The sequence below is a fragment of the Coleofasciculus sp. C1-SOL-03 genome (genome assembly GCF_040220555.1).
GTDB lineage: Bacteria > Cyanobacteriota > Cyanobacteriia > Cyanobacteriales > Coleofasciculaceae > Coleofasciculus.
The window spans coordinates 1-57671 of record NZ_JAVJUO010000039.1 but is presented as its reverse complement, the minus strand read 5'-3'; the positions used below and the strand labels follow the sequence as shown (position 1 = coordinate 57671).

The 57671-nt window shown below is 45.3% G+C and carries 44 protein-coding genes and 1 tRNA gene (1 of these 45 running past the window's edge); 26 read left to right on the top strand and 19 right to left on the bottom strand.

The genetic code is table 11. The features are described from left to right. Both RIE73_RS06210 and RIE73_RS06205 read left to right on the top strand, forming a co-directional pair. A protein-coding gene (locus RIE73_RS06210; RefSeq protein ID WP_446397602.1) for a hypothetical protein crosses the window boundary here: on the top strand, positions 1-148 show its final stretch. The gene continues 1061 nt to the left of window position 1, outside the view; 148 of the gene's 1209 nt are visible here — the last part of the coding sequence; the start codon falls outside the window, past its left edge; its stop codon occupies positions 146-148. Positions 149-171: 23 nt separating this feature from the next. Continuing rightward, positions 172-978: an ABC transporter ATP-binding protein gene (locus tag RIE73_RS06205; protein WP_446397603.1), complete on the top strand. Its 807-nt coding sequence runs from the start codon at positions 172-174 to the stop codon at positions 976-978. A gap of 210 nt (positions 979-1188) precedes the next feature. On the opposite strand, the gene RIE73_RS06200 is transcribed toward RIE73_RS06205, so the two are convergent. After that, positions 1189-1974: a response regulator transcription factor gene (locus tag RIE73_RS06200; protein ID WP_446397604.1), complete on the bottom strand. Its 786-nt coding sequence runs from the start codon at positions 1972-1974 to the stop codon at positions 1189-1191. Between the two features lie 76 nt (positions 1975-2050). Here RIE73_RS06200 and RIE73_RS06195 point away from each other — a divergent pair, with 76 nt between their 5' ends. From RIE73_RS06195 to RIE73_RS06185, 3 genes are all read left to right on the top strand, one after another. After that, positions 2051-2176, top strand: coding sequence for a hypothetical protein (locus tag RIE73_RS06195; RefSeq protein ID WP_446400362.1), 126 nt, complete (start codon positions 2051-2053; stop codon positions 2174-2176). A 92-nt stretch (positions 2177-2268) separates the two neighbouring features. Beyond that, positions 2269-2679 (top strand): DUF2294 domain-containing protein, encoded by a 411-nt coding sequence (locus tag RIE73_RS06190; protein ID WP_446400361.1) that lies wholly within the window; start codon positions 2269-2271, stop codon positions 2677-2679. Positions 2680-2854: 175 nt separating this feature from the next. After that, positions 2855-3700, top strand: a complete 846-nt coding sequence (locus RIE73_RS06185; RefSeq protein WP_446400360.1) for a transglutaminase-like domain-containing protein — start codon at positions 2855-2857, stop codon at positions 3698-3700. 6 nt (positions 3701-3706) lie between these two features. Here RIE73_RS06185 and RIE73_RS06180 read toward each other — a convergent pair whose 3' ends face one another. The 3 genes from RIE73_RS06180 to RIE73_RS06170 all read right to left on the bottom strand — a co-directional run bounded on the left by RIE73_RS06180 (position 3707) and on the right by RIE73_RS06170 (position 6514). After that, the gene (locus RIE73_RS06180; protein WP_446400359.1) at positions 3707-4204 is read right to left on the bottom strand and encodes a GNAT family N-acetyltransferase; all 498 of its coding nucleotides are present in this window, start codon (positions 4202-4204) and stop codon (positions 3707-3709) included. A 24-nt stretch (positions 4205-4228) separates the two neighbouring features. After that, entirely contained in the window at positions 4229-4519 is a 291-nt protein-coding gene (locus tag RIE73_RS06175) for a type II toxin-antitoxin system TacA family antitoxin (RefSeq protein WP_006100934.1), read from the bottom strand. 213 nt (positions 4520-4732) lie between these two features. Further along, positions 4733-6514, bottom strand: a complete 1782-nt coding sequence (locus RIE73_RS06170; protein WP_446400358.1) for a PhnE/PtxC family ABC transporter permease — start codon at positions 6512-6514, stop codon at positions 4733-4735. Positions 6515-6871: 357 nt separating this feature from the next. Here RIE73_RS06170 and RIE73_RS06165 point away from each other — a divergent pair, with 357 nt between their 5' ends. Next, entirely contained in the window at positions 6872-7297 is a 426-nt protein-coding gene (locus RIE73_RS06165; protein ID WP_446400357.1) for a hypothetical protein, read from the top strand. 228 nt (positions 7298-7525) lie between these two features. Further along, positions 7526-7717, top strand: a complete 192-nt coding sequence (locus tag RIE73_RS06160) for a chlorophyll a/b-binding protein (RefSeq protein ID WP_446400356.1) — start codon at positions 7526-7528, stop codon at positions 7715-7717. 148 nt (positions 7718-7865) lie between these two features. Here RIE73_RS06160 and RIE73_RS06155 read toward each other — a convergent pair whose 3' ends face one another. The 9 genes from RIE73_RS06155 to RIE73_RS06115 all read right to left on the bottom strand — a co-directional run bounded on the left by RIE73_RS06155 (position 7866) and on the right by RIE73_RS06115 (position 16940). Beyond that, positions 7866-8597, bottom strand: coding sequence for a DUF429 domain-containing protein (locus tag RIE73_RS06155; RefSeq protein ID WP_446400395.1), 732 nt, complete (start codon positions 8595-8597; stop codon positions 7866-7868). Between the two features lie 236 nt (positions 8598-8833). Continuing rightward, on the bottom strand, positions 8834-9772 hold the full coding sequence (gene hypB, locus RIE73_RS06150; protein WP_446400355.1) for a hydrogenase nickel incorporation protein HypB: 939 nt from the start codon (positions 9770-9772) through the stop codon (positions 8834-8836). Continuing rightward, the gene (locus RIE73_RS06145) at positions 9763-10101 is read right to left on the bottom strand and encodes a hydrogenase maturation nickel metallochaperone HypA/HybF (RefSeq protein WP_446400354.1); all 339 of its coding nucleotides are present in this window, start codon (positions 10099-10101) and stop codon (positions 9763-9765) included. Before RIE73_RS06145 ends, hypB begins: the two co-directional genes overlap by 10 nt. A 107-nt stretch (positions 10102-10208) precedes the next feature. Next, positions 10209-10436, bottom strand: coding sequence for a hypothetical protein (locus RIE73_RS06140; protein WP_446400353.1), 228 nt, complete (start codon positions 10434-10436; stop codon positions 10209-10211). A 326-nt stretch (positions 10437-10762) separates the two neighbouring features. After that, positions 10763-11641, bottom strand: a complete 879-nt coding sequence (locus tag RIE73_RS06135) for a tryptophan 2,3-dioxygenase family protein (protein ID WP_446400352.1) — start codon at positions 11639-11641, stop codon at positions 10763-10765. 405 nt (positions 11642-12046) lie between these two features. Beyond that, complete coding sequence (locus tag RIE73_RS06130) at positions 12047-13114, bottom strand: S-layer homology domain-containing protein (protein WP_446400351.1); 1068 nt, start codon at positions 13112-13114, stop codon at positions 12047-12049. A 97-nt stretch (positions 13115-13211) separates the two neighbouring features. Further along, entirely contained in the window at positions 13212-13835 is a 624-nt protein-coding gene (locus RIE73_RS06125; protein ID WP_446400350.1) for a (2Fe-2S) ferredoxin domain-containing protein, read from the bottom strand. Between the two features lie 195 nt (positions 13836-14030). Further along, a complete protein-coding gene (locus tag RIE73_RS06120; RefSeq protein ID WP_446400349.1) occupies positions 14031-15725 on the bottom strand; it encodes a GspE/PulE/PilB domain-containing protein in 1695 nt (564 codons plus the stop codon). 42 nt (positions 15726-15767) lie between these two features. Continuing rightward, positions 15768-16940: a HetZ-related protein 2 gene (locus tag RIE73_RS06115; protein WP_446400348.1), complete on the bottom strand. Its 1173-nt coding sequence runs from the start codon at positions 16938-16940 to the stop codon at positions 15768-15770. A 662-nt stretch (positions 16941-17602) separates the two neighbouring features. Here RIE73_RS06115 and RIE73_RS06110 point away from each other — a divergent pair. From RIE73_RS06110 to RIE73_RS06085, 6 genes are all read left to right on the top strand, one after another. Continuing rightward, positions 17603-18385, top strand: a complete 783-nt coding sequence (locus RIE73_RS06110; RefSeq protein WP_446400347.1) for a hypothetical protein — start codon at positions 17603-17605, stop codon at positions 18383-18385. A gap of 9 nt (positions 18386-18394) precedes the next feature. Further along, positions 18395-22237, top strand: a complete 3843-nt coding sequence (smc, locus tag RIE73_RS06105) for a chromosome segregation protein SMC (RefSeq protein WP_446400394.1) — start codon at positions 18395-18397, stop codon at positions 22235-22237. 86 nt (positions 22238-22323) lie between these two features. Continuing rightward, positions 22324-23331, top strand: coding sequence for a PRC-barrel domain-containing protein (locus RIE73_RS06100; protein WP_446400346.1), 1008 nt, complete (start codon positions 22324-22326; stop codon positions 23329-23331). A gap of 517 nt (positions 23332-23848) precedes the next feature. Then, the gene (locus RIE73_RS06095; RefSeq protein ID WP_446342933.1) at positions 23849-24400 is read left to right on the top strand and encodes a hypothetical protein; all 552 of its coding nucleotides are present in this window, start codon (positions 23849-23851) and stop codon (positions 24398-24400) included. Positions 24401-24402: 2 nt separating this feature from the next. Continuing rightward, complete coding sequence (locus RIE73_RS06090; protein ID WP_446400345.1) at positions 24403-24753, top strand: hypothetical protein; 351 nt, start codon at positions 24403-24405, stop codon at positions 24751-24753. Between the two features lie 962 nt (positions 24754-25715). Beyond that, positions 25716-26381 (top strand): hypothetical protein, encoded by a 666-nt coding sequence (locus tag RIE73_RS06085; RefSeq protein WP_446400344.1) that lies wholly within the window; start codon positions 25716-25718, stop codon positions 26379-26381. A gap of 150 nt (positions 26382-26531) precedes the next feature. Here the strand turns inward: RIE73_RS06085 and dacB are convergent, their stop codons facing one another. Beyond that, positions 26532-28079 carry a D-alanyl-D-alanine carboxypeptidase/D-alanyl-D-alanine endopeptidase gene (gene dacB, locus RIE73_RS06080; protein WP_446400343.1) on the bottom strand — a complete coding sequence of 516 codons (1548 nt, stop codon included), beginning with the start codon at positions 28077-28079 and terminating at the stop codon, positions 26532-26534. A 638-nt stretch (positions 28080-28717) separates the two neighbouring features. Here dacB and RIE73_RS06075 point away from each other — a divergent pair. After that, positions 28718-34117, top strand: a complete 5400-nt coding sequence (locus RIE73_RS06075; RefSeq protein WP_446400342.1) for an AAA family ATPase — start codon at positions 28718-28720, stop codon at positions 34115-34117. 115 nt (positions 34118-34232) lie between these two features. Continuing rightward, on the top strand, positions 34233-37592 hold the full coding sequence (locus RIE73_RS06070; protein ID WP_446400341.1) for an ATP-binding protein: 3360 nt from the start codon (positions 34233-34235) through the stop codon (positions 37590-37592). A 202-nt stretch (positions 37593-37794) separates the two neighbouring features. Here the strand turns inward: RIE73_RS06070 and gltX are convergent, their stop codons facing one another. Beyond that, positions 37795-39240 carry a glutamate--tRNA ligase gene (gene gltX / locus RIE73_RS06065; RefSeq protein ID WP_446400340.1) on the bottom strand — a complete coding sequence of 482 codons (1446 nt, stop codon included), beginning with the start codon at positions 39238-39240 and terminating at the stop codon, positions 37795-37797. Between the two features lie 330 nt (positions 39241-39570). Between gltX and RIE73_RS06060 the strand changes: the two genes are divergently transcribed. From RIE73_RS06060 to RIE73_RS06050, 3 genes are all read left to right on the top strand, one after another. Then, a complete protein-coding gene (locus RIE73_RS06060) occupies positions 39571-40713 on the top strand; it encodes a serine/threonine protein kinase (RefSeq protein WP_446400339.1) in 1143 nt (380 codons plus the stop codon). Between the two features lie 46 nt (positions 40714-40759). Further along, positions 40760-42493, top strand: coding sequence for a protein kinase domain-containing protein (locus tag RIE73_RS06055; RefSeq protein WP_446400338.1), 1734 nt, complete (start codon positions 40760-40762; stop codon positions 42491-42493). Between the two features lie 336 nt (positions 42494-42829). After that, the gene (locus RIE73_RS06050) at positions 42830-43351 is read left to right on the top strand and encodes a hypothetical protein (protein WP_446400337.1); all 522 of its coding nucleotides are present in this window, start codon (positions 42830-42832) and stop codon (positions 43349-43351) included. Positions 43352-43378: 27 nt separating this feature from the next. Here the strand turns inward: RIE73_RS06050 and RIE73_RS06045 are convergent, their stop codons facing one another. Beyond that, positions 43379-44446 carry a DNA cytosine methyltransferase gene (locus RIE73_RS06045; protein ID WP_446400336.1) on the bottom strand — a complete coding sequence of 356 codons (1068 nt, stop codon included), beginning with the start codon at positions 44444-44446 and terminating at the stop codon, positions 43379-43381. Positions 44447-44588: 142 nt separating this feature from the next. Between RIE73_RS06045 and RIE73_RS06040 the strand changes: the two genes are divergently transcribed. The 7 genes from RIE73_RS06040 (at position 44589) to RIE73_RS06010 (ending at position 54143) form a co-directional block, all read left to right on the top strand. Beyond that, a complete protein-coding gene (locus tag RIE73_RS06040; RefSeq protein WP_446347333.1) occupies positions 44589-44789 on the top strand; it encodes a hypothetical protein in 201 nt (66 codons plus the stop codon). A gap of 32 nt (positions 44790-44821) precedes the next feature. Then, on the top strand, positions 44822-45736 hold the full coding sequence (locus RIE73_RS06035) for a histone deacetylase family protein (protein ID WP_446400335.1): 915 nt from the start codon (positions 44822-44824) through the stop codon (positions 45734-45736). Between the two features lie 166 nt (positions 45737-45902). Further along, positions 45903-47048, top strand: a complete 1146-nt coding sequence (gshA, locus tag RIE73_RS06030) for a glutamate--cysteine ligase (RefSeq protein WP_446400334.1) — start codon at positions 45903-45905, stop codon at positions 47046-47048. Between the two features lie 283 nt (positions 47049-47331). Further along, positions 47332-47793 (top strand): tRNA (cytidine(34)-2'-O)-methyltransferase, encoded by a 462-nt coding sequence (locus tag RIE73_RS06025; protein ID WP_446400333.1) that lies wholly within the window; start codon positions 47332-47334, stop codon positions 47791-47793. Positions 47794-48787: 994 nt separating this feature from the next. Next, entirely contained in the window at positions 48788-51406 is a 2619-nt protein-coding gene (locus RIE73_RS06020; protein ID WP_446400332.1) for a peptidoglycan DD-metalloendopeptidase family protein, read from the top strand. 279 nt (positions 51407-51685) lie between these two features. Next, positions 51686-51758, top strand: a tRNA-Met gene (locus RIE73_RS06015). A gap of 618 nt (positions 51759-52376) precedes the next feature. After that, complete coding sequence (locus RIE73_RS06010) at positions 52377-54143, top strand: iron uptake porin (protein WP_446400331.1); 1767 nt, start codon at positions 52377-52379, stop codon at positions 54141-54143. 270 nt (positions 54144-54413) lie between these two features. Here RIE73_RS06010 and RIE73_RS06005 read toward each other — a convergent pair whose 3' ends face one another. From RIE73_RS06005 to RIE73_RS05995, 3 genes are all read right to left on the bottom strand, one after another. Continuing rightward, entirely contained in the window at positions 54414-55334 is a 921-nt protein-coding gene (locus RIE73_RS06005; RefSeq protein WP_446400330.1) for an SPFH domain-containing protein, read from the bottom strand. Positions 55335-55472: 138 nt separating this feature from the next. Beyond that, positions 55473-55748, bottom strand: coding sequence for a hypothetical protein (locus RIE73_RS06000; protein WP_446400329.1), 276 nt, complete (start codon positions 55746-55748; stop codon positions 55473-55475). Positions 55749-56148: 400 nt separating this feature from the next. Next, entirely contained in the window at positions 56149-56403 is a 255-nt protein-coding gene (locus RIE73_RS05995; RefSeq protein WP_446347319.1) for a hypothetical protein, read from the bottom strand. Positions 56404-56905: 502 nt separating this feature from the next. Here RIE73_RS05995 and RIE73_RS05990 point away from each other — a divergent pair. Beyond that, positions 56906-57514: a cupin gene (locus tag RIE73_RS05990; protein ID WP_446400393.1), complete on the top strand. Its 609-nt coding sequence runs from the start codon at positions 56906-56908 to the stop codon at positions 57512-57514. Positions 57515-57671 lie beyond the last annotated feature (157 nt).

The window sequence follows — 57671 nt, the reverse complement described above, 5'->3', positions numbered from 1 at the left end:
ATTATTTTATTTTGCGATCGCGTTTACCGTGGGATTTAGTGAACGGTTAGCCAAAGATGTGATTGCCCGGGCGGAAACGACGGTAAAACTGGGAAACGTTAAAGAAATCCGAGAAATAAGAGAAATAGAGGAATCAGGAGAACAGTAAGTAACCATGAACAGTAAGTAACCATGAACTCGCCCACGGTATCTGATGATTCATTATCCCCGGCGCTGGCTCAACTCCAACTCAAACAAGTGAGTTTGGTTACATCAGCCAAAGGCGCGATTCCAGCGACGCCTATTCTCAGCGATATTTCCTTTGACGTGGCTAGAGGCGATCGCATAACCTTAATTGGTCCATCGGGTGCGGGAAAAAGTTCACTGCTGCGGCTGTTGAACCGATTGAGTGATCCCACCAGCGGTACGATTTATCTGGATAATCAAGGGATTCACACCATTCCCGTGTTGCAGTTACGACGGCAAATTATGCTGGTTTCCCAAGAACCCAAGCTACTCGGAATGACAGTACGGGAGGCGATGGCTTATCCGTTGGTGTTACAGCAGCTAGGAAAATCCGCGATCGCCCAACGGATTGAAACCTATCGGGAACGGTTGCACATCCCCAATGATTGGCTCGAACGCACCGAATTACAACTTTCCGTCGGACAACGACAACTGGTGGCGATCGCACGGGCTTTAGTTTGTCAACCCAAAATTATCTTACTGGATGAACCGACATCCGCCCTTGATGTGGGGACAGCTTCTCATGTTTTGGGTGTCTTGGCTGACATGGTGAAGCAGGATCAGATTACGGTTTTAATGGTCAATCATCAGTTAGACATGGCTCAACTGTTCTGTAATCGAGTATTGTATCTACAAACAGGTCAACTAAGGCAAGATAAATCCGCGACTAATTTGGACTGGAACCTGTTACGAGAATCCCTAGTTCAAGCCAAAGCACAAGCGACTGAAGACTGGGAAGAAGAAGAGTTTTGACCCTTCGCTTCCCTCAAGAGAACCCAATACCGCTCGGTTAAGAGGAGCAGAGGAAGCAAGGGAACCTGGTTTGTCGGGGCGGGTTTAGGGACTTTCTGATCGCGATTGATGGTAACGTTTGTACAAAACCCGCCCTGACTAAATTGTGCAGTGAACCTCCTTGTCGCTATATACCTGTTATCAACCTTTGCTCCTCTCCATCCCAGAACACTATTGTCGCCCAGCGGTACTCGCGGCTGCGGGTGCGACACGGGAGTGAGACGCCGGATAATGATTATTGGCTTCTCCTCCAGTTGATTGGCTGCGTTCCAGCATTTCTGGATTAAATCGATAACCCACATTCCGCACCGTTTGAATTAAACTCGGTTGTCGGGGATCAGTTTCGATTTTTTTCCGCAACGAGAGGACATGGGTATCAATAGTGCGGGGATTGTCAATCGCATCGGGCCACGCTCGACGGAGTAACTCAGAACGACTTAATGGTAATCCTTCCGCTTGGGTTAAGACGTAGAGTAAACTAAACTCCTGAGGCGTTAAATCAACAAACTCCCCTTTGTAACATACCCGGCGCTGGACTAAATCAATTTTGAGATCACCATATTCCAGCGTCATTGGCACAGCCGTGGTTTGGATGCGGCGAATCAGCGCCTCAACTCTTGCCAGAAACTCCTGCATCCCAAAGGGTTTAGTTAGATAATCATCGGCACCCGCTTTTAACCCTTGGACGATATCGACCTCGTGATTACGGGCAGACAACATAAATATTAATGATTGTCGCTGCTGATGAATCCAGCGGCAAAACTCTACTCCGTCACCATCAGGTAAGTCAGAGTCTAGAACCACAAGAGTGGGTTGGCGATTGTAGAACGTTTCTCTGGCTTGATAGAGGCTGGCAGATTGATAAACCCAATAGCCAGCTTGCTGTAAGTGCCAACCTAGCAGCGATCGCAAATGGGGATTCCCCTCGATAATCTGAATACAAACCGATGCTCCCACGGCATTTTGTTTCCTTTTTCGGCATTGTTGCTTAGGTTAACAAAGCTAATGTCAAGATTTTGTAACAACTGTTACTGTGATGGCTGAGGGGGCGGGGTGTCGGGTGTCGGGTATGGGGTGTCGGGTGTCGGGTGTCGGGTGTGGGGAAATTTTGCTTTCAACTTCAGTTAACACCAACGCTTACCTGCTGCTTCAGGTGTGACATTTTGTGATACGCTTAATTTCCAAGCATGCATCTGAGCCAATCTATTGCTATCATCCTCTGCGTTACCTCTGTATATTAATATTATGTCTATGTCAAAAAAAGCTCTTCCGACCCGGGGACAGTTGGAACGCCGCCTCTCTCAAGGAATACAATCACTCTACCGTGAGCAACTTGGACATCAACCGGGCAAAATAACAACCAGTATTCAAGGTGATAGAGTTACGCTAATTCTGGAAGATGCTGTAACTCAGCCGGAGCAGTTACTTGCTAACCAGGGAGACAAAGACCTAACGGAGAAGGTGCGCTCAGATTTAGATGCTGCCATCAAGCCTCAATTGAGAGAGCGAATCCAGAAAATTTTGGGAGTAGAGGTGGTTGATTTGCTTAGTGATACCACTCTAGAAACTAAAAGGGAGGGAATCATCGCTGTACTAGCTGAGACTCCTCAATTTCGCTGTTCGGGTTCAGCCGCACAACAGCCAACTCATCAAGCTTCTTAAGAAGTCAGTGATTGTCATTTGTCATTTTTTCCATAAAACCTCTATTTATTAGGATTATTAGAATCTAGATAGTTAATTATAAAAATGTACGTTGACAACAATTAATATAAATAAATGCCAAATTATGGCAAGTTTATTCTAGAAAAGCTTACGACAATCCTTATTGAGATGAATTATGAAATTTAAACTGGGCTGTCAATTAAATTATAGTATTGCAGCAAGCAGCACTTTTATTTTTAATCTCAGCGTTGTTGAGAAAAAACATCAAAAAATCCTGCAAGAAAGCTTGCAAATTGAACCATCATTGGATTATGAGGAGTATGTTTCTCCTCGGATGGAAAACCGATATCTACGATTCTATGTACCCCAAGGTGACTTACAGGTGTCCTATCAAGCAACTGTGGATTTATATTATCGGGATGAAGACCCCAGTTCGATTCCAGAAAATCCTCCGGATAAGTTACCGTTAGAAACGTTACATTACCTCTACCCATCGCGTTACTGTGAGTCAGATCGGCTGATGCGTCTGGCACAGAATGAGTTTGGGAATTTGATTCCTGACTATTCCCGCGTCACGGCTATCTGTAACTGGATTTACGATAACGTCACCTATTTATCAGGTAGCACCAATCAACATACCTCGGCTTATGATACAGCGACAGAACGAGCAGGGGTTTGTCGAGATTTTGCCCATTTGGGAATTGCGTTTTGTCGGGCGTTGAATATTCCGGCTCGATTTGTGACGGGATATGCTTATAATTTAGAACCCCAAGATTTTCATGCCTATTTTGAGGCATATTTAGGCGATCGCTGGTATTTATTTGACGCCAGCCGACTCGCCCCCTGTAATGGGTTAATTCGCATTGGTATTGGGCGCGATGCGGCTGATGTCGCGTTTGCCACTATTTTTGGTGATGTTCAGATGAACTATAAGGATGTGTTTGTCGAAGCGGTTCCGGATCAAGATGGAAAAACGCCTGAACTCCCCGACTATACCAATCGTGCAATCGCGTTAATATAATACATTTCAAATAAGATTCTTTTTTATGTCAGAAAGTTTTACCATGACCGTTAAAGGATGAATTGGAGAAGGCATAAAGCCGCAACGTTCCACGTAAAAATTTTTCACATTCTCGTTAAGGGCATGAATTAGAATCGCTCTAATCCCTAGTATCTCTGATGCTTGTAGAGTACGCTTTACGGCATCTTTGATCATTCCCATACCAATTCCCTTTCCTTGATGACGAATATCAACAGCCAGTCTACCCATTACTACGACTGGGATGGGATCGGGCATATTTCTTTTGATTTTGCCTGGAGATTCAATATGGGAAACCTGACCATTAGCTAGACAGTAGTATCCTACTACTTTGTTTTCCCAGCAGACTACATAAGTGCGTGATGAACCAAGGGGTTCATTGTTAAGAGCGCGTGTTTTTAACCATTGATTTAAGCTTGTCTCGCCACAATCAAATGACTCTAGATCATGGGTTGGTTGAATATGTTCCGGTGGGGTATACTTCATAAGGTAATTACCACAGAATAATAATTATTCCCAAGGAGATTTTACCTGAAGCAATTGATGTAACTTTTCGTTTTTCTCTGGTGGCATATCAAGAGCTTGATTAAAAGCCTTCCACTGGTCATCATTAAGGCGGAACAATCTCCAATCTAGCAATGCCTCTTCTGCGGCTCGATAGGCTGCGTCTAACATAAAAGCACTCCGAGTCTTGCCACAAACAGATGCCGCTGTATCTATGAGATCAAGCTGATTGGGTTCAACTCTCATATTGACGACAAGGGAGCGCTTGTCTTTATTGGTTTTATCAAGAAACGCCATAGTTGCTCTTACTTTATAGTTTGATGATGTTAGCTATGTGTGTACATTGTATATACAAAAAGCATGATAGTCAACGACTATAGCACTATTATGGAGATGCGTTAGGATATCAGTTGCTCCCAAAGAATGTCCCAACCTGAATGGTACTGACTGGTATGCTGGTGAGCAATGCCCACCCTAGGGAATATCAAGGATTTCGGCGATCCAACAAGTTCATCGCAATGATCGCCGACTAATTCCACTCACCCAATCCACGAGAATTGTCAGCATAATTAAACAGGCGATAGTGGTAACAATACCAGGCGCGTCAAAACTACTCAATTGTTCACTCAATAACCGCCCTAACCCACCCGCCCCCACTAATCCCACAATTACTGTTTCTCGGATACAAACTTCCCAACGGTACAGACTATATGCCAGAAAACGGGGTAATGTCATCGGTAGCACCCCATATAAAAACACCAACGCAGCGGGGGTTCCCTGAGCTTTTAAGGCTTGTAACGGAGGTTGGGGGAGATTTTCCGTCACTTCTGCCATCAGCCGCCCTAAAATCCCCAAATTGTGCAACCCCAACGCGATCGCACCCGGTAAAATACCCGGAAACAAGATAAACAGCGCCACCAACGCCCAAATTGGTGCGGGAATTGCCCGATACACCAGTAAAATCGCCCGGGTGAGTAAAAAGGGAATCCATACCCAAATCGTCTCGCCTCGCCCTCTTCCGTGACGACTCGGATTGAGTAATCCTCCAGGTAGGAAAAAATTACGAGTCGCCGGAAATGAGAGTAAAATGCCACCCATACCCGCCAGTGCGATCGCCAGAATGGACATGGATAGGGTTTGGGTTGATAATCGGACTAATTCTGGCAATTGTTCCCAACTGATATCCGGTGGAAAGGATACGGTTATCGCATCCACCAATAATTTCCCAGTGCGGGGTGACCAAAGTTGAGTAAAGTCAGGATGGACATACCAAAAGCAAAAGGGGATGAGTAGCGCCCCGCCGATACCCGCCAGAGTGATCAACGGATCACGCTGATATAATTTCCTTTGAGACGTAGAACCATGATTAGCATTTAAATCCAGCCGACTGCTACAGCCTAAGCGATCGCGTAACCAGGCGCTACTGAAATCAACCATCCCATTTAAGATAAATAGGGCATAGAAAAACGTCCATAACTGTTGATAACGTAGCGACTGTAAACTCAAGAAAATCTCATATCCCAATCCCCCAGCCCCGATAATTCCCAACACCGCCGCCGAACGAATTGAACATTCAAAGCGATAAAAGGTATAGGAGAGAAGGTTTAAGAAGGCTTGGGGAATCAGCGTATAGAGAAACGCGGTTAAGGGTGCAACCCCACTATTGAGCAGCGTGATTAGCGGTTGACGGGGCGTCTCATCCAGAATTTCGGCAAACACCTTGGCTACGACTGCCCCAAAGGGAAGCGCGATCGCTAAAATGGCGACTAAGGGATCAAGTCCCCAAATATTCACAAAAAACAGTCCCCACAGCATCTCGTGAATCGCCCGGGGAACCGCCAGTAATCCCCGCAAACTCACCCAAATCTTCGACGGGTGTCTCTCGATTGCACCCGGAGAAACCGCCAACCACCACACCTCAGAGGTGAAGATTCCGCCAATGATTCCCAGCACCACACTGAGAAACGTACCACAGACGGCATAGGCTAGCGTGGTAAGTGTCGCCTCTAGGGTAAGTTGGAAAAACTCAGGGCTTAACTCTGGCTGTAGACTAGCTTGGAGAAATCGCCCCAATAAGGAAAATCCACCTGGATTCAAGATATCCTGTCCCCAGATACCCGCCTGATCGAGAGAAAGTGCGATCGCGCCGATAAATACTAATCCCCAGCCGATTTGCGGGTTGAGGATTGAGGGACGAGATAAAAGCTGACGTTTCACAGGACAATGATAGGGAAGATGGGGAAGCGGAGGGAGATAGGGGAGATCAGGGTGGGTTTGAGATAACGTTATCATAAATGGCGAAATGCAATGCCCTAAACCTACCCCTACAAACCAAGTTCCCTTCAGCGAATCAAAGGGTCAAAACTGCCGTTTTTCTGTCTTTAGGATGAAGAAAATTGTAGGGGTTTCTTGCCACTATGGGAAAGTATGCCCAGAGTCTCACCAACCACTTAGGGTTGAAACCCAAGGAACTAAAATCTCAAGTCAGCTTTAGCTGACTGAATCAGAGTTTTAGTCGTCTTGAGACGACTGGCGCTTTTAGCCAAGAAATTGAGTTCTTGGCGGATGTCGAGGCTTATTGACAAAGGTGCAAGTATCGGGTAGCTTCTGTTTCCTGTTCCCTGTTCCCTGTTGCCTTTAAAGACTATCATGCCACTATTAAACATGAAATTACACCTCCGCAAACTGCGTCAAATTCTCGCCTTGTCCTTAATCCCAATTTGCCTGATTTTTAGTTTCGCGATCGCAGACAATAATCGCGCCGCCTTAGCCACCCCTCTAACTCCAACCGCACAATTAACCCCATCCCATCCCCAATCTGAGAAATCTGTCGATTTAGACAAAGGGAGTGAACAAGCGAAAAAGGCATCAGAAAAGGCATTTGAGGGTTTAGAGACAACCAAGGAATTGATCGGCAAAACTGAGAAAAGAAAACAGGCGATCGAACAGGGACGGAAAAAGGCAAGCCAGAAATTAGACTCGATGGCTAAAAAAGCCGAAAAAGCCAAAAAATCAGAAGAATCCTTGAACCACACCGAAAAACTAACCCTTGATCGTATAACTGACGGCAAATAATCCAACGTTCACTCCGATCTGGCACTATTCTCAATAAGCAAAATTGTCGGGTGCGTTAGCCTTCGCGCAGCGTTCCCGAAGGGTAGCGTAACGCACCGCTACTCAAAACTTTGGTAACTCAGGAGAAAACCCAGCAGTATCTCACCTAAGAGGGATAACATTAGCCGCCATCAACGTTACATTTATTTACAAAGGCAATCATAGATAACTTAAACGGAGAAATAGAGTATGACTAACCAAACCAATACCCCAGCACCCGAAACCCTCACTAGTCCCGAAGAACGCAATGCTTGGAGATTTGGCTTCAGTCCCCAAGCCGAAATTTGGAATGGTCGTCTAGCCATGCTAGGCTTCATTATTGCCCTATGCGTTGAGTACTTTTCGGGTCAAGGAGTTCTGCACACATTAGGACTAATGTAAATACCTTGATGTGACCCCTCCCTAACCCTCCCTTGACAAGGGGAGGGAATTTTATTGAAGGGTATTGGTATTCCGCCGAATTTTACCTCAACAGAGGGTTGAAACTGTTGCCTCAAAAGGGGATTGTAGCTCTTTCAACTAAACAAGATTATACAGGTGCAGGGACAATAATATAACCCGTGCTGACATCACCCAATACCCAATTTCGCTCAATCCCCCAATACCACCAGTAAGCCGCAATATAGGCACAGATTAAACTATCCAGTTTATCTTCTAGTTCCTTCAGCGTCGCCCCCGTAAATCGTTCCGAAAAACTACCATTTAAACCATCAATCCCATCAAGTTTTGGTTCTAAACTCGGCAATACATCCCGAATTAAATGATAAAGTTTTAATAATTCCCCTTGACGTTCTGCCAATTTTCCTTTTTTATATTTCAGAATCCGATTTAACCCAAACAAATGAACAATCGCGGGATGGGGAAAGACCTCAATTTGGTAGCGTCCCAGGGTTTGAGGCGTTATCTGGGGGGCGTGAATAAACCCCCGTGCTTCCAAACTCAGACCAAACTCTATCGTGCGTTGAGCAAAAGGGCGTTGGCGATTGGCGGGATAACAACCCGCGTGGTAACGGTGAAAATACCGATGGCTGAGTTTATCCGGGAGACGCATTCCCGTGGCGTTGGGAATCAGCGTGGGGGCGTCTACGGCGATGAGGGCGGGTTCAGTGGCGGCTGTCCAATCATCAATCCAATTCAGGATATCAACTGTGCCTTGTTTGCGGTTTAATTCTAATAGCTGAAGCTGTCCATCTGACCAATTTAGGCAACATAAACCACTTGCGCCCGACGTCCAACCGAGGTCAATTCCGATAAATTTCATGGGATAAAGAATATTGACCCAAAAACAGTAGGGGCGCAAAGCCTTCATCCGTGTCAACTTAAGCTCAACCCCTCACCCCCAGCCCCTCTCCCACACCGGGGAGAGGGGAGCAAGAGGTTTATTTATCCTAAACAGAGTTGCACTGAGTTAAATGATTCAGTTGCATTGCTCCCCTTAATCGCAAAAACCATTAATATACCGTAGGGTGGGCATTGCCCACCAGCCTTCTCGTTCAATCACATTGACTCCAAGGGTTGCACGGATTGACACTGAGAGGTTAACCATTCATACCAACCCTCTAGCCCAACGCCTGTTTTTGCCGAAACCTGAAACACCTGCATCTGAGGATTAACCGTTCGCGCATACTCAATACATCGTTCCACATCAAAGTCTACATAAGGCAACAGGTCAATTTTCGTGAGAATCATCACTTGGCTAGCGCGGAACATATGAGGATATTTAATCGGCTTATCATCGCCCTCAGTGACCGATAAAATCGCCACCTTTGCCTGTTCCCCCAAATCAAATAAGGCGGGACAAACCAGATTTCCCACATTCTCAATCATGACCACAGAATTGAGGGGAGGATTGAGTTGAGTGCAACCCCGTTCCACCATCGCCGCTTCCAGATGACACCCGGTTCCGGTATTAATTTGGACAACCTTACACCCAGTTTGTTGAATTTTCTGGGCATCATTCGCCGTCGCTTGATCCCCTTCAATTACATTAATTGCTAATTTTGCCTGTAAATCCTGAATCGTGCGCGTCAATAGCGTGGTTTTGCCCGCCCCCGGAGAACTAACCAGGTTTAGCGCCAAAATATTCCGTCCTTTAAACCATCCCCGATTTTGGGCAGCGATTAGGTTGTTTTTTGCCAGGATATTCTCTTCCAGAGAGATTTTCGTCCCGTGAACCTGGGCGTGAACCTGAGAGGCTTCATCGTGGTGATTCCCCGACGAGTCGTGAGTGTGAGTGTGGGTGATGACTCGACCATCGGGCAAAGTGTGAGTATGGGAATGGCTAGATGTTGAAGAGTGCGTGACAACAGTCCCATCAGGTAATGTATGGGTATGATTCGGGTCGTGATGGGAGTTAGCCATGGCGACAACCTCCCCCGTTTCCGGATTGGTAAGCGTGGTGTCAGCGCCATCAGAACAGCCGCAGGTTACACACATGGTTCGACCTCCATTTCCTTAATTTTCAGTTCTTGACCCGATATTATATCCAGTTCTACACTACCGCATTCACAGAGACCAAAAGGTTGATCGAGGGGAATTTGGGCATCACAGTGACGACAGCGACCCATACCCGGAATTTCAATAATATCCAAAGTTGCCCCTTCTAAGGGAGTGTCTTTGCTACAAACATCAAAACAAAATAGTACCGCATCAGGCATTATCGCCGCTAACTGACCAATTTCCAGACAGACTCGTCGCACTTTTGCCCCCTGCGCGTGTTCGGCAACGATATCAACGATATTTTGTGTGATTCCCAGTTCGTGCAATGGTCTATTCCGTTACAGAGGATTTCCGATTTAATTTTATCTCGTTTTTAGTTGATCAAGCGAAAGCTTACCGTCTTGTAAGGCAGCAAAATTGCGCCGAAAACTATCTAGACTAGGGCTGGATAGATGAGGGAGACAAAAACATTATTGGATAAGGCTCCCACTCCCGGACGGCAATTGGGTTCCCAGTCCTGGGCGTTGGGAGATTTATTAACTCTCCCTTGTAATTGATTATTGATATAAAGTGAGCGAGTATAGGGTTCGTCAATGACTCTAACTTTGCCAAATTTGCCCTCTTCTTCGGCTAGAATTACTGTTTCTTTGTCATTCGTCATTCGTCATTCGTCATTCGTCATTTGTCATTTGTCATTTGTCATACTTGCTGCCCTTGAGAAGCAAGCTACCTCTTATGTCATTTGTCATATCAAATCCAGGTTATACCAAGTTGCATTCAAAGATATAACTTTCCCTCCCCCTGCTTCCCCTGCTTCCCCTGCTTCCCCTGCTTTTCCTATCTACTATGTTTGAGCGCAACTGGGTATTAGCTACCCCCGTTATAACCCAGTCCGCGCAGGCGGACTTTGTTTGTGTAGCAGCGATTTCAATCGCCTCCTCTTGCATAGGGTAATAAAGGCTACAACTATTGCCTATTGCCTATTGCCTATTCCTTGTTCCCTGTTCCCTGTTCCCTATCCTCAAATTGAGTTAATCCAGGAAAAAGTGGCGCTTGCTGTTTATGGTATTTTGCCAGATAATTCCGGAACGATGTCCCCCCAGTTCCGACCTCTACACCTACGAGTTTAAGTTGTTGTACCGCCAGTGCCAAATGGAATTGATGAAAGCGGATTTGTAAATTATCGTAAGTCCGCATATTCTGCAAAACTGGACTGGCATGAGGGTGGTTGAGGAGAGCAGAAATCTGTTCCGCTGTCGTGTTTCCAGGACTTCGTTGGAGTAGGGTATCGTAATAATAGGCGAGATTATGATTATGATAGCGCTCAAACCATTGGGCGATATCACTCCCATAGCGGCGGTCAAACTCGGTTTCAGCAATGTGAGGATTGCCCTGGGTGTCTTTGGTTCCTCCTTGCCAATAGTTTCGCACGCCGCTCATAATTTCTAAATGGCGAAACTGGAATGACTGAAAACCACTTGTCGGGCCAATAGTTGTGCGAAATTCGGCAAATGCCCGCATTGTCTTGAGAATGGGCATGGTTGTCAATACAACCTCATAAAGGCGCAGAATCCGGGGGAAAAAGTAACAGGCTTCGCTAGTATCCCCGATAATCGGATCAGTATTATCGGCAATTGCTTCCCCTAATGCAGTTAAAACTCGCTCCATATCCAGAATCATTTGATGGAACGCGAGTTCGCAAATTTGATGGACAGCAATAAATAAGTCTTCGTCTTGGGAGGCGGTGAGTGGACGCTTGCAACTGAGTAGTGCCTCTAGATTGTGATACGTCCAATAGTGATTTTGAGTAACGTCTAGGGTGGGATCAAGGGGAGGTAGGGGTTGGGTATGATCAGATTGAGGCATAGTGTTGGGTTAAAAGGAGCAGAGGGAGCAGAGGGAGCAGGGGAAGCTGGGGACGCCATGGTACATTTTTCCTGATTCGGTGATGCGTGAAGGATGCGACCAGATTTCCTTGAAGACAGACCAGTGTAAATATGCCTCTAAGCCTTGATAGATAAGGGTTTTGGCTTTATACAATTAGCCCAAATTAGAGAGTCCTGCAAGCAGTATTGGGTATGGAGGTTGAGTGCGATCGCAGTAGACTATCAGTAGTGGCGTGGCACAGCTAAAATTGTGGATTAGATTTGACCATTGAATCGGGCGCACGCCATGCGCCCCTACGGTTTCGGGTCTCCCATTCTAATTCATCTTGCTAAGGTGTGCCACGCCAGTAGTCTTATCCTATCTAACATCTGTTATCAACCTCAATCAAGGATTAACCACATACTCAGAGGTTACAGCGTCTGCTTTCCCAGCTTCAACTAACGCCTGATAAACCATCGCCGCTACCTCAGCGCGAGTTGCATCTTGAGTCGGATTGAGAGACTCAGTATTCGGATAATTCACCACAATACCCGCTTCTGTCGCCGCACTGACTTTTTCACGCGCATACTCTGGAATCTGATTGGAATCCTGATAGGTTTGTAACACCTGCTGAGGAGATTGATTGGCTTCTAACCCCAATCCACTCGCTAGTGCTACTAAAACTTGTACCTTAGGAATCGGTTGCTTGGGTTGAAAGGTATTATTAGGATAGCCACGCAAAAAATTGGTTTTGCTGGTTTCCTGAATCGCCGACCATGCCCAAAAGTCTGAGGATACGTCCTTAAAGTTGGGTATCTCTAAGGTTGCTTGTTGCTCAAAAGCGCTTCTTAACAACGCCGCAAATTCTGCCCGCGTAATTGAACTATTCGGTTTAAACGTATTATCTTCTGGAAAGCCGCTCATAATATCTCGCTGCACCAAAGCGGTAATATAAGGACTTGCCCAATAATCATCTGGAACATCGGTAAACTTCACGGCTGCATCAGGCGTTTCCGTTGGGGTTGGTGTCGGTGTTGCTTCCGGAGTTTCCGTGGGTATTTCTGCTGTTTCTGTGGGTGTTTCTGTTTCTGTCGTGGGAGCTGAGACAATCGGAGCAAGAGGAACGGCTCTGGCTATTTCCGGAAACGCCTCGTCTTCATCAATAGATTCGGGTGCAGCAGCTACGGCTGGAGAAGGTGAAGCGGAGTCTGTTGCCAAAGGAGCGCTGCTGAGGGTTTCGCGAGTGGGAATCTCCTCCGCTATCGGAGACGTTACTTTTGGCTCTTCTGGTGCTTCCGTTGTTGGTTCAGAGGTGAGTGAGCCAATCCACTGCTGTAGGTTCAATCCCTTTTGCCGTTGACCCAATACTCCAATCAAAATCGCACCGATAGTGATAACGGCGATAATTATACCAATCCATTCCTCCAAACCTAGTGGAGAGGAGTCCGAATCGGGGGGCGGTAGATTTCTCATTATGCACCTTGTTTAACTCGCAACAACACTAAGAAAGCAAGGGGAATCAAAGAATTTTTTCGGTTGTCTGAATTCTTGACCCCCCAATCCCCCAGTATTAGCCTCCACATCTGACGGTAGAGCGTTGGGATACATTTGCCTCTGGCTTTAGTTTACTGCCAAAGTGCTTATCCACTAGCGTCGGTACGTCTTCGGGAGCCACCTTATTGTACCGGGCTTTGTCTGGCATCACTACCATACATGGACCTTTTTTACACTGCTTCATACAGCCTGTGTCTTTAATCGCTACTTGGTGATCAAGATGGCGATCGCGCAAGGTGTCATTCATGGCTTGATGGACTTTTGCCGCACCGCGCTTGCGACAGGATGACTTTTTACACAGCATGACGCTGGCTTTGGTTTTCTTGGGAGACGGTTGCAAAAGTTTCTCATATTGCTGGGATGCTGGCGGGGTTTTCAATGTCACCCGTTTGGCTTTGAGTTTCAATTCCCCACGTTTGGGTTTGTATTTCTGTTTGCCAGAGACTTCTATCGAATCTCCGGGTTTGAGGATTTCAGGTAGAGATTCCCGTAAGGGTTTAGCCAGCTTGATATATCGTTCTCCTGCTTCTGTATTTACCCACAGCAGCTTGGGTTTTTTGCCCGCTTTACCCAGAAATTTGACAAACTGTCCCTCTAGCTTGAAGGGACTGACTTGTGTCTTTTTATCTGATTTACCCATGAAAGTACTCCGATGTCTCCCCCTAACCGTAACGCTAATTGATAAAACATGTCATCTATTTTTCGTAAGAGTTCTTTATATGTCGTTACAAATGAGTGGGAGCCATGTAGAGACGTGCCATGGCGCGTCTGGGAGCAGGTAGCTGTAGAGACGTAGCATGCTACGTCTGGAAGCAGAGGGAGATGGGGGTGGATTTCAGTTGTCCTGCTGATCCATGGGATTGTGCAGCAGGGTTTCGAGTTGTGTGTCGAGATGGTGTAAGAGTTGGTTCAGGGTTGGTAGGGTTTCCACCGGAGGAATGGAATAGCGATAAGAGCGATCGCGGATTTCATTGAGCTTATGTTGGAGTTGTCCGGCGAGTTTAATCGCATCCTGACCCAAGCGTTCTACCTTTTGTTGTTGATAGAACTTCAACGGCGCTCCGCGTAAGAGTTGTAGCGTTGCCTCTTCCCCGTGAGTACCAGGTACTAGCCGCAAACACAAGAGCAGGGATTCTTGCTGATAGAGTCGCTCGCTTTCGATCTGTTTGGGCTGGGTAATCGGCTGCAACGGCAGGTTAACTAAGCGCTTGAGTTCAATAATGATATCTTCAAAAACAGATATGCTTAATTTATCCAAGACAGACTGGGAAGAGCTATCTTGGCGCAAAACAACCCGACCTCGCTGAGATTGTCGCTGGAAATACAGCCGACCAATTCCTCCCTGCAACAGCCGCCCTAACAACTCTTCCACGATTTGATGGGGGGCTAAGGTTGCCAAAAACGCGATCGGACGAGATAAATAGACAGGGTTTACCTCTAAGGGTAGAAGCGCCTTCGTCGGAAGTGACCGTTTGAAAACGGGAGTCAGCGCTGTCTCAGTCGATGCCTTCTCGCCGGAAGGAGGCGGTGGTGTGGCTGGGGAGGGACTAGAGGATGGGGAAGTGGGTTGGGACGTTGCCGTTGATGATTGGTTATCCTCTTGGTTGGGTAACTCAGAGGATTGGTTCAATTCTTCCTGGAGTTGGCTAATATCATCGATAATCAGTGTTGGTTGAGATGCACGAGGATCAGATTTATTATTGGTTTTCGCTGCCGCTTTTGATGCTTCAGGTGACGCTGCTTCATTGTCAGTTGGACTCGCCTCAGGGTTGGGTGCAGGTTGAGAGGCTGTCGGTGGAGGATTCTTGGTTTTCGCGGCGTGAGCAGAGGGGGTTGATGATTGGGGTTGAGTTGTCTCATCCTCAGTTAAATGGGCAGCATTATTCGGTTTCGGTGGAGACGCTATAGGGGTCGAATTTTCTGGCTGCGCCGCCGCTTGAGGAGAAGAGGTTGACGGCTCAGGCTGGTTCACCTCATCTTCGGCTAAACTGGCATCATCAATAATCAGCGTTGCCTGTTCTGACCGAGGCAGGGACTGTTGGCGCTCAGAACGTTTCCTTTTCTGGGCTGTGCCGTGATGACCTTGATTTAAATAGGCAGACAGCATCGCGGTATGAGTGTTGGCGGTAATCTGTTCAACTTTCAGAGAACAGTTCATAAACGCCAGAATGCGACGGACATAATCAAGAGCCGTGGAGTCGTGAGGATCGACTATACCCAGTTTCAGGTACTTGCCTTCGAGAGACAGGGGCAAGAATTGATGAAATAGACAGGCTTCAAAGGGCAAAATACTATCAATCAACCGAAACATTTGCTCGGTATCCACGCCAGAGAGATCCGACGCTTGAGAGGATGATTGAGATTGAACAGGAGTGTCCGCTCGTTCTGGGTCCTGTGGTGAGGGTAACATAATAATTTCTCCAGCCTGAGTATCAATTGGTTCAGATGCCCCAGGAGTCAGATGATATAGACTGTCCGGTTTGGGATTGGCACAAAGGTTAGCTGTTAACCCTACTTCAATTTTTAACAACTTTGGTTAGGGAATACACAAAATTGGCACAAGATCAACCTTCTAGGAAGAGCTGCGGATGTCTTGAGCCGCTAAGTAGAGCTTACTCCATTCGCTAAGTGCCTGGTTATACTTCCAATTTAGATCCTTGGCAATGACATCTAACGTTTTACCGGATCTCAATTGTTGGATAAGTTGGCGCTGTTTGTCGGTGAGACTTTGCCAATAGTCTTGCCACTGGACAGGAGTGAGTCCTAAATTATGCTCTTTTAAGGAGACCTCTAACCAACTGGCGACCAATTCCGGCTTCACTTTAATAGAAAAGACGCGAATGGCATGGTAACTGACTTTTTCTCGCAAGCGATAAACCTTTTGGATGGGTAAGCCTAAGGTTTTGGCAATCTCCTCTTGAGACTTCCCTTGCAGATACAGCCGTAACCATTGGGCGGCTTGGGCGTCAACGTTTTGCTCGAGGTAGGTTTCAAACTCTTGGCGTACTGAGAGACGCAGCACCTGTTGTTCTTGCCAGACTTGAGTCTCTTGATAATCCGCGATCGCTTGATTATCGAGTAGACTGACTGGAGCATCAGTATCATCGGAGGTAATCGACTCCGAGACAAATCGTACATGTTCCCCGCCAGGTAGATGGGTCATCCCACCGCGTCCGGATCGCTTGAGAAAATTGACAAATCGATAAACCACCAACGGCTGATTGCGAATCGGGCGTAAACAATATTCCTCAAGGGTTGTCAGTAAAAGGGCGTCGCGTAAATGAATATCTTCACTACAGTGGGCAATCCAACCAATCTGCCCTTGAATATAGCGATCGCTGTTTAATAATTCCTGAATCACCTCTTGTAAGACATCTACCACAGCCCGTTGGCGATCGCGACTCAGAGACACCCAGGTGCGGATTTTATTCCGTAATGTCATTAAACCCGCTAACCGACTGGTCAAATTGCGATAGGCTTGCTCAGGAGTTACCCCTAAATAGCGCTGGCGTAAAATCCGATAGCGATAGTCCATCGCTGGGCAGACAATCTTAAGTTTATCGGGGAGTAGGTGATTTAACCGTTCCCGGTTTTCTCCCAGTAACCAGTGGACAATGCTGGTTCGGATCGCTGGATCATAGTCTGGATAGTCATTTGATAAACGCTGTTGCCACTCGTGTTCGAGTTGATCTGCCAACCTTTCCATCAGATGGCACTCCTCTAACCCCTGTTTTAATGTTTGCATAACAACTCCCCTTTCGTTGCACTGACTGTTTTGATAGACTCTGCTGTTCTAATTTCATCATTTCTATCCTGAAATAGAAGTGATCCCCCTCCTGTGTTGCTTACAAGACAGTCACATCCGTATTTTGACCCAGAGTACGCCCTTGATGAGACTCGGATCTACCTTGAACGTGTTTTGGATCACAAGCCTCTAAAAATGTGTTCTCCTGGCTTAACGATTACATTGTGTGAACTCAATGCGGGGCAACCGTTGGTATTGATCAGGTATGGATTAAAACTCTCCAGATCAGGCTAGCATTTATCGCTCAGTGAGTCTCACGCACCACTCAATCAAACCGAAGGAAGCAGCAGATGGCACAACCCCTACAACAATTAACCCAAAAGCAACAGCTTTCAAGTCCTGTGGACACAATCATCCTGTTCATTCCACCATCCTAGGGTTGATCTTGTTTTATCCTATCGCGCTCTCTGGAACACGAGAATATCTGTTAATCTGATCAACATTATTATTTTGATACACTCGTACCACCTAAATCGCGAGGGGAATCTTGCTTCAACCTTCACGAAGTGGAGGTAGGTTCCGTAGGGGGAGAGCGGGAAATACTTCGGCTAAACGCCCGAAGTATTTCCAGTTATTTCCCGGTGGGTGGTACAATGGTAGCCATGAAACAAGTCCTCACGATAGTCATAAAGCTTCAACCCTCCCCTGAACAGGTGGCCTTCTTAGAGGCAACCCTTCAGGCGTTTGCGGATGCTTGCAACTACGTGAACGAACATACAGCTCCAAAACTGACTAACAAAATTGCTATCCAATCTTTGACTTATCAAACCATTAAAAACCAATTCAATTTGGTAGCCAATATGGCAGTCAGAGCTTGTGCAAGAGTAGCGGCTAACCGAAAGGTTGCCTGTTCAAAGGGTAAGCCGGTTAAAGGCTTTATACCAAGCCGTATCGATTGTGACAAGGACTTGTTTCGACTTCGTGAACACGACTGGACGGTAAGCCTTTCCACAGTTCACGGTAGAGAGCGAGTTAAGTTAAAACCAGGTAACTATCAAAAAGGGAAACTCAAAGGGAGGAAGCCGACCTCAGCACAACTATGCAAACACCGCGACGGTCAGTTCTACCTGCATATTCAGATTAAGAACACCTCTCCCGATCCCCAAAATACCGATAAGGTGATTGGTATCGATTTAGGGCGTCGCGACATTGCTGTTACCTCAGAGGACAAAAAGTGGGACGGCTTGCATATCCAGTCGGTGCATGGGGATGCCGACTTTAATGGAGCCAATAATATTGCACTTGTGGGGCTGTCTATAAACCAGCCTGGAGGCACGGGGTTGTCGTGCAAGTTAAGTCAAACTGTTGAGTATGTTCAACTTGGCTTGTTCGATGATTTCAGGGCTACTGAAAACCCAGACCTCTGCGATAGCAGGTCTGGGTAGTTTATGCCTATGGTGCATGTTAAGCGCCTGGAACTCACTAATTTTAAATCCTTTGGCGGCACGACTCAAATTCCGATGCTGCCCGGATTTACTGTGGTTTCCGGACCTAATGGGTCAGGAAAATCCAATATCCTTGATGCTCTCCTGTTTTGTCTAGGGCTATCCAGTTCCAAGGGAATGCGGGCTGAACGTCTACCTGATCTGGTTAATCATAATAAAGAGCGACGGAGTACGGTTGAAGCCAGGGTTACGGTGACATTTGACCTATCTGACGCACCCGATATTCTAGGGGTAGAAGAGATACCGGAAAACTCCGAATCAGATGCAGACGAGGAAGCCGAGGAAGAGGAAACAGAAGAATCAGAGGAAGACAATCCCAACTCCCAACCCTCAACTCCCCAATCAACAGAATGGAGTGTGACACGGCGGCTGCGGGTGACTAAGCAAAACACCTACACCTCAACTTACTATATTAACGGTGAATCCTGCACGCTGACTCAACTGCACGAACAGCTCAACCGCCTGCGAGTCTATCCCGAAGGCTATAATGTGGTGTTACAAGGGGATGTCACCGGGATCATCTCCATGAACTCACGGGAACGACGGCAGATTATTGATGAATTAGCCGGAGTCGCCGCCTTTGACCGCAAAATTACCCAGACGAAAGATACCCTGAATGAAGTTAAAGAACGGGAAGATCGCTGTCGGATTATTGAACAAGAACTGATCACGCAACGCGATCGCTTGGCGGCGGATCGGATTAAAGCAGAGAAATACAAAAAGCTACGGGCGGAACTTCAGGAAAAACAACAGTGGGAACTCGTCCTCAAATGGCGATCGCTTCAACAACAGGTGGCGCATCTGATGTCTCTGATGGAGAAAGGAGAACAGGATGAACGCCAGTTAACCCAGCAATTGCATACCATAGAATCCGAGATTCGTCAAGGAACGGAACAACTCGAAACCCTCAACGCCCGTGTCAAAGCCTTGGGTGAAGAAGAACAAGTCGCCGTCGCCGCTACCCTAGCCAGCCAAGACGCCGAACGCCGCCAGTTACAACGCCGCCACCAGGAACTGACCCAAAACCTGACGGATACAGAGGCGCACCAACAAACCACCCAGACAGAGATTCAGCACCAGGAACAACGCCTGCAACAGCTTCAGGCTGAACGCCACCATCTCGACACCCAAATTATCGCCTCACGCCGCCAAGAACGGGAGGCGGCTCAAACCGCCCTGAATGCTAGCCGAGAACAAGCGGATGCGATCGCCTCAGCGTCAGAGGCTTGGGTACAGCAGCAAAACACCCTCACCCGCCACATTGAAACTCGACTGCAAACCCTGAATCCCCAGCGCACCGAACAAGCCCAACTCCAAGAACGGCATAATCAACTCAGCCGCCAAATTAACGAACAAACCCAACTATTAGAACGCATCGCCCCCGAACTTGCCAGCAAACAAACCCAAGCGGCGGAATTAGAGGGGCAATTAAACGCCGTCTCGCAACAGATTCAAACCCTTGCCCAAACCTTAGCCGCTACGGAACAAGAGTTACAAACCCAACGGCAAACCCAAACCCGCCTCCTGTCCGAACAACGGGATAAACAGCGTCAACTGGATAAATTAGAAGCCCAAGCCCAGGCACAGCAAGAAGCCCAAGGCACTTATGCGACTAAAATTGTTCTTCAGGCGGATATCCCTGGCGTTCATGGCTTAGTCGCCCAACTGGGTCGCGTTGAACCCCACTACCAACTTGCCTTGGAAACAGCCGCAGGTGGGCGTTTGGGGCATGTCGTGGTCGAAGATGATGCAGTAGCCGCAGTGGGGATCGAACTGCTCAAACAAAAACGTGCGGGGAGAGCGACATTTTTACCCTTAAATAAAATTAAACCGCCTCGATTTTCGCCAATTGTAGCGCTGCGTCATGCTCAAGGGTTTATTGACTACGCCGTACATTTAATTGATTGTGAGCCTCGATACCAAACCATTTTTGCCTATGTGTTTGGTTCAACGGTAGTCTTTGAAACCCTGAATACAGCGCGTCCCTATTTGGGTCAATGCCGAATTGTCACATTGGACGGAGAACTGTTAGAAAGTAGTGGGGCGATGACGGGAGGAAGTAGTAGTTATCGGTCTGGATTACATTTTGGTATCAGTGATACCAGTGAATCTGCGGAAATGATAGCGTTGAGATCTCGTCTCCAAGATATTGAAGCCATGTTAAAGCGCTGTGACGAATGGCTGGAACGGGAATCAGCCACGGCAAAACAATTGACCCAAACCCTGACAGATGCCAGGGAAACCCGCTCCCAGACCCAATTACGCTTAGAACAATCCCGCAAAGACATCCAGGCGCTAACGGAACAACAAACCCAAGTGCGATCGCTCCTTGCCAAGAATACCCAGGAAGTCCAGACGGCGACGGAACGGTTGCAGCAGTTAAATCAGGCACTTCCCGCCCAAGAAAGTCAACTGCAAGCCTTACGCCAACAACTAGCGCAACTGGAAGCCGAGCAAACTCCCCAGGAATGGCAACAGATTCAGAGTCAAATTAAAACCCAGGAAGCTGTATTAGGCGATCGCGAACAGGCATTGCGAGAGGCGGAAAGACAACTGCAAGCCTTAGAGAATCAGCATCAGCGCACGAACGAGAAGCTGGCGACGAGTTATCAACGGATTGCCGAATATCAAACCCAACACCAATCAATCCAAGACCAGCAAACCGAGATTAATCGTCAGCTTCAGGCAATTGATGCTCAAATTGGACAAACCCAAGCCCGATTAACCCAGCTAGAACAACGGTTAGGGGAAGCCAAACAAGAACGCGATCGCGTCGAGGCTATCCTCAGAAACCAGCACCTAAACCAGCAAAAGCTATCTTGGCAACGGCAAAAACTCCAGGAAACCCAAGTGACAAGGCAGGAAAAACTGGCTACCCTAAAAACTCAACTGGACATTCAACAGGCTGAATTACCTGATCCGTTGCCAGAGGTTCCCCTGATGGTAAAGACAGGAGATGAGGGAGATAAGGCAGATAGTAGAGACGTTCCGGTGGAACGTCTGACTCCGGCGGAACCTCTGGAAGATGAGGCTGGTAATCAACAGGATGGCGAGGCGGGTTTAGTTCCATCTGGGAGCCAAGAAAACGAGAGTCGTGAAACCCGCCCCTACACAATTGCCCAAATCACCGTTCAATTGGAGAAGCTGCAGCGGGATATCCGTAATGGTCAAAAACGACTTGAGGCAATGGAACCCGTGAATATGTTAGCCTTGGAGGAATACGATCATACCCAAGCCCGCCTACGGGAACTGTCGGAAAAACTGGCAACCCTGGAAGCGGAGCGAACTGAGCTATTGCTGCGAATTGAAAACTTTACCACCCTACGATTGAGAGCATTCAAAGAATCCTTTGACGCGATTAATCAAAACTTCCAAGCCATTTTTGCCGAACTCTCTGAGGGCGACGGGCATCTGCAACTGGATGACGCCGACGATCCCTTTAACGGCGGACTGAACTTGGTGGCTCACCCCAAAGGCAAGCCAGTCCAACGATTGGCATCAATGTCCGGCGGCGAAAAATCTCTCACCGCCCTGAGTTTTATTTTCGCCCTACAACGGTATCGACCGTCACCATTTTATGCTTTTGACGAAGTTGATATGTTTCTCGATGGGGCAAATGTCGAGCGATTAGCTAGAATGATCAAACAACAGGCTAAACTTGCCCAGTTTATCGTTGTTAGTTTGCGCCGACCTATGATTGAATCCGCCGAGCGCACCATTGGTGTTACCCAAGCTAGAGGAGCGTATACTCAAGTCCTCGGATTGAAATTAGGGTCTGCCAAAGGGGACTGATGTGGATTATATGTGATTATTAGACCTTGATACTATTTATTGATAACCATTCCAGCAGGAGTCGAGATTCAGGATTGCAAGACATAATGACAACTGAACTAATTCGTCAACGCTCCGATTTTTTAAACACTCAGGTGATTACTCGGAACAACGGGAAGCGCCTCGGAGTCGTCAAGGAGCTGCTAGTAGATATTGATCGGCGCGAAGTTGTGGCGTTAGGGTTACGAGACAACCTGCTCTCGCTGGCTGGAATGCCACAGTATATGCTCCTCAGTAGCATTCAACAGGTGGGTGATGTCATCCTGGTTGAGGATGAGGATGTGATTGAGGATGTTGATGTTGACGCCTACAGTACGCTGATCAATAGCGAAGTGATTACCGAAACCGGGGAACTCTTAGGTCGGGTTCGAGGATTCAAGTTTAGCGTAGAAGATGGCAAGGTGGGGTCTCTGATTATTGCCTCCTTGGGCTTACCCCAAATCCCGGATCAGGTGATTAGTACCTATGAATTACCAATTGAGGAAATTGTCAGCAGTGGTCCAGACCGTCTCATCGTCTTTGAAGGCGCTCAAGAACGGCTAATTCAGCTCACCGTCGGTATTCTAGAGCGTATGGGCGTGGGAAATCCGCCTTGGGAACGAGAAGAAGAGGAAGGCTACTACGCCCCCACTACCCGCCCGGAAAATCAATTAGGGACAGGAATTCCCGTTCGCACCCCGATTTCTCAACCCATCCAGACAGCTACGCCAGTCGAGGAACGGTGGGATGAGGATTGGCAAGAACCGGAACCGGAACCGATACGTGAACCGATACGCCAACAACGGGCAGAGCCAATTTATGCCGAAGCCCAACTAGAAGAGGATAATTGGGGAGATGAATGGGAAGATTCCTCGCAATCAGCGCGTCGGTATGAAGAACCCCTTTATGCTGAACCTGAACCTTATGAGCCGCCGCACAAAGATGAGTACGCGAATTATGAGGTAGAAGGGGATGCTTGGGAAGATACTGTAGAGCGCGAACCCTATCAAGCACCGCCTGTTAACATTCCCGAAAAGACTAAAACCCCAGAATATGAGGAAGAGGCGGGTTATTAGGAGAGGGTGGTAGAGAGTTTCCACAAATTCTTTTTGGGCTAGGTTTTGCCGCTCAAGGTTGACAAAAAAACTGATAACTGAGGTACACAGACAGATCCCCGACTTCTTGAAGAAGTCGGGGATCTTGCTTAGAGACTGTACATCATCAACCACCAAATCTGCTGTAAGCAAAATCGCCTCAAGTGACCGTAGTATAAAGGTTGAGTAAAATTTTTGTGAAATTTTGGCGATCGCTAAGTTTTTTTCTGATAGAGAGGGAATACTGGAGAAAGAAGCATAAAGTACAACCATAACCCGAGAATTCAAACGTGAAACACTTCTGGGCGCGATCGCCGTTTTGGACATTGTTGATTTTATTACGCATCCCATGGTGTCGCCAACACGGATGTTGCTCACGCCTAAACGTTGAGTTTTATCAAAGTTAAATAATACTTAGAAACTCTCTTATCCTAGAGATTCTTACAAGAGTATTAACAAATACACAGTTCTTCATTGTTAAATTAACAGGGTACAGTAGATGAACAAACAAGAACGCAATCGGTTAATTCAGCGGATCAGTCGGGCTTCAGGGGTTGCCCAATATGCCTTACAAAAGAAAATGACTGATGAGCAAATTAGCCAAGCGGCTCAACACTTGGACGTGTTGGAACTGGTAAAATCTGCCAATACTTACAACAGGTACTGTCAAGCCCAAAAAACCCGAGAGGCAAATGATAAGTTAAAGTCTTTCCTTGACCCCCAAAACTCTGAGATTGTTTCAGTGGGAAGGTGGTTAATCAACGCCCTTTCCCAGAACCGCTCTGATCGTAAGGAAACTCTTTTAGAGAGAGATTTGGTACATAAGGAAGACTACAACACCATGGTTTCCGATATGCGTCAAACTATTTCCGACATGGATCAGATGACGTTGGCATCCACGCAGGAGTCAGCCGATAAAATAAAAATTTTGGAAAAAAGAATTGATACTCTAAAAGGACAGTTATCTAGGATTGAAGAGTACATCCGTAACAATCATGGTGTTGCAGAGTGGAAAAGGATAAACGAGACGTTGATTTCAATGGGTAGATAATTATGAATAGTGTTGATGGATTAAGTTATCGAGATTGGCAAAAAAGAAATACAGAATCTTTCTCTAAACTAGAGCGAGCAAAACAAAAGGAACTGCGATCTAAAGGGTATCGTAATATTGGTTGGAATCATGTTCAGAAGTCGTGGAGTCTATTGCAAACCTCATTCCAAGAGTTGAGTCTTTTTGATCACAAGTTGCGTAAAGGCGATTTAAGTGGGGCTATCAAGCACTCGATTCTAGAAGCTGAACAATCGCAAGACATTGCATCTGAAGCCCTAGAGACTCTTGATGAAAACTACAAAGAGGTTAAACAACTAGCTAACAAAGCCCTTGCTAAGTATCAACTCTTGTAAAAACAGTGCCAGATATGAATAAGAATGCCCTAAAGACTCTTTACAGAAGTTCAGATATTAACGATATTTGGAAATATGGTGCAAACCAAAAGCTAATTAATCATCCGAGGTATGGGTCGATTAGCCCAAACGAGTATAGACAAAAGTTTAATCAGAAGCCTTGTCCCTTCTGTGGGAAGAAGATGGTACATGGGAAGTTCTCACACAGCACACAATCTCACCAAGAAGCGATCAAAAGAGGCTATCAATATCAAGATGCGAATGGGGTAGATTGTATAAACAAGGCAGGAAACTTTTACTTTCATCCTCATTACGTTACATTAGATCACAGAGTTAATAAAGCTCGATGTCCTGAATTGCTGTTTGAGTCAAGCAACCTTCAGATTATATGTTGGAAATGTAATCGAGAAAAAGGCGATAACAATAACTTTGAAGCTGAACACACCTTGAATTTTGTTCATGATTTAGCCAAAGAAGCGCTCAATAGATATAAGCTTTTGTGATTGTGCTTATTTCAGTGCTATTCAACCTAAGCCAGAGGATCGACCCTCCAACTTAGGCTAACACATCTACCCCGTGTAGTATAGCAATCGCCATAGCGGTTAGGACACATCATTTGGTAGTAGAGACGCGCCATGGCGCGTCTCTACAATAGTTCGTTTGTCCTAATCGATGTATCTACTGCTATACATCTGGACGGGGGGAACTTCAGCTATATAAATGACCCATGACTGTTGTCTGTGATTTGTATTACATTTTTAAACAAAAAGAATCACTGATGACTTTAAGTATTGATCACTTAGGGCTATCGCCAAATCTTCGATATTAAAATTCTGATAGAAAATTAAGGTCAAATTAAGTCTGTAGAGGGGTAACGGATGATCAGGTTTAAGCCTAACCTTGATCAGGATGGTTCTACCATGTTTGGCTGAGTCGATACAGAGGTTCTTAACTCAACTACTATGTTTCAAACTGCTATGTTTAGTGTACAAAGCCGAGGGATGTCAGAGTATATCCAGTCTGAATTCCTCCAAGCGTTGCAACCAAGACTTGCCACTCCCAACTTGACTCTGACCCGTGTCCCTATCGATCCAACCTTATCATTTGAATTATGGACACCCAAGTGGACGCCTAGACTACGCGAGTTTAGCCCTGTAGAACTTAATTTGCTAGAGTGCGATCGCCCGCGTGTCAATCGGATTCTATCCAAGTTAACCTGGTTAATGGGCGCTATCTGTGTGCCAGAAGATGAGTTTGGAGTCGGAGACTGTCAACCCATCTATGACTGGGATGCGGTTCTGGAGTTTGTGACTCGTGAAGGTCGTTGTGTTAATCCAATTGTGACGCAGGTTCGGTTCAATCCCCAAACGATTATCCCGATTTATGATCGAAATCGCAAACAAGACGGAATTATTCCACCTCAAGCCTGGGAAATTTCACCCCCCCACTGGTCAATTATTTTTGATGATCTGATAACCGTTGAGGACGGTTTTCAACTTAAACAAAGCGGCGATTGGATATCTGTGGAAATTTGGACGGGTAAACCTATACGTCGAGAAGTTAGAAGTGGCAAGTTTTATACCGAATATCATGATCTCTACGCCACCAGTCGGTTAGCCAAATTCTAACGTAACCCCCTTTTGCCAAGGCGATTAAAATCGCTGCTACACAAACAAAGTCCGCCTACGCGGACTGGGTTATAACGGCGGTAGCGTTCCCCGGATTTGGTATAACACTAGAATCCCCTGTTCCCTGTTCCCTGTTCCCTGTTCCCTCTTTTAACAAGAACGTAGCCGCGTCAGCAAAACCACAATTTCATCAATTGCTTCACGGATTGTACTCACTGATTGATTGGATTGATTCACCATAATACTAAACACCAACGGCTGATAATCGGGAACGTCTACATACCCCGAAAGTGCTGACACGCCCGTCATAGTTCCCGTTTTGGCATACACTCGACCTTGGGCTGGGGTATTCTGAAAGCGCTGTTGTAGTGTTCCTTCTACCCCAGCCACGGCTAAGGAATCGCGATAGGATTGTGCCATCGGAGTTCGGGCGATCGCCTGTAGGGTTTGTACAATAGCCGTGGGACTTACTAGATTGTGGCGAGACAACCCTGAACCATCAGCAAGAACGTAGGATTCCGGTTCAACCCCTAATTCTGCTAAACTCGCTCTAATCTGTTCCCGTCCAGCTTTAGCCGTTGACTCATCCGCCTCTTTGTCAGTCACACCTAGCGATCGCAATAAGGCTTCTGCATATAGATTATTACTGTTTTGATTGGTTTCGCTGATCAGTTCACTCAGGGGAGGAGAGTCTACCGCCGCTAATTCAGTGTCTTCTTGAAAATTCGGTTCAGTCGTCACCAACCCTCGTTCAACCTGAATTCCAGAATCCGCTAACGCCCGACGGAAATGCTGGAGAAAATAGTCCGCCGGATCAGGAATTGCCACCGCCGTTAACCATAATCCTGCATCCGCCGCTAATTGACCGCGTATTCGTAATAATGGTTTACCTAGCACTCCAGAAATATTAATTGATTCCGCTGGTTCGGCGTCAGTGGTAACGGTTTTATTTTCAATCTGCCATTGTTTTGCCGCAATAGGATCAGCCCAAGTCACGGTTAAGGGTTGTCCTACCGTTTGGGGAGTTAGGGTTAGTAATACCGCATTTTCATTGAGAATTAAACTATTGACGGCAGTCCCATAATAAAATTGAATATCTGACCATTCCCAGGTTGGGTTAACCTTGGGTTCACTAAAATAACGATCTTCGACAATCAGTTGATCCACCCGCCGAATTCCCTGACGCCGAAGCTGTTGGGCTAAGTCTTTTAACTGATCCGTATTTAAACTGGGATCACCTCGCCCAACGACTCGTAATTGGGTGATTGTGTCATCTGAAGGGATGCCATAAACAGAGGTACGAATGCGAAAATCAGCACCGAGTTGGGATAAAGCGGCGGCGGTGGTGAATAGTTTGAGATTAGAGGCGGGGATAAAATAGCGATCGCGTTCACGACTATATAGGGGTGTGTCTGAGAATAGGGGTTGGATCAGGATACCCCAACGGGCATAATCAAATTCGGGACGATTGGCGATCGCGTCGATGGAAGCTTTGAGATCAGCCGGACAAATTGTCGGCGCTGTATCCGGGGAGGATTCAACCGTTGTCGGCGCATCCGTTTGAGCCGTGACTGGGGTGGGTTGAGTGACGAATTGCGCTTCAAGTAACAACAGCAACAGCAGCAGCAGTTGTTTGGGGGTAAACCGAGGGCGGTAAGGACATTGATTGGTTTTGAATGAGAAAAGGGAATTGAGCATAGACAGAGGTTGAGGCTACCTCTGATACTGTACAGGGAATCAGGGCGCGTCTGAAAGCAGAGTTATAGAGGTGGGTGCAAGCCGTTACCTTTTGTCTATCTACCGATAACCGTTCCACGAAAACCCGCTCTTTATCTGAAAAGGAATGGTACTCAAATCAGCTCAGCATTTTGGGATCGCCAAAACTTGATATATCGTAGTGGCGTGGCACACCTAAATTGATGGATTAACCTTACGCCCGGAAAGTAGGGGCGCAAAGACTTGCGCCCGATTCAATGGTAAAATCTAATCCACCATTTTAGCTGTGTCAGTCCAGTAGGGTGGGCAGTGCCCACCAACCTTAAGGAGCATACCATGCATCCTAAAAGGGATAATTTAGTAGCTTGTGTTACCATTTTTCAGGAATTTTAGGATCAATTTCAATTACTCCACAGTTCAGTAATAACAGTTCGTAGTGAGGAAGAAGTCAGTAGAGACGTGATGCCGCAACATCTGTACACAGTCAGTTCTATGGCTCAGTTAATAATGATGAATATTTTTAAACTAAATCGCATAAATTGACTCCCAAAACCCTGAATCGTGCTAAAAAAAGGAAATTAATTATTGTTCTTAATCTTCTTTAGCCGTCGTTACCTCCTATGCTGGTTCTCCCTGGCTATCAAATCCGGGCGCAAATTTATGAAAGCGCCAATTCCCTCGTCTACCGCGCTATCCGCACTCAAGATAGTCAACCCGTTATCCTCAAACTCCTCAAACAAGATTATCCGACACCAGAAGAATTAGTCCGCTATCGGCAAGAGTATGACTTGACTCACCACCTTAATTTAGAAGGGGTATGTCGTTCCTTGAGTCTGGAACCCTATCAAAATACCTTAGTCATTGTCTTTGAAGACTTTGGGGGTGAGTCTCTCAGACAGTGGATGAATCAGGATTCCTTCACCCTAGAGGACTTTTTACAGATTGCGATCGCGACAACTACAAGTTTAGCCCAAATCCACGCCGCTAATATTATTCACAAAGATATCAACCCAGCCAATATTGTTTACAACCCTAACACGCAACAGTTAAAACTGATTGATTTTGGCATTTCTACAGTCTTATCGCGAGAAACCCCAATCCTAAAAAATCCCAATGTGTTAGAAGGGACATTAGCCTATATGTCACCGGAACAAACCGGGAGAATGAATCGTTCCCTCGATTATCGTACCGATTTCTATTCCCTTGGCGTTACCTTTTATGAACTGCTAACCGGAAAACTCCCCTTTGAAACCACGGATGTCTTGGAGTTAGTCCATTGTCATCTAGCCAAACAACCGATACCTCCTCACAAACTCGTAGGGGCGCACCGACGTGCGCCCTTAAACCGACGTGCGCCCTTAAACCAACCTGCACCCTTACCCCCAATTCTCTCGGAAATTGTCATGAAATTAATGGCAAAAACCGCTGAGGATCGATATCAAAGCGCCTTGGGAATCAAAGCGGATTTAGAAGAATGCCAGAGACAACTTCACGAAAAAGGTACTATCTCCAACTTCCCCCTCGCTTGTCACGATAGTCCCGATAAATTTCAAATTCCTCAGAAGCTTTACGGGAGAGAAAGCGAAATTGAACAGTTAATTAGTGCCTTTGAGCGGGTATCAGAACGCAGTGAAGTGATGCTGGTTTTCGGCTATTCAGGAATTGGCAAATCTGCTCTCGTACAGGAACTCTATAAACCCGTTACCCAGAAACGTGGGTATTTCATTTCCGGTAAATTTGACCAGTATCAGCGCGACATTCCCTACAGTGCGATCGTTAATGCATTTCAGGAATTAGTCAAACAACTGTTAACTGAACCGGAAGTAAAGCTTCAAGAATGGCGCGAGAAAATATTAGCGGCTTTGCGCGTCAATGGACAAGTTATTATTGATGTCATTCCAGAGGTTGAATGGATTATCGGCAAACAACCTGAAATACCAGAATTAGGGGCGACAGAAGCACAAAATCGATTTAATTTAGTCTTTCAGAACTTCATCAACGTTTTTACCAATACATCCCATCCTCTCGCTTTATTTCTAGACGATTTGCAATGGGCAGATGGTGCGTCTTTAAAACTCATCCAAGTGTTAATGTCGGCTGCATCACCTGGACTATTTTTAGTTGGCGCGTATCGAGACAATGAAATATTCCCAGGGCATCCGTTAATGCTAATGTTGGAGGAGATTACAAAAGCGGGGTCAATTGTTAATCAGATTTCTTTGTCTCCCCTAGATTTACCGACTGTAAATCAACTTATTCGTGATGCCCTAAATTGCTCTGAAGATAGGGCGAAATCGCTAGCTGAATTGGTGAATTGTAAAACAGGCGGAAATCCCTTCTTTATGAATGAGTTTCTCACATCACTTTATACAGAAGGGTTATTAGAGTTTACCTATTCGACCCAGAGTGATGGAGACATGAAAGGACAATGGCAATGGGATTTAGAAAAAATTAACTCCCTAGGATTCACAGACAATGTTGTTGATCTGATGGCGAATAAAATTCAAAAGCTGCCAGAAAGTACACAACACATCTTAAAGGTAGCGGCTTGTATTGGTAATCAGTTTGCTCTCAAAACCCTAGCAATCTGTTGTGAAAAATCGCTGCGAGATACAGCCAACGAATTACATGGAGCCGTTGCTTCGACTTTGATTGTACCTTTGGGAAGTCGGGAGGATGTAGAATTAGCCCTCATCAAGGGTGAATCTGCTAATTACAAATTACCTGAATATAAGTTTATCCATGACAGAATTCAGCAAGCGGCTTATTCGTTAATTTCCGAAGAACACAAGCCAGTCATTCATCAGCAAATTGGACAACTACTGCTGCAAAACACTCCGAAAGAAAGGCGAGAAGAGAAACTCTTTGATATTGTCAATCAACTGAATCTTGGCAAGGAACTTATATCAAATCAGTCAGAACGAAATGAACTGGCTCAATTGAATCTATTAGCTGGAAAAAAAGCGAAGGTTTCCGCTGCGTATCAATCTGCTTTGAATTATCTAAAAAATGGAATAAACTTACTCAAAAATAATGATTTTTATGCACAGTATGAATTGAATCTATTTTTATACGAAGAAGCGATTGAAGCCGCCTATTTAACTGGCGATTTTCGGCAGCTAAATAGCCTAACTGGAATTGTGACGATAAAAATCAAAAATAATCTCGATAAAGCAAAAATAATTGAATTTAAAATCCTTGCATTAATTGCCCAAAACGACATAAAGCAAGCTATTGATACTGGACTAAATTTTTTAAGCCTATTAAACGTTAAATTACCGTTAAATGCAAATAAAATAAGTCTTTTAGTTAAACTAATTTATACCAAATTAGTTATTACGACAAAAGGAATTAGCAATTTGTCACAATTGCCACCAATGATTAATCCTTATAAACTTGCAACAATGCGTATTTTATTGACGCTAGAGTCTTCTGCCTTTTGGGTTTCACCAAAACTCCTGCTATTGATTATTTTTAATAAAGTAATTTTATCCATAAAATACGGCAACAGCAAAGAATCTATTCATGCATACGCCGCCTATGGTGCAATTCTGTGTGGTATCGGCAAAGATATTAATGCAGGTTATAAATTTGGTCAATTAGCATTAAGCTTATCTAATAAGCTTAATGCTATTGAACTTAAATCAAAAACACTTGTTATGGTTAATGCCTTCATCAGCTATTGGAAAGAACCGGCAAACAAAACATTGCTATTTTTGTTGGAAGCTTATAAAAGCGGCATGGACACTGGAGATTTAGAATTTGCGACTTATGCCGTTCACCTCTATAGCATTTACGGTTATCTCATTGGCAAAGAATTAGTACAGTTAGAACTTGACATTGCCGTTTATAGAGAAGTTATCAACAAATTACAGCAAAAACACGTTCAGAGTGTACAATCAGCAATTCACCAAGCTGTTCTGAATTTATTAGATAAGGGTAAAAATCCTTGTTATTTAATTGGTAGTGTCTGGGATGAGCGGATTAGTCTTCCAGTGTTAATTCAATCTAATGCTATGCCATCTTTACGTGCCATATACATTAGTAAAGTAATTCTTTGTTATATGTTCGGTAACTATCAGGAAGCGCTGAAAAACGCAACCATGGCTAAAAACAGTCTAGATCAAGGAATTATATCTGCTTTAAATTCTTATCTTCATTTCTATGATTCTTTGGTTTGTCTTGCATTGTATTATCAAACTGATAACTTAAAGGAGCAACGTTTTTTATTAAAAACAGTTTATTTTAACCAAAGCAAAATGAAGACATGGGCAAGCCATTCACCGATTAACCACTTACACAAGTTTTATCTTGTAGAAGCAGAACGACACCGTGTTCTTAAAAAAGATATAAGAGCAATAGACTACTATGATCGCGCCATTGCTCTCGCCAAAGAAAACGACTATATTAATGAAGCTGCCCTCGCTTACGAACTTGCCGCCAAGTTCTATCTATCTCAAGGAAAAGAACTAACCGCTAGAGCTTATATGCAAGAGGCGCGTTACTGGTATCGGCGATGGGGCGCAAAGGCTAAGGTTCAACACTTAGAAACACGATATCCTCAGTTATTATCTATTAATCAATCAGAAATTAAAGATAATCAAACTGTTACGACTCAAACGGGCAGTCGTTCAACATCACATCTAGACATCAACTCAGTGATCAAGGCTTCACAGGCAATTTCTGGTGAAATTGTCTTAGATAATTTACTATCTAGCTTGATGAAAATTTTGATTGAGAATGCTGGAGCGCAAAAAGGCTATTTAATTTTAGAATATCAGGGACAACTACTGATTGAAGCGGCAGGAAATATTGATTCAGAGCAAGTAACCCTGTTGCAATCAATCCCTGTAGCGAACTCTCAAGTTGTCTCACCAGCCATTGTAAATTATGTCGCCAGAACAAAAGACAGTGTGGTATTAAATGATGCAACCCGTGAAGGCAACTTTACCCGTGATGCTTATATTCAAAACAATCAGCCGAAGTCAATTCTGTGCGTTCCCCTGATCAATCAAGGTCAACTGGTTAGTATTGTTTACTTAGAAAACAATTCAACAACGGGAGTGTTTACGTCTGAACGAGTGGAACTATTAAAACTTTTATCAGGACAAGCGGCTATCTCGATTCAAAATTCAAAACTGTTTACAGAAGTTCGTAAAAATGAAAATAGACTTGCTCAACTCAACCAAGCCTATCAGCGATTTGTACCGCGCCAATTCCTCCAGTTTTTAGAGAAAAACAGTATTGTTGATGTGGAATTAGGGGATCAGGTGCAGCTAGAAATGTCGGTACTATTTTCCGATATTCGCGGATTCACCAGTCTCTCCGAAAAGATGACCCCAGAGGATAATTTCAAGTTTATCAACTCCTACCTTAGCCGCATGGAACCTGCAATTACTAAACATCAGGGGTTTATTGATAAATATATTGGTGATGCGATTATGGCGCTGTTTAGCGGTGAAGCCGATAATGCCGTAAAAGCCGGAATTGCCATGTTGCAATGCCTTGCTTACTATAACGAACATCGGGTTAAGTCTGGCTATGTACCGATTCAAAACGGAATTGGAATTAATACCGGATATTTGATGCTAGGAACAGTTGGCGGACAAAATCGGATGGATGGAACCGTGATTAGCGATGCAGTGAATTTAGCCTCTCGGATTGAAAGTCTGACGAAAGAGTATGGCGTATCGTTGTTAATCTCCCAGCATACATTTTCTCGCCTGCAACAGCCGACAGATTATGCGATTCGCCAGGTTGATCAAGTGAAAGTTAAAGGTAAATCGGAATTAGTAACGGTTTATGAAGTATTTGATGCTGATTTGCCTAGTATCAAAGCCCAGAAGATAGCCACCCTACAAACCTACATCGAAGCCTGTTCATACTACAACCTCAACGCCTACAGGGAAGCGATAGAGGGGTTCGAGGAATGTCTGCGGCAAAATCCTGATGATAGTGTGGCAAATATTTATCTCAAACGCTGTCACGATAGACTTAAATTGTATGGCAATAATCAGTAGGTAGGCGCACAATATGAGAACTCGCTGGAGAGCATGTTAGTTTTGCATAAAAACAGGGTGACAATCCTCTGTCGCCTTATACTAAAGATTAACCTCCATAACGGGATTATGGACTATGGTATTGCAATCCCTAAGCCATTCCATTTTGAAGATTTCAGGAAAAATACCGCTTCGCGTTATTTTGGTTGTCCCCTTTGTCCTGCAAATTTTTACAGCCGTCGGGCTGGTTGGCTATCTTTCCTTTAAAAATGGTCAAAAGGCAGTAGAAGATCTCGCCGGACAGTTGCAAGGGGAAATTAGCGATCGCATTGAGCAAAAACTGGATAACTACTTTACCATTCCCAGCCGAATCAATCAAATTACAGCCCGGTCAATTCGCAGCAATTTATTACGCTTAGACAACCAAGCGTCCCTAGAACATTACTTTTGGAACCAAGTTCAAGTTTTTGATACAGTTAGCTACATTTACTTTGGCAATGAACAAGGTGGATTGGCGTCAGCGGGTCGCCTGGATGATGGTAGTTTGATTATTGAAGCCACTGATAATTTTGTCGCCGGGGACTATAAAATTTACTCAACCAATCATCAAGGTCAGCGTTTAGACCTGATTAGCGTTCAGGATCACCACGACACCAGAGTCCGACCTTGGTACAAAAATGCTGTGCAAGCGGGTCAGCCAATCTGGGGAGAAATCTACGCTTATGCGGCTTATCCAACCTTGGGAATTCCCTTTGTTGAACCCTTTTACGACCAGACTGGAAAAGTTCAAGGTGTTTTGTCTGTTGATTTAAACATTTCCCACGTTAGCGAGTTCTTGCGCCGTCTAGAAATTGGTCGTTCTGGTGAAACCTTTATTATGGAACGTTCTGGACTGTTAGTGGCGAGTTCGACTGCCAAAACACCCTTTAAAAAAACGGATAAAGAGATCACGCGATTACGAGCCAGGGAATCAAATGAACCCTTAATCCGTTCAACTGCTCACTATTTAATCGACTACTTTGGTAATTTAAACCAGATTAGTCATAGTCAACAACTTGACTTGAGGCTTGAAGGTCGGCGACACTTTGTTCAAGTCCACCCCTTTCAAGACGAATTTGGTTTAGATTGGCTGATTGTTGTCGTGGTTCCAGAAGCTGATTTCATGGAACAAATTTATGCCAATACTCGCACAACCCTATTACTCTGTATCGCTGCATTACTCATAGCCACCTCAGCCGGATTATTAACCAGTCGTTGGATTGCCCAACCCATTATGCAACTCAAAGCCGCAGCTACGGCGTTGTCAGAAGAGAAATTTGACCAGACTGTAAACCTAGACCGTTCTGATGAGGTGGGAGTGCTGGCGAAAGCGTTTAATCGCATGGCGCTTCAGTTACAAGAATCCTTTGTGGCTTTAGAGCGTAAAAATACTGAATTACAGCATCTCGACCAACTCAAAGACGAATTTTTAGCCAATACATCCCACGAACTCCGCACACCCCTAAATGGCATTATTGGCATTGCTGAATCTTTAATAGACGGCGCAGCCGGACAATTACCAACGAAAGCCCAAGAAAATCTCGCCATGATTGCCTCAAGTGGTAGACGATTGTCCAATCTGGTTAATGATATTCTGGATTTCTCGAAACTCAAACATCACAACCTAGAATTACAAATTAAGCCCGTCGGCTTGCGAGCCATCGTTGATGTTGTATTGAATACGTCTCAGCCACTGATTAGCAAAAAACCTTTACAGTTAATTAATTCAGTTCCTCCTGATTTTCCATTGGTTCATGCCGATGAAAACCGCTTACAACAGATTTTTTACAACTTAATTGGCAATGCTATCAAGTTTACAGAACAAGGGACAATAGAGGTATCAGCACAGGTTGAAAACCGCGATTCTCTGAGGATAAACATTGACAATACTCCAGCAGAATCCCAACAGGCTACCATTATCGTCGCTGACACGGGTATTGGTATACCAGAGAATAAATTAGAGAAAATTTTTGAATCATTTGAACAAGCCGATGGCTCGACCAGTCGCAAATACGGCGGTACGGGTTTAGGTTTAGCCGTAACTAAAAAATTAGTAGAGTTGCAAGGGGGAACAATTCGGGTGACATCCACCGTGGATGTCGGTTCACAGTTTCGCTTTTCCTTACCGCTTTCCACTCAGCCAAGGCAGGATTTTTCGCCAGCCTCACCGTCTCCAGTCCTAGTTCAATATCCATTGATTGATGAAGATGAAGATGACCTAACTCCGTTAGAAACGAGAGTCTGTTCACTAGAATCCTTTAAAATTCTGGTGGTTGATGATGAACCAATTAATCTTAAGGTTTTAGAGAATCAACTCTCTTTAGCCAACTATTCCTTGATGTACGCGACCAATGGTTTAGAGTCTTTAGAAATTATTGAGAGTGGGTTTAAACCGGATTTAATTCTATTAGATGTGATGATGCCCCGGATGACCGGGTATGAAGTATGTCAGAGGCTTAGAGTCAATTTTTTGGCGAGTGAACTACCGATTGTGATGTTAACGGCAAAAAATAGACCGACTGATTTAGTAGAGGGTTTTATGTCCGGTGCTAATGATTATTTAATCAAACCGTTTTCTAAATCAGAATTACTCGCGAGAATCAAAACCCATATTCGTTTAACTCAGATTAACAAAGCCTATGGTCGGTTTGTTCCCCATGACTTTCTCCGCTTTCTGGGTCATGAAAGTATTGTGGATGTCCAATTGGGAGACCATATTCAGAAAGAAATGACGATTATGTTCTCTGATATTCGCTCATTTACCAGCCTATCAGAAGCCATGTCTCCCCAGGATAACTTTAACTTCATTAATGATTATTTGAGTCGAGTCAGTCCAGTGATTCGAGAAAACCGGGGCTTTATTGATAAATACATTGGCGATGCGGTTATGGCACTTTTCCCAGAATCAGCAGATGATGCGGTTCGGGGTGCGATTGCGATGCAACACCAAGTTACCCGCTACAATGAGTATCGGCAGCAACAGGGTGATGTTCCAATTGCCATTGGTATTGGCTTACACACTGGGAGTTTAATGCTGGGGACGATTGGCGAACGGGAACGGATGGAAAGTACGGTGATAGCGGATGCTGTCAATCTGGCATCTCGTTTGGAAGGGTTGACCAAGGTTTATGGTGCGAATATTCTGGTTAGTGGACAAACCTTATTTAAACTGGAAGACTTTCAAAACTACAACTATCGATTCCTAGAGCGGGTTACTGTAGAGGGGAAAAAATTAGCCGTAGCCGTTTTTGAAGTCTTTGATGGAGATTCTCCCAAAAGTCAGCGTTTAAAGAGACAAACAAAAACCTTATTTGAACAAGGTGTTCTACTTTTTTATCAACGAAGATTTGCAGAAGCAAAACGCATTTTTCGGGAAATCGTGAAAATTAATCCTCAGGACAAAGCGGCTGTTTTTTATCTAAATAAGAATTTACCTGGCTTTCTCACAAAGCGATGAAAAAAGGGGTCAAAATAAACCAAACTCTCGAATAATATGATGTCCGGACTTACAGCAGATTTGGTGGTTGATGAGGTACAGTCTCTAAGCAAGATCCCCAACTTCTCCAAGAAGGCGGGGATCTGTATGTGTACCTCACTTACTACCAAAAGCGCTGTATCACCGTAATTGCTATCCCAAAATAATTCAATTTTAAATGCGATCACACTTGACTCAAGGCTTGCTGTAAACGAGGTTTATCTTGTCCCTTCTGGTGTAGTAATACCCAAGATTCCATTAGATCAGGACCATGGACATCACCCGTGAGTCCAGCCCGCAGCGATCGCATGACTAACCCTTTCTTAACTTTTTGCTGTTTGGTTACCTGTTTAATAATTTGCCCTGCGGTTTCTGGACTGAATTCCGGCGTATTGTCTAATGCTTCTAAAACCGCGTTCAGTACATCTGTAGCCCCTTCTTTTTGAAGTTGCTCAATCGCATCTGGGGTCAACTCAACCGAGTCGGTAAAGAACAGCCGCGTCATCTCCACCGCATCCGGTAAGCGGGTCAGACTCGGACCAATCACAGCCGCTAATCGTTCTAACCAAGGGCGATTATTTTCTGGGTCAATCTCATACCCAGCTTCTTGCCAATAGGGAATCAGTAACTCGACTAATTCTGATGGTGATTTTTTGTGCAGATATTGACTATTCAGCCAATCCAGTTTATCCCAGTCAAATTTTGCCCCCGCTTTATTCACCCGATCAAAACTAAACGCTTGGGCGGCTTCGTCTAGAGTAAAAATTTCCTGGGTTGACTCCGGTGGCGACCAACCCAATAGCGTCATATAATTTGCCATGGCTTCTGGTACAAACCCCATGGTCTGAAACTCAGAAATCGAGGTCACGCCATCGCGTTTAGACAGTTTTTGCCCCTGGGTATTCAGAATTAACGGCGTGTGAGCAAATTCGGGTACGCTTGCACCGAGGGCTTCATACAGTAATATCTGTTTGGCAGTATTGGCAATGTGGTCTTCCCCTCGGATGACATGGGTGATTTTCATATCCATATCATCAACCACTACCGCTAGATTGTAGAGAGGCTGACCAATTTCACCTTGGGATGCAGCCCGGGCAATTACCATATCCCCCCCTAAATCACTCCCTTTCCAGGTGAGTTTACCGCGCACCATATCATTCCAGACAATCTCGCGATTATCGTCAATCTTAAACCGAATCACCGGCTGTCGTCCCTCCGCTTCAAAAGCGCTGCGTTGTTCTGGGGTGAGATTGCGGTGACGGTTATCGTAGCGAGGGGCTTCCTTGCGGGCTTTTTGGGCGTCCCGGAGTGTCTTTAGTTCCGCTTCTGTGGTGTAACAGTAATAGGCTAACCCGTTATCTAAAAGGGTTTGAATGGTGTGATGATACAGGTCAAACCGTTTCGATTGAAAAACTGGTCCTTCATCCCAATTGAGTCCTAACCAGGTGAGTCCATCCAATATATTCTGGGTATATTCGGGACGCGATCGCGTCTGGTCGGTGTCTTCGATGCGTAAAATAAACTGACCGCCGTGATGTCGGGCGAATAGCCAGTTAAATACGGCAGTTCTTGCCGTACCGATGTGTAAGTTTCCGGTGGGAGACGGTGCAATGCGGACTCTGACAGTCACGAGATCAATCTCTTGGGTAGGGTTGGCTAACGTACTTTCCGGCTATTCATTGTAGCGTAGAGCGGCGTTAACTTGTCGTTGGCAAGGGAATGTGGGCTAGATGTAACCCAAGAGATAGTGGTCAAACCCGCCCCTACACATTTACGTGCCATACCTGACGCTTCAGGGCGTTAGTCAAAATTATTATATGCCGTGAAAAGACGGTATATCAAAAGTTTCGGCGCTCCAAAAATTTTGTAGAGACGTTCCATGAAACGTTTCTACAAACTGCATAAGCTTCCTAGATTCAGAGATAGGTCTGAGTAACCCCATTCCGGAAGCGCCCATCCTATGCTAAAAGCCAAACAACTCTTACAGAATCGCTACCAACTGCAACAATGCTTATCCCAAAATGCGGGGCGTCAAACCTGGCTAGCTGAAGATACCACCACAACACCACCACAACAGGTAATCGTCAAGCTACTGGCGTTTAGTCCTCAGATGGAGTGGGACGAATTTAAACTCTTTGAACGCGAGGCGCAGGTTCTCAAAACCTTGAACCATCCCCGCATTCCGAAACATCGGGATTATTTTTCCTTAGATGAGCAGATGGGTCAAGGATTGTGCTGGTTTTGTTTAGTACAGGATTATATTCCCGGTCAATCGCTTCAGCAATTACTTGATCAGGGAAAGCATTTCACAGTCGCTCAGGTACGCTCCATTGCGATTCAAGTTTTAGAGATTTTGAGCTATTTACATGGGTTGAATCCACCTGTACTGCATCGGGATATTAAACCCAGTAATTTAATTTTTCAAGAGGATGTCGATGCGGCTCAAGGTGCATCTATCTATTTAGTGGATTTTGGCGCCGTCGCTGACCCCACCGTGGTTGAAGGAGTCACGTTTACCGTTGTCGGTACAGCCGGTTATGCGCCCCTCGAACAATTTTGGGGTAAAGCCGTTCCCGCTTCGGATTTATATGCGTTGGGCGCTACATTAATTCATTTATTAACGGGGACAGCACCCGCCGATTTACCGCAGCAAAATTTACGGATTCATTTTCGCGATCGAGTCAGTTTAAGTCCTAGTTTTGTGAGTTGGCTGGAATCCCTCACTGAGCCAAATTTAGAGCGGCGATTTAATTGTGTGTCTCAAGCTATCTCCACACTTAATAATCTTAATCGATACTATCTATCTAATAAACATCGCATTAATCGAAAGAAAAATTTGGTTAGGTCATCTGTTAACACCTTCTGGTCATGGATAATTAAAATGGCTATTCCACTAATATTTGAAATTAAGATTTTGTCTTTTATAATCATTTTTATCGCGTCGCTTGTGATTCCATGTGGGATGTTTTTGAGTGTATACATCGGGTTTTGTATGCAAGATTGTCGAGCCGGAGAAGGAATCCTTATGTTTTTGATGCTTCCTTTTTTTATTGGAACCTCAATGATAGCCTGTAAGATTATAGCAGAATCATGTAAAAAATAAATTATTTAAATGAGCAAACATCTAATCAATATAAAGGAAAATAAACATGAGAAAGCAAAACCATATCTTACACAATCGCTATCAACTTCAAGAAAAGATTAGCGACAGACCAAGTCGTCAGACATGGCTGGCCCTTGATTTAGACTCTAACTATAAACAATTAGTCATTGTTAAATTACTTCCCTTTAGTCCCCAGATGCAGTGGGAGCATCTCAAATTATTTGAACGGGAAGCTCAGGTTCTCAAAAATATTAATCATCCCCGGATTCCTCGCTATCTCGACTATTTTTCAGTAGATGAGGAAGAGGGTACTGGATTACGTTGGTTTGCCTTAGTACAAGACTATATTCCTGGTCAATCTTTGCAACAATTGCTGGATCAAGGTAAACTTTTTTCCGCACATCAAGTTCGTTGCTTTGCTGAAGAGATTCTGACTATCTTAACTGATTTGCACGAACTAAGTCCCCCTATCATCCATCGCGACATTAAGCCAAGTAATCTAATTTTAGGAAAAAATAATCAAATCTATCTAGTTGATTTTGGTGCGGTGCAAGATAAAGCGAAAGCTGAAGGTGTCACATTTACTGTCGTCGGAACTAGCGGCTATACACCACCAGAACAACTCTGGGGACGTGCTGTACCCGCCAGTGATCTTTACGCCTTGGGAGCAACATTAATTCATCTATTAACGGGTATTGCTCCTGCTAATTTACCGCAGTCTGAGATGCGACTGGACTTTCAGACAAATATTCAAGTTAATTTAAGCAATGTTTTTGCTGGATGGCTTGAGGTGATGACTGAACCAGCGCTAGAAAAACGCTTTGCTCAAGCCCGCCAAGCTAAATCAGCTTTGCTAGATCTTAATGCAATTCATCGAGAAATAATTGCTCAATCTGCACATCATATTCGCCCAAGAAATATAAGTAAATCTCGCAATCTACATCTATTCGTTTTAATAACACTTCATTTTAGTATTACTGCTGGGGTTATTTTTGGCTTAATCTTGCCTACAATCAAGTGGAGGGGGACAGAACGTTATGAATCAGAAGCAAAGCAGTATGTTGATTCAATGAATCGGGCGCAACACTCTTATTTTCTGGATAAATATTACTTTTCTGATTACATGGGCAATCTTGGTTTAGGAATAGCAACGGAAACCCAATTTCATACCTATTCAACTCATGCTAATTCTTTATATGCTTTTAACTATGCAATTTCTAAAAAAGACCACATTAAAAGCTTTGTTGGCGGTGTATTTATAAAATTAAATAACCAGGATACTAGTAAGTTAACAACAGTAGCAATTTTCTGTGAATCGAAATCTCCTGGGATGAAACATCCTACTCCTCCAGTTTTAAGCAATGGTGTACTAGAATGTGGAGTGGGGACAAAAAGAGTAGACTCTTATGATTCAGAAAGGTCTACGACTTTTGGAGAAGATAGCAAATTAATTTATGAATCGTTAAATTATGCCCAAAATGGCAAATATACCCAAGCGCTCAACATGGCTAAAACCCTACAAAATGATGCAGTTAAAGACAATGTATTCGCTGCAATTATACACGAGTTAATAGAAGCCAAACAGTATGAGCAAGCCATTCAAGTTGCTAAAACCATTGAAAACTTCTCTGTAAAAGCCAATACCTTGGATACAATCGTGCGCGAGTTAGCGGTTGCGGGGAAATCTGATCGCGCCCTGGCAATCGCTGAAACCATCCAATCGTACTATGGTAGTAGAGAGAAAATGTTAGACGCGATCGCGAACTATGGAAATGATTAGTCAGCAACACCAGCCAATCTCAAGCATATTGGTATAATTCGACAAATAGGAATCCCTGACAAAAACTATCCTGGTTATCGTCTAGCAGAATCTCTAAGTGATAAGTAGTCGGACAAAAGAAAACAGCACCATACTAAGTTTTGTAAACAAACCTCAAACCCTTACTGTTCCCTGTTCCCTGTTCCCTGTTCCCTAATCTCAACCGTTCACGTTAATTGTGTCCACCTACTTATATCGACCCTATCAACAACAGATTCAAGGAAAAAAGCAGACGTTTATCTGAATGGTAAAGGGGTTTCTCTCAAACAAGCCGGGAGTTCATTTTCATTTAATCGCTTGCAGAGAGCTAATCTGATCCAAGTCTATTCACGGTTAGGATTAACGGCTCCTCAGACAATCTTAACTCAGCTTGATCAAGAAATTCACCGATTCCATCAAGGACTCCTTTTAAGCAGAGATCGCCCTTGGCAGAACTTTTTCTCAGAAAATGATTTCAAAACACTTTTAAATTTTTTAATGATGTTAGGGAGTCCTAATTTAGGTATTTCACAACACCCAGCCGAATTAATTTTAGAAGCGCCAGCCACTCAGATCAGTCAAGATACTATCAAAATTTATTCGTTTGATGAGTATTTCAATCGTTACAAGGAAAAATTACACATAGCCATCAGGCGACAATGGATAGGACAAACAAGTAAGAGCGAACATGGGAGAGCGATTAGTCTTGCCAAAAAGTCAGATAACTTGCCTTGGGTTTTTGACGACGTAGTTGGAACTCCAAGAGGAGGATGGAGAAATGATATTGATGAAGCCGACAGGAAAACCGTCTATTTTTTAATGATTGAAAAGAAAAAATAGGTGGCGCGATAAAAATATAACGCTTAACTAAGATATTGTTATGGGGTGAACCTGTATCTGGTTTGGCTTATTTTGGGAGTCGGCGGCTACTAAATCTTGGTATATACTTTTGGCTAAAGCATAGCTGAAATTGACTGGAACAGCATTACCAATCATTTTGTACCCAGCCGCTAACCGTTCATAGTAAAAAATAAAGTCATCGTCAAAGGTTTGAATTCTCGCACATTCTCGAATTGATAAACGTTGGTAAGGATTGGGTGATTTAGGGTCAAACATCCATTTATCCTTTCCGATATGAATCATTTTATTTGCCTGGGGATGGATTGGTGCATGACGACCACCCGCCTGAATTGTAAATGATGGTTCATTCCAGGAACGAACCCGGTTACGAGACATATAAATACTGGAAAATCCGCCAACCATATATTCATGATTAGCAAGGAGACAGTCTTCCCCGCGTGTCTTATTATTGCTCAATGCCGGGATTGCTGATTCCCGCAAATTCCAAATTGCATCTCGTAAGGTAAGAATACGAGATCCAGGCACTAAAGCATTAAAGTCAAAGCATTTATTCAAGTCAATATGATAACCAATAAAAATGACTCGCTTTCTATCTTGAGGCACATTATAATGCCGAGCATTCAAAAGTTTATAGGAAATGACGTAGCCAGCTTCCTCAAAGGCTGCAATAATGTTGCGTAAGGCATTTTCGTGCTTTTTGTGTAGCATCCCAGAAACATTTTCCGCCAAGAAAAAGCGAGGTTGCTTGTCTTTCAAAATCCGGATATACTCTAAAAATAATCTGCCGCGATCGTCATTGATTCCCTTTTGAGTACCTGCCTCACTCCAACTTTGGCAAGGAGGACCACCAATAATCCCGAAGCAGTTTGGAATGTCCGCCGAAGGAACCTGTCGAATATCACGCCGATCAAGAAATGTATCTGGATGATTACTTTGATAGGTTTGCCACATATCTTTGTCATATTCATTTGCCCATACCACATTAAAGCCTGCTTGACGAAACCCTAGATCGAGTCCACCGCAGCCTGAAAATAGAGAGACTATCGCTTTTTTCTTTAAAGTTTGCTGTTCCATCTTGACGTTTTACATCCTGTAGAAGAGTTGAAAAGTATTTGCTTTAGTATTAATATTTAATTAGCTAATTAGCCAATTGTCAAATTAGCTGTTTAGCTAGGGTAAAATTTGCCTAACGGGACTTAACTTAATCACTGGGCTAATGGCACAGACGCAAAGAAAGCCAGTATATGTACAGCCAAAACACCATGAAATTTTAAGACGCATTGCTTTTGAGCAACGTTGCAATATTTCCGATGTGTTAGATGCTGTATTAGAACAAGCCGACTGGGAAACAATAACGCAAGAGGCGAGAAATAAGCCTGTACAGCGATCAATGAAACGGGGAGGAACCAATCAATGACAATAGTTCATGACTGACTATTGACTACCGTCATGAATCTGCCAATTGTCTATCACCCCGACTACGTTACCCCCCTTCCACCTGGACATCGCTTTCCCATGTCCAAATTTGGCAAACTCTGTGAACTCCTCCTCACCGATAATCTTGCCACTCCGGAACAAATCCACACTCCTAACCCCCCACCCACGGAATGGATTCAACTCATCCACACCCCTGACTACATCCAAGCCTACTGTAACGGCACACTTGACCCGAAAGCCCAGCGCCGAATTGGATTACCCTGGAGTCCCGGCTTGGTGACGCGAACCTGTACGGCGGTTGGCGGGACAATCCTGACGGCTCAACTTGCCCTGACTCATGGTATTGCTTGTAATACGGCGGGAGGAACTCATCATGCATTTCCCAGCTACGGATCAGGCTTTTGTATCTTTAATGATTTGGCGATCGCAACTCGTGTCCTCCAGACTCTGGGATTAGTCCAAAAAATCCTCATCCTTGATTTGGATGTTCATCAAGGGGATGGTACGGCGTTTATTTTCCAAAATGACCCCACTGTCTTTACCTTCTCCATGCACTGTGAGGTCAATTTCCCCGCCACTAAACAAAAAAGTGATCTTGACATTCCTCTCCCGGTAGGTATGGATGACGATGCTTACCTACAAACCCTAGCCCACTATCTCCCTGATATTTTGTCTGACTTCCAGCCTGAGTTGGTTCTCTATGATGCTGGAGTCGATACCCACGCCTGCGATCGCTTTGGTAAGCTAGCCTTAACCGATACGGGAATTTACCGTCGTGAAATGCAGGTACTCAGCACCTGTATCGCCGCAGGCTACCCTGTCGCCAGTGTGATTGGGGGCGGCTATGGAGATGACATGAAGGCATTAATCTACCGTCACTCTCTCCTCCATCGTGCCGCTAATGATGTTTATCGTCATCTTGTGTGAAGGGAACGGGGAACAGGGAACAGGGAACGGGAGATTTGACCAATCGATTGAAACCCTACTCTTGCTTATGCTCAAGATTAGGATAATTCAAAATTTATAATCAATCTCTCAGCACTGATACACTTGAAGAGTTAAGAGGTTGCTCTACCCAGCTCTAGGAGATACTGTGCTGCTATCGAAAGGCTTTGAAATTGAAATGTATACTGGCACTCCCCAAGGGGAGATTGTCGGTCTGTCTGATCGGATTGTGGCTTCGTTGGATGGCTTCATGCGGGAACCCGACACCCGCAATGTCGAATATACCACGGCTCCTTTATGCTGCTATGACCGCCTCTTATGCGCTTTGGTCCGTCCGCGCCAGCAACTCCGCGCTTATCTGAAAACCCTGGGTAATTATACCCTGATTCCCGGCAGTACCCTGTCTCTAGGGGAGAGCGATCGCTTCTACCGCTCTGACCCGCAAAACCCTTATCATGACTACATTGAGCAAACCTACGGCAGTAATGTGGTCACGGCTAGTGTTCATATCAATGTGGGCATTTCTGACCCAGAATTGCTGATGCAAGCCTGTCGTCTGGTACGGGTAGAAGCCCCCTTATACCTGGCGTTAAGCGCATCATCTCCCTTTCTCGACGGACAAGCCACAGGATATCACTCCACGCGCTGGGCAATTTTTCCGCAAACGCCGTCTCAGGTTCCCTTATTTGAAAGCCATGCTCATTTTATTGAGTGGACCGAAGCCCAACTCGAAGCGGGAACCATGTGTAACGTGCGCCATCTTTGGTCATCGGTTCGTCCCAATGGTAATCGACGCCCTTATGATTTAAATCGTCTGGAATTGAGAATTTGTGATTTAATGGTTGATCCGATTGCCCTGCTGGCGGTAACTGCCTTACTGGAAGCCCGTTTGATCCAGCTTTTAAATGATCCGAGTCTTGACCCTCTCTACGGGGGTAAAACATCGACTCGCGCTGCTGATTTAGTCGCTCTCACTGAAGCCAACGAAATGGCGGTTGCCCGTTCTAGCTTAGATGCCAAACTCACCCATTGGCAGGATGGCAGAACGATTTCGGCACGGCAATGGATTGATGAACTCTATCAAGAGGTTTTACCTATTGCCAAAGCGAAAGGCTTCAGTTGTTTCCTTTCCCCCCTGAAAAAAATTCTCCGCCAAGGAAATACGGCAGGACAATGGTTACAACTGCAATCTGTGGGCTTTGACACGCAGCAAATTCTCAACCGAGCGATTCAAGACATGGCGGAACAAGAAAATGAACTGGAGGACAAATTATGCCAGGTTTTGGTAGCTTGATCATCAGCAGGAATGCCAATACTGCTCGGCTCAGCTCTACTTTCGTTGATTCTTCCCCTGCTCCCCCCGTTCCCCCTGCTCCCCCTGCTCCTCGTCACCGAATAGTATCGGGAGGGATAATTTGTCAAGCCTGTTCGGGCGAAAAATTAAAATATCTAATCAGCTTCTCCCCAAAAGCTGATATTAAAAAAACATATACTATCAACATTTCCAATGGGTCTGATTCAATTTATTCAGTCCCCCTGAGTATTTAGGGTAGGATTGATAAGAGATTTGAGGTTTTATGCTTAGGGTTGTCTTAGTTTGCCCCCAAATTCCGCCCAATACAGGCAATGTCGCCCGTACCTGTGCCGCTACAGACACGGAGTTACATCTAGTTGGACCCTTGGGATTTGAAATTAGCGATCGCTACCTCAAGCGAGCCGGACTTGACTATTGGCCCTATGTCAAGTTTCACTACCATGAAACCTTGGAGGCATTTAATCGGGTGTACCAAAAGCTGGGAGGGCGATGGATTGGTTTCAGCACTTCTGGGCAATACAGTTATGTTCAATTCCAATTTCAACCGAATGACTGGCTGTTATTTGGCAGCGAAACCCAAGGATTGTCCCCATCTGTTTTAAATCGTTGTGGCGCAACTGTGGTTATTCCGATGACACAACCCGGTGTTCGCAGTTTAAATCTTTCCGTCAGCGCAGCTTTGGGTTTGTTTGAAGCACGGCGTCAATTGGGATACCTGATCTAGGGAAAACATTTCCTGATAACGTTCTAGTATTTAACAACCAAGAAAAGTCCACCTTCAGCCAACGCTAGTTCCGGAGACTGGGCTTGACTGGACGCCTTAAAGCGGGTAAAGGGATACTACATTTATGTATACTACTGTATATATAACTTTATTTAATCTAATCAGTGTTTAATTAAAATTAATTAAAATTTTAAAAGTACCCCCTTTGTGCAGAGGTCATGGTCTTCATTTATCTCTGCCAAAAAATTAATGACGCTGAATTCAGCTATCTAGACTACGGAAAAGCCGCTCCTTTGATAAGAAATTTATATACAGAAGAGTCTTGCCCAATCGAGGCGGATTGATAGATTTTAATCATCCTCAGCAGGTGGCATCCAGGAGCCTCAAACCCAATCCCGACAAGAGAAAGCGCGATTTTAACAGAGGGGATGTCACCAACACCATCTTTCCCAACCCGGACAAGCTTGGGTAAACTGTACGGTTGTTCTTTACCAAAAATTCACGTAAAGTGCGGTCTGTAATCGTTAGCTGCTAAACTATCGGTTGCTAGACTATGAGCTTGAGTTCTATACGGTTGCTAAATCCTGCGATCACCGGATAGTCTGGAAGGCTGAGAAAGCAACAAACCAACTTTAGAGTTCGGTTTGAAACTCTAGCCCTCTTCCGGAGAAAAGCCTGTCAAGTCTGTATGTTCTATGCACAACCCTTGGCAAAAACCGCCCGACTATCAACTGTGTCTGGTTATCAAGTATGAAAATATATTCTGCCAGAGACAGCAAGTTATGGCTTCATAAAGGGTGAATCGAGCGGTGATCGTCAACAACTAGAAATTTATCCAGTCAGATCAGCTTGTCTAAATTAAAAAAGCAGGGTACTCTTGCCTAAGTATGTTCACTGTCCGTGATCTAAATCACATTTTAGGGTGAGATCCCTCATTGACTGGGAAAACCATTTAGGAACTGTTAAGTGCTCGTCACACACTAGGAGGTCGTTTTTGAAACGGACATTTACGCAGAAGGTTAAACAGGTTCCTTCGTGTGCAGCCAACTCCGCCCACTCCTTTGAGGCTTTGTTGAAGCTTTCTGGGGAGAAGCCGCCAGTCGGCGCAACCCTTCCGACCGAAGGCAACCGCAGAGCTAGGACGTCTGCTGCCATGATCGGATTGGCAATTTCCATGGGAGCTTCCAGCTTCTTGTTACCGCAACAAGGGGATGAAGCCTTAGCCGTGGAACCCATTGCCTCTGAGCCAACGCTGACAACTTTGCCTGTTGGCGTGCCAACGCCTGCGTCTGTGCCAACAGAAAGCGAACCAGACGCTGACCAGCTCTCGAAACTGCCGCGAACGAAATCGGCAGCCCCAGCCCAATCACCAGCCCGATCGACATCGGTCGTACACCACAATGTACAGGACGGGCAAACGCTATGGGAGGTCTCGCAAACCTATAAAGTCGCCCCAGAAGCGATCGCGGCGTCGAATCCTGTCCAACCTGATGCCGATCTGTCAGTTGGACAGCAGCTAAAAATCCCGACTGTGAACGGTATCGTTCACGAGGCGAAACCTGGGGAAACCGTTGAATCCGTATCCAAATCTTACGGAGTCGAGCCAAATCAGCTACGGAACTCCACTGGGGTATCCGCATCCGGTCAGCTCAAAACGGGTGAATCCGTCACCGTTCCGGGTCAGGTCGATGACCTGCTCAAGGCGAGACAAGACGTTGCTGTTGAGAATTTAAAACACAAACGGAACCGCTTAAATGACAGTCTGGCGGAGTTGAGGTCTGAGGAGTCCATCAACCCAGTAACAACAGCAGCAACGCCATCGGCGTCAGCCACCCGTCTCCCGGCGGCAGAAGGGAAACCTGATACCCCAGCATCAGCGGCGACGAATTCTAACAGTCCTATTGGTATCCCAGTTCCCACTCCGGAAATTGCGGCATCACCGACAGTAGACTCAACGGCGGCCAATCCATCTCCATCTCCCGTCGTTATTCCGGTTCCCACTCCAGAAATTGCCGCCTCACCGACGGTGGAGTCCTTAGGGGTTAATGGATACCAGTCACCCGTGGTGATTCCGGTTCCCACTCCAGACTCCGAAGCCGCCTCAGGGTCAGAATCCAAAGCGGCTCGCTCATCGGAATCGTCTGTGGTGATTCCGGTTCCCACTCCAGACACAGCCGCGTCTCTGGCGATTGAGGAAAACACACCGAAGCCATCACCCTCATCCGTGGTGATTCCGGTTCCTACGCCAAGTCCAGAGCATTTGACCTCACCAGAGGTATCGGAAGACCAAAAACCAACCGTCCCCAATTCCAGGCTGGAACCCGTCACGACGCCAGAAATCACAGCCCAACCCCCAACACCGCAGCCCGTGGTGATGGAAACGGTGGTAGCGAATCAAGCGGCGACGAGTACTTACGCGGTAAAAGAAGGAGATACGGTAGACGCGATCGCACGTCGCTATGGTTTATCCCGTTCTGAATTAATTCAAGCCAACGGCTTGAATAATCCCAACCTGATTCGGGTTAATCAACAACTCACGATTCCCACACCGTCATCGGCTGAGTCATCTGAGCAACGAGTCACGTTTTTACCGGGGATTCAGGAACAATCCAACAATTCGGTGACTCGTTCAGTCCAACCGGAGGTTGAAGCGCCCAGCGTCGTTGTTCCCACTACAGCAACATCCGCCTCGCCCATTACGCCAACCGTACCGACATCTCAACCGTCAACCGCTTCATCCACAGTTCTCGCCCAAGCTTCCGTGGGTGAAAACACCCCAACCAATACTCCTATCGCTTTAGAGGCGAAACGCAATCAGTCCGCTAACGCTGGGGACAACCCCTACGTTGAACGTTTGAGGGCGGATATTCTCCGAATGCGGGCAGAATATCGTCGTCAGCAAGCCACGGGTCAGACCCGTTCACCAAGCGAAGTGGTGGTTCCGTCTGCGCCAGTTGAGCCGAGAGTAGCGGAACAATCAACACCCGTGAGGGTTAATCCGGAATTCAATCCGCAGCGGTATGAACAGGAAAATCCAACGGCTGCAGTTCCCATCGCGGTGCCACCTGCGGAAACCCCATCTGAACAGAAGGAGCAGGTTGTAGCCGCCGCCCCAGCACCAGTACCCGCCTATAACCCGATGCTGCGAACCCCGGTTGGCACACCCGTGGCACCGGCGCTGCCACCTCTATCCCCTGAGGATATGTATTTGCCGGATAGCCCAGCCCGATTTAATGGCTATATTTGGCCCAGCAAAGGGGTTTTAACCTCTGGCTACGGGATGCGTTGGGGACGTATGCACAAGGGGATTGATATTGCGGCTCCTATTGGTACACCCATTGTGGCAGCTGCCCCTGGTGTTGTGGTTACCGCTGGTTGGAATTCTGGTGGTTACGGCAAATTGGTGGAAATTAAACATCCGGATGGTAGTTTGACCCTCTATGCCCATAACCATCGAATTTTGGTGCGTCGGGGTCAAGAGGTTGACCAAGGGCAACAAATTTCGGAAATGGGTAGTACGGGTTACAGTACGGGTCCTCACTTGCACTTTGAAGTTCATCCAGCCGGACGTGGAGCCGTTAACCCAATGGCGTATCTACCCGATAAGCGGTAGTTGATTCTCCCTGCGACAAAAGTGTGTAGAGGCGTTGCCTGCAACGCCTCTTCTGGCCGGACACAGCTTAAATGGTGAAATAGATTAGTCGGTTGGGTTGACGCAAGGAAACTCAACCCAATCTAGGGCTAAAGCCCTCACTACGAACCGAATCATCAGACATCAATGTAGGTGTCTTACGTCACTACGGGATTGATGTACCTATCTTAGATAAATGGTGGAAAAGATGCTTGTGTTCACGTAAGCTTTATGCTAAATTAAGGAGGCTGTGAAAAAAACGGCTCAGTAGCTCAGTGGTTAGAGCAGGGGACTCATAAGCCCAAGGTCGTTGGTTCAAATCCGACCTGAGCCATTTGTTAGAAACCTTATAGAGTAAGCTTTTCGGGGAATAGCCTTAGTTACGGTGGGGCTGTTCCTCTGAATTTTTATCGATTTGACTATTGACTTTGACTATGAATTGACTATGACTAGCTTAGAACTTAGGTGTTTTCATCGTCAATAAGGGTTAGAGCAATGGTTACACAATCAGTAGAGCGAAAGTCTTAAAGTAACGATACCGAATGACCTTCATAGGAAGCTTAAGATTATCTCTGAGAAAATAGGTATTCCGATTTATTTTATCCAGGCTTGTTTCTATTCTTTGAGGAGCCTTTTATCGTCCTCGGAACGATCGCGATCGCCGCGATGACTAGAAACCTGCCACCATCTACTCTAGCGCGATTCCTCCAGTAATAAAATCTCTCGACATGCGCTTATGGAGCTTGATTTGCAATAAACGGATTAAATTGATGCATATACCGTATAAATTTAGGACAATCTGCATCAATCAATACAAAAAAAGCGGATAGCGCCGATAAGGTTAACCTGAGATTAACCAAGACAGGATAAAACCTCTGGAACAAAAAATTCCAGAGACAGTTCTCCTGTTGACGAATCTCACCAAAAACTCTATCTGGTGTGAGAGACGAACGTGAATCAAGCTAAAGTTTCTAGGATTGCCTTCCTTAATTTGCCGACAATTTTAGGGATAACAATTGGGCTATCTACCGCCGCGATCGCAGGTGAACCTACCCGAAGGGATAATACCCAACAGCCGAGTTCAATTGCCCAAACGCCCCTGAATCTAGAGATTCCGGTTCCAGATGCAGCATTGGAGACGGAGGAGACATTAAACCCATCCGCGACACCGGAAACCCCTTTACCCTCCCTAGAATTGGACGCCATGGAAAATCAGGGAATGGGACAAATAACCAACGTTTCCCAACTGCGAGATGTTTCTCCCGGAGACTGGGCGTATGAAGCCTTGCGATCGCTTGTTGAACGGTATGGCTGTATTGCGGGATATCCTGATGGTACATTTCGGGGTAATCGGGCGATGACGCGCTATGAATTTGCCGCCGGATTAAATGCCTGTTTACAGCAAATTGAGCGTTTAATTGGCAACGTTCCCGATAACATTGAAGAATTGCCCACCCTACGGCGTTTAGTCGAAGAATTTGAAGCGGAACTTGCCACGTTATCAGCGCGGGTTGATAATTTAGAAGGTCGAGTGGCGTTTTTAGAAGACAATCAGTTTTCCACAACCACAAAACTATCTGGGGAAGTTATCTTTGGTTTTGCGGATGCGTTTGGAGATGACGTTGGCGACGATGTAAATACCGTTTTTCACGATCGCGTTCGCCTCAACTTCCTGACTAGCTTTACCGGGAAGGATATGCTGCAAACTCGTCTCCAGGCGGGTAACGCTGCCCTACTCCTGGCAAGAGATGGTGTAACCTTTGACGATGGATCAAAGTTTACTCAAGAAGGGCGCTTTACCTACGATGGTGATAACGGCAATGACGTTATTATCGACATTTTGCGCTACCGCTTTCCCCTCGGAGACAAAGCCACCGTGCAAATCGTAGCAAACAATGGCTTACACCACTACTACGTGGATACCGTTAACCCTTTCTTAGAAGGCTTAGCTGGGGGTTCTAATGCCATTTCCCGCTTTGCTGAACGCAATCCCATCTACCGAATTGGACCCTTTGGTGCAGGGGCTGCGATCGCGCTGAAACCCAGTGATAATCTCAGAGTAGATTTGGGCTACATTTCCAATACCGCCAGTAATCCTGGAGAGGATAATGGGTTGTTCAACGGGAATTATTCCGGAATTGCCCAAATTGTTTATGGCAGTCGGTTTAAGATTGGATTAACCTACGTCCATGCTTATGATGATGGTGGAGATGACGCTAGACCCTTTCTGTTAGGTGGAACAGGTACAGCCTTTGCTAATCTCAATCCCGGACAATTGGCAAATGTAACCAATTTGTCAGCAGATATACTCAGCACTCCCGTTGTCAGCAACTCTTACGGAATAGAAGCCTCCCTCAGATTTAGTCCCAGCTTTTTAGTGAATGGTTGGGTTGGTAAAACTGACGCCCGTTTAATTGGGTTAGGTGATGCCGATATTTGGAATTTTGCGTTAGGTTTAGTTTTCCCCGATTTAGGAAAAGAGGGGAATTTAGCTGCCATTGTTGCGGGTGCGGAACCAACGCTGAGAGGATTAGATGTCCCCGGTGGAACCAACGACTTTAATCGAGATTTTGCGTATCACATTGAAGGCTTCTACAAATATCAAGTCAGTGATAATCTCTCGATTACACCAGGTATCATTTGGTTAACTTCTCCTAACCAAAATTCAGATAACAGCGATGCCGTGATTGGCACGGTAAGAACCACCTTCACATTTTAAGCCAAAATTGCTGACAGATCCCCGACTTCTTGAAGAAGTCGGGGATCTAATACCAAAATGTAGTGGCGTGGCACACCTAAAATGGTAGATTAGAATTGTAGGGGCGCAAGGCTTGCGCCCGATTCAATGGTCAAATCTATTCCACAATTTTAGCTGTGTCAGTCCAGTAGGGTGGGCAATGCCCACCTACAAGTTTTACACAAAAGACGTAGCTTTCTTCTCGCTTGCGCTAGTATGACAAATGACCAAGGACAAATGACGAATGACGAATTACTTCTTCGCTGTACTCGCCGACGGTAGCGAATGACCCGCATTCGGATCGAAGGACGGAAATGGGGCAGTTCCACCTAAATATGTGGGTAGAATTCCATCCCATTTCTTAATCATTTCCTCTTGCAATTCTAACTCCCGCAAACGAATGGTTAAAGGTGAAACCGTTGAGGCTTTAATCCGAGAGGCTTCAGCTTCTCCCCTGGCTTCGGCAATTTTCCGCTGGGATTCCGCTTCGGCGACTTCAAGCTGTGCTTTCGCGGCTACGGCTTGCTGTTCCGCTTGGAAACGGGCGGTTATTTGGGCTTCAATGGACTCGTCAAATCGAGGCTTACTCACAAAACCCACAGAGTCAAATGTAACACCAACAGCACCAAATTTATTGTTCAAGCAAGTTTGGACATCTTTGAGTAATTGTCCCTGCTTATCTCCCACAATTTGTTCAGGTTTTAATCCAGTCGCAGATTGGTTAAAACAATTACGGGTTTCACTGCGAACCAGAGTTGCCTTAAACTGATCCGGGTCTTTCAGATACTTCCCGTAAAAGTCTTTAATTTTCCGGGTGTTGAAGAAGTAGGACAGGGAGACATCCGCATTAACCGTTGTACCACCGACACCAAAGGTGATGCTTTCATCAACTGGAGAGCCTTCTTCCGTTGAAGCGGTTAAGATATAATACTGAACATGATCAGGAAAAACGACAATTTCTTCAGTGTAGCCATTATACCAAACCTTACCTGTACTAATGGTGGCATTTTGTACGCCACGGTTTTTACCGTAAAGCTCGACTTTTAATCCAACATAGCCCGGAGGGATTCGCTTTACACTGCTTCCCGGAACCGCACCACAACCCGATGCAATAATGGCTAAAGCAGCCGTAAGTCCAGTAAGTTTGAAGAAACGCTGAGGTAGATTTTTCATGGTCTTGAATGGTTGACTAAACGTATCCGACGTGTAAATGCTGTTCAGCACAAATTTTGGTTAATTACATAACAAAATGCCAGTCTATGTGTCTCTACATATCGTGGAACTGATAAAGCGATAAAATTGATGATTTCTTCAGTTGACATCCAACAGTTCAACCAAGGAAACATCACAATCCGGGAAAGCGTCTTTTATCTGCTTGTGTCGAACTTGAGCATGATGAAGTCTGGCGGCGACATGACTGATGGAAGCTCCCGGTACAACCAGTAATCCGACGACGTAATAACTTACGCCTAACCAAACTTTTTGGTCACTGGGAGAACTAACTAGAGTGGCGGCATTACCTAAGAGCCAAAAACAGAAAATAAGTTCGATAGTTCCTATGGCTATCCATTTTGTCAGGGTTTTCATGAGTTTTGAGGGAGATAATCAATTCTGGTATTCGCCTAAATTAACAGCGGTTATACTGTTCTCTTGAACAACCAGAAACAATGTTTAATTTAATTCTTATCTCAATTATCTCTACTCATTCATACACAACGAAGAGATGTGTATGAACACTCACAAGTCGGTGTTGTGTCCACAGGCGTGTATCGGTATAAGTGTAGTCAGACACAATTAAAGTTGAGTGTGAGGACAAGGGAATAGGGAACAGGGAACAGGGAACAGGGAATAGTAAGGATTTGACGCTGGTTAAGTAGTCGTTTCAGCTATTTAAGCGAAAAAAGTAGGGACAATTCATGAATTGCCCCTACAGATGGTGGTTCAATGGTAAAGCAAGCGTAACAGAAGTCGTCAATCTACAGGTTGATTAATTCGTCTTACCCGCGCAGGGATTTTCTTTCGCCGCACAAGGATTCGCTTTACCTGCACAGGGATTTTCTTTCGCCGCACAAGGATTAGCCTTACCCGCGCAAGGGTTCTCTTTACCCGCACAGGGATTCGCTTGAGTTTCAGTCCCGCCTTCGGGTCCCGGTTTAGCGGCACAGGGGTTACCACAACCTGTTGCTAGCCCCAGACCTAGAATAGAGGCAATGGTGAGTGTGGCAATGTAGTTAACTTTCATTCTATTCTGGCTTCTATGATACAAGGATTGGTACATCATCGCCCGGAAGTCTGCCTGGGCTTAGACAATACTTAATCTCACAAAGCTTAAGTTACCCTTAAAAACAGCTTGGGATTTGCTGAGACTGTGGTTAAAGGTGGCTTGTCGGATTAGCGAGGTTTAGGACAAACCTAGATTTTCTCAGGAAAAACTCATGTTTTCTCTTAATAGATTTGTCAAAATTGACAATATGACGGAACCGGATAAAAATTTGTCGGCATCCCTGTGAGTTTTCTTTTTCGGCTAAATTGCTCAATGGAATGCCAAAAATCATGGGAGTATGTCAGGGAACGCGCAAAACCTTCTTGTCGGTTGGGTAGAGCGATCGCGAAACCCAACAGGGTAACCTAGAGTTGGGTTACTTTTCGAGAATGCTTCACCTCTGTTCCAACGGTTCAACCGACAAAGGTGACATCCTTCCCAAATAATCACCGCTGATTAGACTCTAGTTATAAAATAAATGATGCAAAGTAGTGATTGGTTAGTGACAAGTGATGGAGACTGTCTAGCTTGTAGTGTCTCAGAGAGTGAAATATCTACAGGATACTATCGACTTTATCGCTTTCTAACCGATGTAGAAGATATTCTGGAAACCATTAAGGATGATCGCCAACGCCTAGAACAAATTCGCCCGTTAGTTCGCCGTTTACTGACGAGTTCCTATTGGCTACAGGGTGAATATCGCGAACCGAATCCCGATACAGGGTGGTCTGTCCTCATGCTTTACGATGAGCCAGAGTTTCCCTTAACCGTACAGACTGTGGTTTGGTTACCCGGACGAGTCTCTCCGATTCACAATCATGCTGCTTGGGGAGTGGTGGCGTTAATCAGTGGTGAAGAAAAAAATACATTTTGGCGACGGACTAGGGATTCAGAATTTCCCGATCGCATCGAAAAGGTGGGTGAACAAATTCTGGTTCCTGGCGATATTATCAGCTTTATGCCCGATGCGATTCACCATGTAGAAGTGATGGGAACCGAACCCACGATTACCTTTAATCTTTATGGAAAAACGGATTATCAGCAGCGATTTGAGTTTGATCCGATGACCCACACGGCTACAAACTTCTAAAAGCCGAAACGCCCTATTTTCGTTCTCACTCTTCCTTGTCTACTGGTCTACCTGTCTTCTAAGTCTTACCTCAACCCCAATCTTAAAAAACCTACCCTTATGAGGATCTAATCGGGGGGCTAGGGGGGATCTCTTATTAAGTAAGGGTTCCAGCCTT

Excerpts from the sequence above, each read along its gene's own strand:
- RIE73_RS06005 (WP_446400330.1), bottom strand. The coding sequence starts at position 55,334 with ATGAAAAATCTACCTCAGCGTTTCTTCAAACTTACTGGACTTACGGCT.
- hypB (WP_446400355.1), bottom strand. The coding sequence starts at position 9,772 with ATGTGTGTAACCTGCGGCTGTTCTGATGGCGCTGACACCACGCTTACC.
- RIE73_RS06115 (WP_446400348.1), bottom strand. The coding sequence starts at position 16,940 with ATGCAAACATTAAAACAGGGGTTAGAGGAGTGCCATCTGATGGAAAGG.
- RIE73_RS06035 (WP_446400335.1), top strand. The coding sequence starts at position 44,822 with ATGAATCTGCCAATTGTCTATCACCCCGACTACGTTACCCCCCTTCCA.
- RIE73_RS06055 (WP_446400338.1), top strand. The coding sequence starts at position 40,760 with ATGAGAAAGCAAAACCATATCTTACACAATCGCTATCAACTTCAAGAA.
- RIE73_RS06000 (WP_446400329.1), bottom strand. The coding sequence starts at position 55,748 with ATGAAAACCCTGACAAAATGGATAGCCATAGGAACTATCGAACTTATT.
- RIE73_RS06185 (WP_446400360.1), top strand. The coding sequence starts at position 2,855 with ATGAAATTTAAACTGGGCTGTCAATTAAATTATAGTATTGCAGCAAGC.
- RIE73_RS06180 (WP_446400359.1), bottom strand. The coding sequence starts at position 4,204 with ATGAAGTATACCCCACCGGAACATATTCAACCAACCCATGATCTAGAG.
- RIE73_RS06025 (WP_446400333.1), top strand. The coding sequence starts at position 47,332 with ATGCTTAGGGTTGTCTTAGTTTGCCCCCAAATTCCGCCCAATACAGGC.
- dacB (WP_446400343.1), bottom strand. The coding sequence starts at position 28,079 with ATGCTCAATTCCCTTTTCTCATTCAAAACCAATCAATGTCCTTACCGC.
- RIE73_RS06175 (WP_006100934.1), bottom strand. The coding sequence starts at position 4,519 with ATGGCGTTTCTTGATAAAACCAATAAAGACAAGCGCTCCCTTGTCGTC.
- RIE73_RS06110 (WP_446400347.1), top strand. The coding sequence starts at position 17,603 with ATGAAACAAGTCCTCACGATAGTCATAAAGCTTCAACCCTCCCCTGAA.
- RIE73_RS06095 (WP_446342933.1), top strand. The coding sequence starts at position 23,849 with ATGAACAAACAAGAACGCAATCGGTTAATTCAGCGGATCAGTCGGGCT.
- RIE73_RS06130 (WP_446400351.1), bottom strand. The coding sequence starts at position 13,114 with ATGAGAAATCTACCGCCCCCCGATTCGGACTCCTCTCCACTAGGTTTG.
- RIE73_RS05995 (WP_446347319.1), bottom strand. The coding sequence starts at position 56,403 with ATGAAAGTTAACTACATTGCCACACTCACCATTGCCTCTATTCTAGGT.
- RIE73_RS06190 (WP_446400361.1), top strand. The coding sequence starts at position 2,269 with ATGTCAAAAAAAGCTCTTCCGACCCGGGGACAGTTGGAACGCCGCCTC.
- RIE73_RS06075 (WP_446400342.1), top strand. The coding sequence starts at position 28,718 with ATGCTGGTTCTCCCTGGCTATCAAATCCGGGCGCAAATTTATGAAAGC.
- smc (WP_446400394.1), top strand. The coding sequence starts at position 18,395 with ATGGTGCATGTTAAGCGCCTGGAACTCACTAATTTTAAATCCTTTGGC.
- RIE73_RS06170 (WP_446400358.1), bottom strand. The coding sequence starts at position 6,514 with ATGATAACGTTATCTCAAACCCACCCTGATCTCCCCTATCTCCCTCCG.
- RIE73_RS06205 (WP_446397603.1), top strand. The coding sequence starts at position 172 with ATGAACTCGCCCACGGTATCTGATGATTCATTATCCCCGGCGCTGGCT.
- RIE73_RS06155 (WP_446400395.1), bottom strand. The coding sequence starts at position 8,597 with ATGAAATTTATCGGAATTGACCTCGGTTGGACGTCGGGCGCAAGTGGT.
- RIE73_RS06045 (WP_446400336.1), bottom strand. The coding sequence starts at position 44,446 with ATGGAACAGCAAACTTTAAAGAAAAAAGCGATAGTCTCTCTATTTTCA.
- RIE73_RS06125 (WP_446400350.1), bottom strand. The coding sequence starts at position 13,835 with ATGGGTAAATCAGATAAAAAGACACAAGTCAGTCCCTTCAAGCTAGAG.
- RIE73_RS06070 (WP_446400341.1), top strand. The coding sequence starts at position 34,233 with ATGGTATTGCAATCCCTAAGCCATTCCATTTTGAAGATTTCAGGAAAA.
- RIE73_RS06040 (WP_446347333.1), top strand. The coding sequence starts at position 44,589 with ATGGCACAGACGCAAAGAAAGCCAGTATATGTACAGCCAAAACACCAT.
- RIE73_RS06135 (WP_446400352.1), bottom strand. The coding sequence starts at position 11,641 with ATGCCTCAATCTGATCATACCCAACCCCTACCTCCCCTTGATCCCACC.
- RIE73_RS06100 (WP_446400346.1), top strand. The coding sequence starts at position 22,324 with ATGACAACTGAACTAATTCGTCAACGCTCCGATTTTTTAAACACTCAG.
- RIE73_RS06165 (WP_446400357.1), top strand. The coding sequence starts at position 6,872 with ATGCCACTATTAAACATGAAATTACACCTCCGCAAACTGCGTCAAATT.
- RIE73_RS05990 (WP_446400393.1), top strand. The coding sequence starts at position 56,906 with ATGCAAAGTAGTGATTGGTTAGTGACAAGTGATGGAGACTGTCTAGCT.
- RIE73_RS06060 (WP_446400339.1), top strand. The coding sequence starts at position 39,571 with ATGCTAAAAGCCAAACAACTCTTACAGAATCGCTACCAACTGCAACAA.
- RIE73_RS06090 (WP_446400345.1), top strand. The coding sequence starts at position 24,403 with ATGAATAGTGTTGATGGATTAAGTTATCGAGATTGGCAAAAAAGAAAT.
- RIE73_RS06085 (WP_446400344.1), top strand. The coding sequence starts at position 25,716 with ATGTTTCAAACTGCTATGTTTAGTGTACAAAGCCGAGGGATGTCAGAG.
- RIE73_RS06160 (WP_446400356.1), top strand. The coding sequence starts at position 7,526 with ATGACTAACCAAACCAATACCCCAGCACCCGAAACCCTCACTAGTCCC.
- RIE73_RS06140 (WP_446400353.1), bottom strand. The coding sequence starts at position 10,436 with ATGACGAATGACAAAGAAACAGTAATTCTAGCCGAAGAAGAGGGCAAA.